The sequence below is a fragment of the Fibrobacter sp. UWCM genome (assembly GCF_900129735.1).
Taxonomy (GTDB): Bacteria; Fibrobacterota; Fibrobacteria; order Fibrobacterales; family Fibrobacteraceae; genus Fibrobacter.
Map to the genome: position 1 here is coordinate 57672 of NZ_FQWR01000008.1, position 57671 is coordinate 115342.

A 57671-nucleotide genomic window follows, 5' to 3' on the forward strand; every position below is an offset into this window, starting at 1 on the left:
GGTCTGACGGTTCTACCGACAACCCGCACCTCGTGAACATCACGGAAGGTTCGACGATTACGGCGAACTTCAAGTAAGTTTCACTTGACGGTGGATTTGCGCGGGCTTTTAAGTCCGCGTTTTTGTTTATCGTGCGAATGTTTGTCACGGGTACGTGAATGCCCGCGGGATATTTCTAGATTTGTGCGCATGAATAGCCCCGTGCGAAAGATGTTCGACGGTATCGCGAACCGCTACGACTTTTTGAACCACTTCTTGAGTTGTGGCCAGGATATCCTGTGGCGTCGCGCATGTTGCCGCGAGATTCGGCGGATGCACCCCGGAAAGCGCCTGCTTGACTTGTGTGGCGGCACGGGCGATTTTGCGGTTACGTACGAGAAGTTTAACGGCGTGCAGGACGTCGCTATTCTGGGCGACTTTTCTTATGGCATGCTGAAGGGCGCCGCGGGCAAGAAGACAGCGGCTGTTCCCGTGCAGCTCGATGCGATGAAGATGCCGTTTGCGGATGGTGCGTTCGACGTGATTCTGAACGGGTTCGGGATGCGCAACCTGCCCGATGCGGAGGGCGGCTTGAAGGAATCCGCGCGCGTGCTCACGGATGGCGGCTACCTGCAGGTGCTTGAATTTTTCTCCCCGCGGAACGTGTTCAACAAGTTCTTCTACAAGGTGCTCGCCCCGCTGTTTATCCCGGTGCTGGGAGCTTTTTTCAGCAAGCGCGATGCGTATGAATATCTGGTGAATTCCATATTGCGTTTTTTGCCGGTGGCGGACTTTGTGGCGCTCGCCGAAAGGAACGGGTTCGAGCTTGTGCACGTGAAGCCCTGCTTTTTCGGGGTGGCGTACCGTGTGCTTCTGCGCCGGAAGTCTATGCCGGCGGGAGGTGATGCGTGAGCCGCTATATCCTCGGAGTGACGGGGGCCAGCGGGGCGATATATGCTATCCGCACGGCGATGCACCTGAAGCGCCTCGGGCATGAGGTTTCGCTTGTGGTGACGGCGCCTGGCCGCGATGTTGTAAAGTTCGAAGGTCAGCAGGCGCTTTTCGACTATGCGGACCGCACTTTCGATGTCGATGATTTTTTTGCGGAATGCGCGAGCGGGTCTGCCGACTATGCGGGCATGGCTGTGGTGCCCTGCTCCATGGGCACGCTCGGACGCATCGCTGCAGGGACCTCGGACAACCTGCTGGTACGCAGTGCGGACGTATGCCTCAAGGAGCGTCGCCCGCTGGTGATTGTCCCGCGCGAGATGCCCTACAACCTCATCCACATCGAGAACATGGAACGCGTGACCCGCGCGGGTGCGATTGTTGTGCCCGCCTCGCCGCAGTTCTACAGCAGGCCCGCAAGTATCGAGGAACTCGTAGATACCGTTGTCGCGAAAATCCTGAAACATCTGGGTGCGGCGTTGGCGGAAGACTGCGCCGAGATTGTGAAACCATGGAATAGTTCCGCCAGTCAGAAATTGCCCGCGGATGGCGGGTCGCAAAATGCGCTCGGGGGCCCTATATGCTGAAGAAGATATTAGAATTCGGGCACATGGTGCGCTTTAGCCACTCGCTTTTTGCGATGCCCTTCGCGCTCGGCTCCATGTGGGTGGCGGCGAACGGGTTCCGCGACATGACCGCTGCCGAGACTGCACGCATCGTGCTCCTGATTGTCGGTTGCATGGTGACCGCCCGCAACAGCGCGATGAGCTTCAACCGCATTGCCGACGCCGATATCGATGCGAAGAATCCGCGCACGGCGAAGCGCCACCTGCCTGCGGGCCGCCTTTCGAAAAAATCGGTAATTGCGTTCCTTGCCATAAACGGCGTGCTGTTCGTGACGTTCGCGTTCCTGCTGCAGCCCCTCGCGGGAATGCTTGCGCTCCCTGTATGGTTGCTCCTGCTTTCTTATTCCTACTGGAAGCGTTTCAGCTGGCTATGCCACTGGTTCTTGGGGTTTGCGATAGGGATGAGCCCGCTCGGCGCCTGGATTGCCATTCGGGGCGAGTTTGCGGTGTTCCCGATATTCTTGCTCGTGATTCTCATGCTCTGGATGGGCGGTTTCGACATCATCTATGCCACGCAGGACGAAGAGATTGACCGCGCGATGGGACTGCATTCCGTGCCCGCGCGTTTTGGCCGCAAGCGCGCCCTGCAAATTGCCTTCTGGAGCCACATTGCGATGCTCGCACTCTGCGTAGCCTTCGGGTTCGTGTGGAACATGGGAATTCCTTGGTGGGTGGTGACGGGGCTTATGGCTGCCGCCGTCCTGTATATTCATTTGTTCAGAAAATCCGATGACCTCGATGCCATGAACCGCGACTTCTTTTTGGCGAATGTCGCGATAAGCGTGCTCGTGATGGCGGGGCTCATCGTGTGGATTTGCATGGGAGGGGACGTCAATGCCCTTTATTAAGAAGACGGACGGAAAGTTCACGACCGAAGACAAGATCAAGATGTTCCAGCAGATGGGTACCGTGGGCGCAGTGATTGCCGTCGTGTTCGTGATTCTTATAGAGTCGGGCGTTGCGGGCGACAAGACTCCGCTTGCCGAGATGGGGCTCACTGCGATGATCGTGGTGCTTGCCGTTTCGCTCATCGGGAGTATGTACTTTAAGCGGAAACTGTAGGCTAGATTTCCAGGTCTGCGGAATAAACGGTTTCCATAGTCCCGTCGTCGCATTCGAATAGCAGGCTGCCATCGGCGTTCATGTCGATGATGCGGCCTGTTTTCTTTATGGCGCCTGTGCCGCTGTCGCGGTTTTCATCGGTGCAACGGTTGTTCACGACGACGGTCCCGCGGGCGCCTATAAACTGGTCCATCTTGCGCCAGGCGGCGACCCACGGCGATATCCCGAAGGCGCGGAACTGCCCGATGGCGCGTTCCAGGCTTGCGATAAGCGACTGCAGCAGTTTTTCACGGTTGACGCTTTGCCCGCAGATATCCCTGAGGGTGGTGACGGCCCTGCCCAGGTGCGCGTAGTCCGCGGGGTCGCTGTTCACGTTGATGCCTACCCCCATGCTGATGGCGGGAGCAGGCGGAATGTTAGTGGAGATCCCCGCCTTCGCGGGGATGACAGTTCTTTTTATATAAACTAATTCAGCAAGTATCCCGCAGAACTTGTGCTTGCCGCACAGGATGTCGTTCGGCCACTTGACCGAAACTTTCCCGATGGACGCGTTGCCAAGCCCCTGCGCGTTGGAACTTTCTTGCAGGTCGCGGAATACTTCGGCGAATGTGAGCGATGCAACCTGCGTGATTTGCGGGGCCGAAGCAAGCGGAATACCTTCCAGCGGGATGAGGATATTGAAGTAAAGGTTCTTGCCGGCGGGGGAGGCCCATGTGCGTTCGTGACGCCCGCGGCCGGCTGTCTGCGTGTCGGCGACAATGAGCGTGCCGGGAACGATTTCACCCGCGGAGGCGCGTGCCTTCATCAGGCTATGCGTGCTTTCCAGGGTATCGAAGAGGAATGCGGGTGCGTCGCCAAATCCGCACAGGTGCCACTCATTAAAATTACGTTCGCGAGAAAACATATTCAAGTGAAGATCCCCGGATAAGCCGGGAATGACGAATCGGGCCTATTCTTCGTCTTCCTTCTGCTCCTGCAGTTCCTTGAGGGCTTCTTCGGGGAAGATTGTGAAGAATTCACGTTTGCGGTCTTCGAAGAGCTGCAGCATGCGTTCCTGTTCGAACTGCTCGCGGTCGATGTTCTGCATAAAGAACTCGTCGCGTGCAAAATCGCGGGTCGTCATCATCTTCTTCAGGTCATCGGAGATTTCCATGCGGTCCCACAGGATGTAGTAGGATTGCACGTCCAGGCTACCGAAGATGTCGACGTTCAGGTGTATGGAATTTGCCTTACTGGAATCGACGAGTTCGACCTTTGTTTCGCGCTTTTCGGGACGGAAAATCTGTGCGTCGCTCACGCCTTTCGAGAGATCCTGGGGAGGCTCTTCGGCAAATGCGCCAAGTGCGAGTGCACACAGGGTGGCACCGGCAAATGCGAACGTCTTATGTAGTTTCCCGAAAATCATATCCACAATATAACATCATTTAGGATAAAAGAAAAGTTATTTCTGCGCGCCTGTGATAAAAATCGCATTTTCCGCCGGCACTAGGGGGCTAGAGTGCGAGCGGCATCCAGGGCTTTACCACGTCGATGGACTTGAGGAGCCCTTGCTTGTTGCGCCTGATGGCTGCTGCGGCAATCATCGCCCCGTTGTCGGTGCTGAGGCTCCTGTCCGGGATGCAGAACCGGATTCCGTGTCTGCCGCAGTAGTCCTGCAGGCGGTTGCGCAGCCATGCGTTCGCGCTTACCCCGCCACCGACGACGAGCGTCTTCATGCGGGTCTTCTTGAGCGCGTTGATTGTTTTTTCCACAAGGCTCCCGACGATTGCATCTTCCAGCGAGGCACAGATGTCGCCCAGGTTTTTCTGGATATATTCCGTGTCGTGCGTCTCGGTGTAGCGCAGCACTGCGGTCTTGAGCCCGCTGAACGAAAATTCGCAGTTGTCGTGCGAGTGGAGCGCCCTCGGGAATTCGACGAACTTGCGGTTGCCGTTTTGGCCGAGCCTGCTGATGGTTGCCCCTGCGGGGTACTTGAGGCCGAGCAGTTTGCCGCACTTGTCGAACGCTTCGCCTGCGGCGTCGTCGCGGGTGCGTCCGATGCTCGTGTACTTGAATCCGGGTTCTTCCATCACGAGTTCCGTGTGCCCGCCCGATACGGTGAGCGTGAGGAACGGCGGCTCGATATCCGGGTTGCTGAGCCATGCGGCTGCGAGATGGCCCTCGAGGTGGTTGATGCCGTATGCCGGGATGTTTAGGTCGCGGGCGAGGCCCCTTGCGAAACTCGCCCCTACAAGTAGCGGGCCCATGAGCCCGGGGCCTGTGGTGTAGGCAATCGCGTCGATATCCTTGAGAGCGATGCCAGCTTCCTTGACGGCGGCCTCCGCGATGGGGGCGATCTTCTGCAGGTGGGCGCGTGCTGCGATTTCGGGAACGACACCGCCGTACAGGGCGTGCTCGTCTATCTGGCTGTAGAGCGGGTTGGAAATTACCTTGAGGGGGTCGTCCTGCAGTACTGCGCAGGCGGTCTCGTCACAACTGGATTCAATTCCGAGCCAAATCATTCAAGTTTCTCCTCGGCATCCTCGTCCAGCGAATCGGCGGGTGCGGCGAGTTTCTTGATATCTTGCAGCGACACCTTGTCGGGCGAGAGCTGTATGGCCTTGATGGACATCTCGCGGTTCACGCCCGAGGGGAGCGTGAGCTTTACGGTGGGCGTGAGGCTGTCGACATCTTCGATCTGGAAGCGGTTGAATTCCACGAACAGTTCGATGCTCGTGTTGCTGATGGAATCGAGCGTGCCTTCGCCGCCGGTTATTTCGACGGATACGTTGGGCGGGTTAAGCCTGTACGTTTCACGGTCGAACATGCCGATAAGCTGCACCGGGATATCGCGATAGAACTTCTTGCCGATTTTCTGGATGTTGACCGAAATGCTCGTGAGCGAGTCGCCCGGAGATACGTGTGCGGGGAACTGCTTGAAATCGAGCGGGATAGAGTACGTCGTGTCATGAACGAGCCCGCTGAACGATACGGAGTCTGTCGGGATTTCGATGATGCGCGTGATGACGTTCCTTGCGCCGGAAACCGTGATGAAGTCCGGTTCCAGCTTGGGCTCGTCGGTAAGCAGGTAGCCCGTTGCCGCATCGAAGGTGACCATGGAGCGCACGGGCACGTTGCGTTCGATTCGCGTGTCGAGGTCTAGGTCTATGAACAGGAGCTGGTTGTCGGGTTCAATGAACTTGATGTTTGAAAAGTTTGGTGCCGAGAAGTTCTTTTCGCCGATAGGCTTGCGGGTGGCGCCGAGTTCAGCATCCTGGAGGTCCACGATGATGGCCGCTGCGGTCGTATCGCCCTGCATGACCTTGGAACGCAGGCGCATGAGGTCGAACGGAGCGCCTTCCAGGGTGATGCGCATGGTGTGCGGCGGTTTCGAGGCGATGGCGAGCATTTCCGGGAGTTTCACGAGGCGCACGGGGATATCCAGCTCAACCTTGAACGTGTTGAGCGACACGACGTAAAGCCATAGTGCAATCCCGAAGATGAACGCTGTAATCTTTAATGCGATATGTTTCATAGATGCCCCGTGAAGCATTGAAAATTTAGTTATATTCAACGCGTGTTCGGACAACTCGGGTACCTAATATCGGAATCTTTTCGTGGATGGAAGCAGCATCGCACGGTCATATTGCCGTCGCTTCTCACGATTTTCCTGTGCTCGCTCCTTCTCGCGGCATCGCTCACGGTGCTTGGGGGCGTTTTTCGCGTGCTTTCTGCCGAAAGTTCTCTCTATACGGTCGAGGCTTTCCTGCCCGAGACGGTGAGCGAGGATTCCGTACAGGCGGTAAGGCAGAGACTTGAACATTTCAGGGGCGTGGAACGCGTCGAGTACGTGAGCGCTGATTCCGCGCTGGCCGATTTCCGCAGGCATTTTTCGGGCGAGATGCTCGACCTTGTGGACGAGAACCCCATACCGCCGTTTTTCCGCGTGTCTCTTGTGCCGGGAAACCAGAATCCGGCAGACCTTACGGAATTCATTGCAGCCCTCTCGCGCCTGGAATACTTCGAGGAGGTGCAGGCCCCGGTGGACTGGGCGACCCGCGTTTCGGAATGGAAGTTCCGTATGGTGTTCTGGCCTGTTTGTCTGAGCCTCCTTTTGCTGGTGACGCTCTCGCTTATTATCTGCAACTCGGTGCGGCTCTCGCTCCTGTCGCGCAAGCTCCTGGTCGAGAACATGAAGTACGCCGGCGGAAGCCCGTTCTTTATCGAGTTCCCGTTCGTGCTCGAGGGCATGATGCAGGGGCTTGTCGGTAGCGGCTTTGCCGTATCGATCCTTCTTGTGATTGTTGAATCTATCGGCAGGGCGATTCCCCTTGTTGGCGAAAACATTGGCGGGCTCTGGGCGCTCCTTGGACTTGTGGTTTGCCTGGTCACGCTCGTTTCCGCATACTTCAGTTACCGCACCGTCCAGGAATTCCTGCTTGCGAAACGGAGCGAACGGGAATAAGCCATGCGTCTGCTGGTCGTTTTTCTCTGCTTGCTTGTAGGCCTTGCGGGTGCTGCCCCGAAAAAGACGGACGCCCAGATCAAGGAGCAGCGCAACGCCCTCAAAAAGCTTGAGTCCGACCTTGCGAAAAAGCGCGAGGAACTCGTGCTCCTGGAAACAGAAGAGAAGGGCGTGCTGAATACGATTTCGCTTTTGGACCAGAACCTGAACCAGACGCGCGTCTACATCACCGAACTTTCGAAAAACGAGAAACTCGTGCAGCAGGCGGTGGAACAGCTCAAGCGGGATATAGATTCCCTTGACCAGAAAATCCACGTGCGTAAGGAAGCTATGAAGGTGCGCGTGCGCAAGTTGTATGTAAACGGCCGCTACAGCGAGGCGGAAGTCCTGTACCGGCTGCTTTCCCGCGAAGGTGACCCGAGGCGGCAGGCGTACTGGGTGCACCACGTGCTGAACGAGGACCGAATGCAGGTGGAAATCCTGACGGCGATGGTTACGGAACGCGACGAGAAAAAGCGAGAGTCGGAAGAGCACCTGGTGGAACTGAACGGCCTGCGCGAAAAGAAGGCGCGGGAAGAGAAGGGGCTTGTAAGCCAGATGGGCAACCAGGAGCGCATGCTCCTGAACCTCAAGCACGACAAGGCGATGCAACAGCGCGCGCTGCAGGAATTCGAACGCAACCAGAAGGTGATGCAGGCCCTTATCGCGAAGTTGGAAGCGAAGCGCAAGAAGGAAATCGAGGAAGCGAAGAAGGCCGAGGCCGCCCGGAAGGCGAAGCAGAAAAAGCAGAAAGAAAAGAAGGTCGTGGAAAAGCCCAAGAAGACTATCGCGGGTTCGGTCAAGGGGCCGAAGTGCATGCCTCTGGAAGGCGAAATCATAAGCAACTATGGCCTGCAGGAACATCCGGTATTGCATATCGCCACGCGCAACCTGGGCGTAGAGATTCGCGGCAAGCGCGGGGCCGCCATACGTGCCGCTGCGGCAGGGACTGTCGTGATGGTCGCAGAAATTGACGGGCGAGGCCCTTCCGTGATTATCGAGCACGAGGGGGGTACGTATTCCGTGTACGGCCACCTGCGCTCCATTCGCGTGCAGGAGGGAAAAGAGGTGCGTAATTGCGAAGAAATTGGCGAGGCGGGCGATATCGCGAGTCTAAATGGAATTAAATTGTACTTTCAAGTTAGCGAAGGCACCCAGACGGTGGATCCGCTACAGTGGTTGAAGACGAAATGATAAAGTATCGCTTAAATGGTCCCGCGTCGCAGGAACGCCAGCGCATCCGCCTGATGGCGGCGCTGTGCGAGAACCGCTTCCCTCAGGCGGTCGTCATTGACGGTACTCCGGGAATTGGCAAGAAGGCGCTTGCCATGGAACTCTCGAAGGCGCTCCAGTGCACCGACATGTTCGAGCGCCCGTGCGGGCAGTGCTTCGGCTGCAAGATGGCCGCCGACCCGGGAGCCGCCGACAACTGGGTGTTCCCGCTTACGGCCGCCGAGGCGCAGGCCAAGTCCGCCGAAGACGTGAAGGCGGGGAGCCGCGCGAAGACGCTCCAGGATATCAAGCAGGGCTATATCGAGCAGATTGTTGCTAACCCGTACCGCACCGACATCTTCGATGCGGGTGCCGAGATTTCGGTGAATCTCATCCGCGCCATGAAGTCGACGTTCGTGATGAAGGGCGACCGTACCCGCGTGGTGATTGTCGCTGAGGCGGACCGCATGAACGATGCCGCCTCGAATGCCTTCCTCAAGACGCTCGAGGAGGTCCCGCCCGATACGTACTTCGTGTTGACCGTGGCCTCGCGCGAAAGGCTGCTCCCGACGATACGTTCCCGTTGCCTTGCGATTCACCTGTCGTCGCTTACCGACGCCGAGGTGAAGGAGGAAACCCTCCGCATGCTGGGCGACGATGCCGACGAGGATCAGGTGTCCCGTGATGTGATAGGGCTTTCGCTCGGGTCTCCCGGCAAGGCGTTCTTCTATCTGGAAAATGCGAAAGCGCTTTGCGGCCTGGCGTCGGACTTTATCGTGAAGAGCCTCAAGAACGACTATAGCGCGCTTTTCGAGGAGCTTGCGGAAAACGACCTGACCGAAGTCTCTGAGGCGAACGGCTTTTTGGAAGTGCTCTCGTTCCTTATCGCCGACATCCTGCGCAAGCAGTCCGGTGCGGCGGTGCGCCTGCCCGATACCATGGCGGGTATGGACATGGATGCGTTCCCGCGGGTAGATGCGGATGCACTCGAGATGGCGCTTGCCACTGTGCAAGAAACTATGGAAAGGATAGCGAGCCGCCGCAGTACTGCGATGATGTGCCTGCAGTCGCTCGCCATAAAGCTTTTCGAGGGTTACAAGTAATGAACGACACCGTAGCTTCGACGCTTGCGCGGGAACTGGAAATCCCGCATCTGGTAGCGAGGCTTCTCGTATCCAGAGGGATCCGTACCGCATCTGCGGCAAACCGGATTCTGGACGACGGCTGCGGTGCAGAACTTTCCCCCTGGCTCATGAAGGGCATGGAAGATGCAGTGAGCTGGATTCTTGCGGTGCGCGAGAAGAAAGGGAAGGTGTTTATTTTCGGGGACTACGACCTGGACGGCATGACCTCGGTGACGCTCCTTTCGAGGTGCTTCGCGCAGATAGGGATTGAGTCGGAGTGGAGGCTCCCGAACAGGTTCGGCGACGGCTACGGGCTTTCCATTGCCGCCGTGGAAGAAATGTACAATGCGGGTGCACGCAACCTGGTGACCGTGGATACGGGCATTACAGCGAATGTGGAAATCGCCCGCGCGAAGGAACTCGGGATGTCGGTGATGGTTATTGACCACCATCAGCCCTCGGGGGACGCGCTCCCTCCGTGCGACGTGCTGCTCGACCCGCACCAGCAGGGGGACATGTACCCGAATCCCGAACTCTGCGGGGTGGGGGTTTCGTACAAGTTTATATGCGCGCTGTTCGAACGGCTCGGGATGGAATCTCCCAGGAACTTGCTCGAACTTGTTGCCCTCGGGACGCTTGCCGACCTCGTGCAGATGACTCCCGAAAATCGCTTCTTTACCAAGACCGGACTTGCAAGACTCCAGAACAGCCAGTTGCCCGGAGTGCAGGCTCTGTATTCCTCGCTCATGAAACCGGGGAGCGCGGTCGGCGGCATCGACGTGATGTACAAGATTGCGCCGCTCCTGAACGCACCCGGCCGCATGGAAAAGCCGGACCCCGCGCTCAAGTTGCTCATGTGTACCGACGTGGCGAACGCTCCGGACCTGATGGCGGAACTGAAGGAATGGAACGCGCAGCGTAAGGCGAAGGAAGCGGAAATTACCGACATGGCGCTTACCCGCGTGAAGGAAATCTACGGCGACAAGATTCCAAAGGTGCTTGTGGTGGATGGCGCCGGCTGGCACGTGGGCGTTATCGGGATTGTATCTGCAAAGCTGGCGCAGGAATTTTGCCGCCCGACCGCGGTGCTCTCGATTGACGAGGGCATGGCGCACGCGAGTGCGCGCGCGGTCCCCGGTTTCAACTGGCACAAGGCGCTCTTTGAATGCCGCGACCTGTTTGAGCGCTGGGGCGGGCACGCGAACGCCGCGGGCTTCTCGCTCCCTGCCGGCAAGATTCCCGAACTGCGCGAACGCCTGGCCGCTTCTGCCGAAGAGCAGGGCTATACCGGCGAGGCGTTCGATACCAACGAGCCGCATGCCTACGATATCGACGTGGCGCTCGGCGAACTGATTGTGGAAGGCTCGCGCCACCGCATCGAGAAGACGGTGCTTGACTATTTTGACAAGATGGAACCGTTCGGGGGAAACTTCCCGTATCCCGTGTTCCGTGCCGAGGGCGTGACCGTCCATCGGGTGAAGGAACTCCGCGGCGGACACCTCCAAATGGAAATCTCGCAGGCGGGTAGCCCCTCGTTCTCGGCTATCGCGTTTGGGCTTCGCAAGTGCAAGCCTCTCCTGGGCGGTTCGCGCAAGGTCTCCATCGTGTTTGAACCCACGTGGAACTATTTCAATAACAAGAAAACTATCCAGCTTTGCGTAAAGGCCATCGAGTAGGCCGTATGCAGAAGTTGCTCCCTTACTTTTTTTCGTTTGTCGTAGTCGCTGCCTTGGCGATATTCCTCTTCTATTCCGGTTTCAGGGAGTTGTTCACGGTAGCCGTTCCGGAACCGCCTGTCGAAGAACAGCCTGCACCCGAGGAACCGAAGGCGTTTACCGGGCGCGTCGTGATGCCCGACAGCGAAAGCATTCTCGTGCTCGAGAACAGCGCGGATCGCGACATCAAAAAAGTGGCTACGTATTTTTCGGGCCGTGCGGCGGGACTCCACTGGCTTGCGCGCCCGTACTTCAAGAAGCACCGCGATGCGGAAGATGTCATCGTGGGCATCCGCATGACCATCGATTCGCTCGGGCGCATCACGTGCAACGAGATTGAGTACACGAACGCCGAAGACGAGAGCCTCAAGGACACCCTGCAGAGGCATATCGAGTATTACTGGCGGTATAGGAAAAGCGAGTACGGCACGACCGAAATCTGGCTCCCCATCCGTTTCCGCGCCGTTTATTAATTAAGAACTACCCCTTGAGAATCTTCAGCAGTTGTTCGGTGCGCTTCTCGATGAGGATGAACGCCTCGAACATGCGGGCCTCGCGCCACTTGGTCAGGTACTTCGCGCGCCATTCCGCGGCAACCTGGTCGGGAGCCTCGGGAGCGTCTTCGTTACGGTACCAAACTTCCTTCGTGATTTCGCGGATCATGTCGCCCATCTCGGCGGCAGGCTGCAGGCTTCCCTTGCACAGCAGCAGGGCGCGGAGGTTGTCGAGCAGCACTTCGTCGCTCGGGTTTTCCGAGTCGTCGCGGGCGCAGTCCCAGATTTCGCCGCGGTGGCGTTCCGTCCAGCCCATGAGGTGCTTCTCGGTGCGTTCGAGTTCACCCTTCGCGAGCTTTTCTTCCACGGCTTCGCGGGGGTAGTAGATGCTGTTCGGGTAAAATTCGATCATGGTCATTCCCAAGGTTAATGCCCGGGGCGGGACTTGAACCCGCACGAGGTTGCCCCCAAGGGATTTTAAGTCCCCAGTGTCTACCATTCCACCACCCGGGCAGGTGTGCCTGCCAAATATAGGAAATTTCGCCATTTTTCCGTTTGTTGTCCTTTTGTCAAGGCATTTTTCGGCAGAATCTTACAAAAAAGAACCATTCCGGGAAAAATTTGCTAGATTAAGGAACATGAAACACTTAGTGCTTATTTCCGCTGTCATGGCTCTTGCCATAAACGCCTTCTCTGCAGACGACAACGAGAAGGAATTCAAGGAACAGCTTGCCTCGCTCCGCGATAGCTACGCTTCCTCCATCAATATGGCTATGGAAGATGCCATGGAGGGCGACCCTGCCGGCTGGTTCAAGGCCCGCAACGAAGGTCTCGATGCCGACTGGGACGACCTGGAATTCGAACCGCCCACCCTTTCCCTGTTCTCTATCGAGGAAATTCCCTACGGTTTCAAGATTTCGGGCAGCAACCACGATTTCCAGCTCAATGCCGAGGTTTTCGTCTGGACCCGCAATACCGACATCCAGTACACGATTACCTACCTTGATGGCACGAACGAGGCCGCCAAGGCGATTGCGAAGGAAGTGTTCCAGAACGAGCGGTCCGACTACCCGTCCAAGTGCGCGAAGGGCGCCGTGACCTGCTACAACGGCAAGTCCACCTTCGGCGAACTGAAGAAAAAGGGCAAGAAAAAGAAGAAATAATCACTTTTTTCTTACGGGTAAATAAATTTTTACCCTTTTGCCGAAATTTTATATATATTAGAAAGAGCCCGGTCCCGTTTTGGCGCCGGGCTCCGGATTTTTGTACCCTGAAAATTCGTGAAATTGCTAACTTGTTGAGTGTCAATGGATTGTTGTTTTGTCGGAGTCTAGGAAATATGGTCAACTGTTCTAGAAAGCTCGGTTTTACCCTGGTTGAGGTCCTCGTGGTGGTCGCCATCATGGGCATTCTTTCCGGTATCGGGGTGGCTAGCCTGCGCAGTGCGGTTGCGAACAGCCGAATCAAGGACGCCGGTATCAACGTGACCGCCTTCATGCAGCGGGCGGCGAACGAGGCTACGCGGTTGAACGAGAAACTGGCAGTCAATGTTGAAAGCGGCAATAAGACGTTGAGGCTCTACAAGTGCAATGCTGTTGATGGTAACGGAATTTGTACCAATTTTGGTGATACGGTTGACGAGATGACTCTTGAATCGTCGAACGCTTTTGTTACGGATAAAAATTGTCCGGACTTGACTGGTGCCAAGACGACACCGGCGACCGTCGTGACTCTCGTTCCGAAAATAGGGGTATCCCCGATTCCAACGTCGTGTCTCATGGTGCGTTATGGTGGTACCGACCGTTATGCGGTTTCAATCAAGTCCCCGACAAAGTTCTCTATGTATTACGAGTTGAGTTATAATAGCGGCGCGGTCGGATCCTGGTTTGAACCGTAGGTGTGTTATGGATAAGTTAATAAAGAGCAAGAAAGGTTTCGGTATCACGGAGGTGCTTATCTCCGCGGTAGTTCTCGGTCTTTTGTACATGGCGATTCTCCACATGCAGACGGGCAACCGCGAGGCTTTGCTCCGTATCCGTGGGCGTGACGGCGCCATCGAGGTCGCACAGCAGGTCATCGATTCCCTGAACCGTATCGGCATCGCGTCCATTCCCGACCCGACGAGTCATGCGGAAGGGGACGAAGGTACGATTGACGAGGCCAATAATCTTGTCTTGGAGTTGCCTGCGATTTCTCGCACCTGGGATCGTGGAGAAAAGGTCGGTGGTGGATTCTCCACTATTGCTTATACTCCGACCTTGACGGTTTCTCCTACGACAGACTACACGGCGACAAACGAATCGAACCTAGAGACTGTTAGCCACGTCTATGCCAAGCAGGTGAACGTGCAGGTCTCCTGGCAGTTCAAGGGCTCCACGCAGTCCATAAACATGTCCACCGTGATACGCTAGGCCGTCTTGCCTGTAATCTGTGCCGGGATTTGCTCCCGGCCTTTCTTTTTTGTTTGCGAGCCCGTTCCATTTATTATACATTTACTTGCATACAGTAAAACAGGAGTTTCCAGATGGCCGGGAAATCTACCCTCTTTAGGACAGCTGTTGCGTTGGCGTTTTCTATTCTCGTAGCGACCCCCTGGGCTGCGGGCCTTTCGGACGAGCAGGAAGGTGCGTCCAGGGTCTATTGCGTCAAGAAGGTCCCTGTCGCCGAAGACGAGTACCTGGTCCAGCTTTCGCAACAGGGTGCCGGTTACGCTCCTGATAGCGATGAACAGTGCTTTGAATGGTGGTATTCCGCTGCTACAGTTTCTGCCTATTCCGCATTGCAGGAACTGTTCTCCGTAGATTTTCCTCCTGGCGAGATTATCCTCACGTCGGATCTGGAGTTTGGCGGCTACGACGACAACGGTGAAGTGTGCGTGTCCGGTGCCACCGCGTTCTATCCGTTCCTATTCGGCAGCAGTGGCAAGGTTTCTCTGACGAGTGCTGGCGATTCCGCATTTACGGTACGCGGGGTGTGTTACATTGGCGGAGCCTCCGAAGCAACCTTTGGCGGGAATCTTCTTACATCTATAAAGAACGTTAATTTTGAAAATCTTCGCCTGGAATCCCTAATCAGTGCGGGCCTATTAGGGTGGACCCAGAACGACGCTTCTGTCGACAGGGTCCGTATAGGTAATGCGGTCGTGAACGCTCCGATGGCCGGGGTCCTTGCCGCATCTATTAGGGACCTGTCGGTAAACGAATTTTACGGATATTCCATTGTGCTCAACGCGATACCCAAGTTGAACGATAACGAATCCTTTAGTACCCCAAACGCGAGCATCGGCAGTCTGGTGGGTTATGTCGAAAAGTTGGAAGTCGTATCGGCAAAGCTCCAGGATGTCTATATTACGTATAGTCCCTCGGTGGGAACCTCTTATCTCGACAGTTCGCTCCCTGATAGGGATGCTTACGTGGGTGGAATCGTCGGGCATGTCACTACCCAGGTCAAGTTGCATCAGGTCGGCCTCGAAAATATGGTGCTTACGGACTATGCGGATGGTGACGGTATAAACTACGTGGGCGGTCTCATCGGCAAGGTGGATGAGTGCGATTGGTTCTATGTGGAAAGGACGTACACCGCCTTGGCCGATATCATCTGCAACTCTGGCAATTGCGTACAGGGCTTTGGTGCTGGGTACATCAGGTTTGTCGAAGATCCTGGTGTAGTGTCCGCTAGGGCCAACTTCCATTATTCTGCGAACGAGCAGGACGTGACCCGCTATTTTGCCGGCATGGTCGTGGGGGACTATTTGAACAGTTACGGGATAGAGAACACTACCATTACGGATGAGTTCAACAAGGCCGGCACCATGCCTTTCTATTCCGAGGAACTCGTGGGCGACGAATATGAAAATGTGAGGCGCGATGACCCTGTTGCTCTGGGCAATTACCGCAATGCGATGGGGCGTATTAGCGCGACGGAAAATTTTGTCGAGGAATCCTATACGTTTGATGACCCGGAACTGGGAAACTTGCCGAATGGTGTGCTGGATACTACATACATGAAGTCGGCGAAGTTCATCGATATCCTGGACAATATCGGTGGAGTCCTGACGAGCGGGGACGTCCCGTGGAAATATGACGACACGCACCAGACTCTCTATTTCGATGTTGACTGGAACCGCTCCGACGAGGTGGTTGATTTGAACGTACACAGGATTGTGTTCATGCTTGACTGCATCGAGTCGGGATGCCTTACCGAAAGCGAGGAGCGCATGCTTGGACAGTTTAATAATTACCGGATGGGTACTAACGAGTTCGAGTTCGTGACGGATGAATCTGGAGCAATCACGAATACGGCGTGGCTCGAATTTGCGGCTAGTCTAGAACAGCCGAATGCTGACCGCGACCCTGTTCATTGGGAAAGTTCGAACGACAACGGTCCGTACAAGAGGTTCTCTGCGGACGAGGCGTACGACGACGATTACACCTTTAAGCTTATGCCGGGCGAGGCGCAGGAGGAAACGACCGAAGAGATTGCCTATGCGTTCTTCGGGAAGGGAATCGATTACGACCAGACCATCGTAGAACTCATCAGTTACGATGGCGAAACAGTCAAGAATAAGGGCTCGCAAATCGACATGATGAGCTACTCCGGCGGAAGCCAGCCCATTTCGCTCCGGGCGGGCAAGGTGATGCAGATTTTCTCGCGCAACCCCGTGACAACGGACGGCAGCGATTTCAAGGGCTGGAAGGTCCGCGCCGAGATGACGTTTACAACCAACGAAACTGAACTGAAGAAGATTGCTTTTGCGGGTATGGACATTCCCGTGGATGGCGATGGATACTTTAGCTTGGGCGAGAACTGGGAATCGCTTAATGCCCGGTTTGAAAAGGCTTTGGGTGAGAATGCCAATGCCCTTACAGAAAGTCGTTCGATTGCGCTTGCCATATTCCCCGCGGGCTTCGAGGATATAAACGGCGTGGAAGACGATGGCGAGAAACAGGAAGAAGTCGAGGTTGTCTACCCGGCGCTGTTCTGGTCGGGAAATGCCATACAGCTAGCCGTAAAGACGGATGATTTCGTGAACGAGGAGGGAGCGCCCTTCGTGAGCGTGATGCTTGAGAACTTGAACGACGAACCGCTGCTGGATACCCTGATGGAATTCCCGAATGGCGGATGGCCCGAGGTGTTCACGTGGGAAAAGTACCCGCTTGCCGCGGGCATGTACCATGTAGTCGCAAAGATATACAACGGGGAAGGCGATAATCCGGACGTGCGCGAATGGACTTTCGAGGTGAAAGACGTAATCGAGAACGATTGTGGCGACTGCTGGCAGATGGTTGCGCTTTCGAATGTCGATTTCGAGAAATACGAGTGGAATGACAATGAGGTGTTCTACTGGTGGGACGAATTCGCTATTTATGGCAAGTACTGGCAGTACAAGGAGTTTACGAAGAAGGACTCCCCGGAACACGTGAGGGGGTATTGGTATCACTCGCTTGAAGGCCGTCCGCTTGTTCTTAAGGACGAAATGTTTACCGGCCAGGCCGTGTGGCATCTTGATAGCGTGAACAGCGGCTGGAACATGGTGGCCAACCCCTATGGCTGGAAGATGAAGATTGGCGTTGCTGGCCAGGAAAATCGGGATGAAAAGCCTGAGTTGGAATTCTGGCGCTGGAACAAGCAAACCGGTCAGTACGACCCGCCTGAAGCTGTGGAGGAACTTGAGCCTTACGAGGCTGTGTGGGTAAAACTCAATCGCGGTCCGGAGATGGATTGGAGTCTTCCGGCAACGCCGGCCTTTGTTGATTTCGTGAACGAGGATGGCGAAATAGTTCATGTGAAGTCGCTCAACAAGAAGGGCGTGCTTGCGAAGGCGGCCGGCGCCGACGGCTGGGCGTTGCAGGTGGAACTCTCCGACGCAAGCGGCAAGATGGACAGCTGGAACATGCTCGGCGCGGGCAAGGCTGCGTGGGATTCCGAAGAACCGCCTGCCGGCATGGGCAACCGCGTGAACCTCAGCATCGTGGATGCGGGCAGGCGCCTGGCAAAGAGCGTGAAGGCTTTGGGCGAAGACGCATACGAATGGAACGTGGAACTTTCGGCGACAAGCGCGCGTGTGGGTTACCTGAAGTTTGCGGGTATCGACGGAATTCTCGCGAGCGGGCTTCGCGTGTTCGTGACGGTCGATGGCGTGACTACCGAAATGCACGATGGTGAAAAATTGCAGGTGATGCTTTCCACGACGGCGAAGTCCGCGAACATCCGTGTGGCGAAGTCTGCAAGGAAGGTTGTCGCGAGCACGTTGCAGGGCTTGCGCATCTCGCAGAATGCCGGAATCTTGCAGGTTCTCTTTGACGCATCTGCAGGCCTGAACGGAGCCAGGTCGCGGGTCGATGTTGTCGATACGAAAGGATCCGTTGTCGCTACTGTGGATTTCAAGGCGGTCGAAGGTTCGAACAGGCTTTCGCTGGAAATCCCGTGCGGCGGTCTCCACGTTGTCCGCGTTGTCTCCGGTAGCCAAGTCGCCTTGCAGAAAGTCTTGCTCAAGTAGCGGTTTTTCTACATTTGGGCCACGATGGCAGAGAATTCCCCGAACACAGGTGCGAAAAAGCCGGATTACTTTCCGGCGATTGATGGCCTGCGCCTTCTCGCGAGCATAAACATTGTGATGCTCCATCTGGGGAGCTCGAACGCGCTCGCCTACATGGCGAACAACACCTGGCTCATGCCCGTCTTTACCGCCCCGGCATTTGCGGCAGGCATATTCTACGTGTTCGCGGGGTTCCTCTTTGCAAGCAAGTTCAGCGACCCGGAACGCCGCATACCGGTAATCCCGTTCATGTTCGCCCGCATAGCGAAGCTATACCGGCTCCACTTCTTCATGACCCTCCTCATGTTCGTGGTGCTCGTGTTCAAGTTCAGCGGCTACACGCACTTGCCCGGCCCAGGCGAAATCGTCGATTGCGCCTCGGCGGGGCTCGCGAAGATGTTCCACCCCTGGCGCAGCCTGCTCCTGCATCTTTCGCTTACGTGGTCCATCGTTCCCGACCTGGGCATGAAACTCAATGAACCCAGCTGGTCGCTCACGAGTTTCTTCATGTGCTATGCCATCACGCCGTGGTTCAGCCGCTGGCTCTTTAGGCAGAATCGCCGCACCCTCTGGATCCTCTTCTTTGCGGTGTTCGTCCCGGGTATCGCGTGGGCAGTGTTCTTCGGGCTTTCGGGCAACCTCTGGTTCGACAGTTACGATGAAAAGTACAGGTTCTTCCACATGTTCGCCCCCGTGCGCGTGTTCGAGTACATCTTCGGCATGGTCATCTTCCGCCTGTACAAGGAAGGCTTCTTCGAGTTCCTCAAGAAGGACTACGTGAGCGGAATCGTTCAGGCATTGCTCCTTGCCGCCCTTTACGGGAGCCTGTTCCTCATGTCGCCCTCGTTCAATCCCGGCGTAAACTACTTTATCCACCATAGCGTCGCCGTGTTCATCTACGGGCTGTTCGTGCTCTCGCTCCTTTCGGGCAAGGGATTCATGGCGTGGTTCTTCTGCATCGGCATTGTGCGCAAGGTGGGCCGCGCGAGTTTCTACCCTTACCTAATCCACCTGCCGCTCATCACGATTGCTTGGGGTATATGCAACCTGAACACTCCCAAGAACACGCTCCTCTTTATGCTGTTCGTCTACACGGTGAGCACGCTCTACATGGAGTTCAAGGTCTGGAACAAGAAGCGCAAGAAGCGCCTTGAGCAGGCAAGATAGTTCTGCTCCGGTGTGCTCCCGCTCACACCTCTCTGCAAAGGTTTAAAAATCTTTACTGTGTTTGCCGATTTTTGCGAAAAATCGGAACTTTTTGTCGCCCAGTGCAAGTTATTTATTACATGATTGGGGTGGCGGTTTTTGTTCAATCAAATTATATTTTAGATGGGTGGGAATAACAACAAAAAAAGAGGATGTTGATGAAAAACTTCTTTAAAGCAACAGTGTGCGTGGCCGCCCTGGCCGCAACTTCTGCCATGGCGGGCTCGTTCCCGTTCCCGCAGAACATGAAGAGCCCTCACGGCTACACGATCCCGTTCGCGGATACCCAGGTCATCAAGGACCACTTCAATCTGTGGAAGCAGGCCTGGTACCAGGATAAGGGCGATGGAAGTGCCTGGGTGCTTGCTCCCGAAGGTACCTGCTCTACGGTTTCTGAAGCTATTGCCTACGGTATGTTGATTACCGTGTACATGGACGAACAGAGCATGTTCGACAAGCTTTTCAAAACCTGGAAAAATAATGCCGTGAATGGAAATGGCGGTATGAACTGGCGTATCGGTTGTAGTGGCGGGACTGGTTCTGCATCTGACGCGGACTTCGACGCTGCTCTCGCTCTTGTCATGGCGTCCAAGCAGTGGGGCGGGAGTTACCTCAGCGAAGCCAATTCGCTCATTACCTGGATTGCTTCGAACGATATCAACAACAATCAGATTAAGCCGGGTAACGCCTGGAACGACGCTTTCAACCCGAGCTATGCGACTACTGCGAACTTCGCCCTGTTCCAGAAGGTTGCTGGCGGTTCCTGGAATAACGTGATTTCTCAAGCCTATACCGACCTGAACGCTTGCCAGAACAGTAAGTCCGGCCTCGTGCCTGACTGGTGCTCTTGGGGAGACCATAAGCCGACCAAAACAAGTGCATCTGTTGCGCAGGACGAAGATCCGGGCTTCTTCGACGATGCTGCCCGTACTCCGTGGCGCATGGCTTGGGCTTACTACTGGTACGGTGATACCAAGGCACAGGCCTTCAACAAGAAGATTAACGACTGGATGATTCCGACTGCCCGTACGGCTAGCGGCATCAACTCCGGCTATTTTGTAAGCGGTCAGGCAGTGACCTCCGAAAAGCGCAACTTCGTCTCTTCTACCTTCTCGGGTGGTATGGGCATGGCTGCGTCTTCCTTTGACGACGCTGCTTCCAAGGACTTCATGGAATCGGTGTACAAGACACTTTCCAACCTGAAGAGCTGCAAAACTGCTAGCGGCTGTGGAGAAGGCAGCAATTCCGGTGAAAAGTACTACCCCTCCACTCTCAACATCCTCTACCTCCTCCTCATCACGGGTAACATGCCCAACTTCTACGACATGACGGGCTTTACCCAGTTCACTCCGGACCCGAGCCTCGCCAGCGGTGTTTCTACTGCCGAAGGCGTGCAGCAGGCTTCCAGGGATTCTACGGTCGGTGTTTCCGGATTCTGGAACTGGGGTGCATACCACGACAAGCTCGGTATCGGTACCGTGATGTCTCCGGATTCGGGTACGTCTCCGCTCTACAAGACCGGCTGCGAAATTACTGCAGAGGCCACCATGGAAATCGGTCCGGAACCGGAATGGACGCAGGCCAAGGCTGATGTGTGCAAGAATACTCCGGCTCAGTGCGAACTCAAGTACCCGAGCGCCGGTATCGCCATGTCGTTCCTCTCCAACGACAAGAAGGGCGTTAACCTCGATGCTTTGAAAGTCAAGTATGTCCGTGTGACCGCCAAGACCAAGGGCCCCATCCGTATGGCAATCCTCAACGAGGCAACTGCCGAAGCGGGGGCTGAACCTGGCATTTATGTGGATCCTACGGACGATTACACGGCCGTGACTTACGACCTTACTCCGGACCAGTTCGGTTTCAAGGGTACCAACAGCCAGTCTATCGATATTCTTGACTGGGTCAATGTTTCCACCGCTCCCTCGGGTGAAGATATCATCAAGGTGGTCAAGGGCCTCAAGTGGGAAGTCAAGGACGCCAAGGGCGGTTTCGGCTCTGTCTCCATCAAGGCGATTGAATTCCTCGATGCCAATAAGCAGGTGATTGACCCGGTGAAGATTACCGGTATTACGGTTCCTGCCACCCAATGCGGCTCGGGTACGGATGCATTCGTGTTCCGTTCTCTCGCCCCGAGCGCGAAGGTCATCGCTTCTGGTTCCCAGATCCAGGTGCTTGGCGCCAAGGTCGGTTCCGACTACGCCGTGTTCAACATGCAGGGCAAGGTCGTGAAGGCCGGCAAGATTTCCGGTGCAACGCAGGGCATCTCTGTCGCCAACAGGGGCACGTTCCTCGTGCGCGTCGACGGCAAGATCCACTCCGTGACCGTGAAGTAATTCACTAGCAGACTCTTTTAAGAGAACCGTGGCCCGCAAGGCTGCGGTTTTTTTTTGTGGTGTGAGTGCGCTGTTTTTTGTATATTCTTCGTGCGGGGTTGCTGCCCCAGGTATTTTTAGGAGTTTAGAATGGATATTGGTGCACTTCATTTTCAGAATCCCGAAGCCTTCTGGCTGCTCGTTTTTGTTCCTGTACTTATAGCCCTGTACGTATATCGCCAGCGCAAACGCAAGAGTACCATCAAGTTTCCTGCCCTTTCCATAGCGAAGCGGGCTGTTCCGAGCCGTCGTGTGCGTCTGCGCCACATTGTGCCCGTGTTGCGCCTTGCGGCCCTCTGCTGCTTCGTGGTGGCGCTTGCCCGCCCGCAGAATGCGATGGAGGTGGAATACACGAATACAGATGGTGTGGATATCATGCTCGCGCTCGACGTTTCGGGTTCCATGGGCACGCTCGACATGCTGACCCGCGCGGAGCAGGCGAAACTCGGGGTGATGAACGCCGAACGCATCCTCAATTCCGGTGAATACTGGAAGTATAGCCGTATGGGTTACGCGCAGGGGGTGATTGCGGACTTTATCCAGAAGCGCCACAGCGACCGTATTGGGCTTTCTGCCTTCGGTAGCCGTGCCGTGACGCAGTGCCCGCTCACGCTTGATTACGGGAGCCTGCTCGAGATATTGAAGGCAACGGACGAGCTTGCGAAGGATTCCATCATCGCGGGTCGCACGGCGATTGGCGATGGCCTGATGAACGCGCTTGCACGCCTGCAGAAGTCCGAGGCAAAATCGAAGGTGGTGGTGCTCCTGACTGACGGGCGCGACAATGCGAGCGTGATTTCGCCGGTCCGTGCCGCAGATGTGGCGCAGTCGCTGGGTGTGAAGGTCTATACCGTGGGCGTAGGCAAGAGGAGGGGCAAGATTCTCGCCTTCCAGCAGAACCCTTGGACGGGCGAAATCTCGTGGGGCGAACGCGACATCACTCCCGAAGAGGAGGTAGACGAATCAACCCTCAAGGAAGTCGCCGCAAAGACGGGTGGCAAGTTCTACCGCGCCGAGAACAAGGAACAGCTCGAGGAAATCTACTCGGAAATTGACCAGCTCGAGAAGACCGAAATCGAGACGGTCGCCTACGCACGGTATGCCGAGAAGTTCTACCCGTGGCTCCTGGCGGGCGCCTTCCTGATTCTGCTGGAGTTGCTGCTCGCGAATACGCGCTTCGTGCGCATCCCGTAGTTACAGCGGTGTGGCGGGCTTGATGCAGTTGCTTTCGGCCTTGTCCAGGAACGTGTCTATTGTGCGAGTCTCGGATGTGCCGTATTCTGACCAGTGTATGCTGAACGTGATGGGCCACGGACCCTGCAGGAGTTCCGTACTCGATGCGCTTGCTGCAATCAGCTTGTTTGCAAATGCCTCGATTTCTGCGAATTCGCTGCATTCGGTAACAATCGCGAAGGTCGCCTTGCCGTAGCGGGCGATAAACGTGCCGCGCTGGACGCTCTGCTCGCGCAGGAATGTCGCAAGTTTCTGGAGGGCGACCACGCAGGCCTTCTTGCCGTGCTTCTTTTTCCTTGCCTTGAAATTGTCTATCTCTATCTTGAGAAGGAATAGCCTCTTGGCCGGGTCCTGGCTCTGCGTGATGGATTCCAGGTACGACGACAGCTTGTTTGTGTTGTTGAGCCTTGTTGTTAGGTCTACGGTAATATGCTGTCGGGTGCGGTACATGTGGATAAACAGGGTAACGAGGACGAATACCGTTGAGGTTATGGGGAGCTCGTAGAATTTCGCCTGCAGGATCAGGGTGAGTAGCGGGATGAGCATGACGATAGCGATTATGTAGAAACACCGCCTATGGAGCTTGTTGGTGCATTTGCTTGCCTTTTTTAGGCAGAGTCCGGATGCCGCTGCAATGTAGAGGATGGAAAGCATGTTCAGCAAGGCCCATAGGTAGGGATTCATGTCGGTTGGTCCATCCGTCAGGTGCATCAGCGCGTCGACGAGGGCGATTGCGCTGACGATGACGCTCGGGCCTATGATGGGGATGAGCCACTTGCGCAACGTGTAGGTATTTGCCGATGTCGAGTAGAAAACGGAAAGGAACCAGCAGCAGCCCATGCAGATACAGGCGATGATCTTGAAACTATTGATAAGCCTGATAATGGGAATGTTTGATTCGGGAACGAGTAGCCCGAGCGAGTTCATCACGCTGAATAGGATGGATGTTTCTACAAGGCACTGGAATGCGCGTGCCGATTTCTCCAGGACAGCACGTTCCCTGTTGCCGTACCATATCATCAGGTACACGATAACGCTGATAACGTCGATTTCGATTCTAAAAGCGTCTATTCCCATAATCACTACCCGATAAGTAAAATATATCTTTTGCTTAACAATAATAACAATTTATTCGAAAAAAGCATTTTTTTGTGATTATTGGGCAAAATAATGCAAAAAACGGGGCAAAAAAGGCTGTTTTTTGTATATTCAGGGTGTCGCGGGACGCGTGCCCGCAGTTTTCCGATTCCGGAGGATTTGATGCGTTTTGCTGAACCGAACTTCTTGTGGTGCCTGTTTACGCTCCCGCTATTTGCGCTGCTGTTCTACTATGCCTACCGCCGTCGCAAGAAACTTGCCGCAAGGTTTGTCTCGCTTTCGATGCTCCCGAAACTCTCGACGAGCGTATCGCCGTGGCGCAGGCTCGTGAAGGTTTTCTTGCTCCTGCTGGCGCTTGCCTTCCTGTTTGTCGCGCTTGCCCGCCCGCAGTGGGGCCGCAAGATGGAGCATATAGAGCGCAGGGGCCTGGACCTTGTGCTGTTGCAGGATATATCCCTCTCGATGCTGGCCGAGGACGTGAAGCCGAACCGCCTGGTGCGCAGTCGCCACGAGATTTCGTCGTTCCTGGAAAGTCTCTCGGGTGACCGCGTGGGTCTGGTCGCGTTCAGCGGCGAGGCGCAGGTGATGGTGCCGCTCACGCTTGACTATGGAACTGTGCAGATGATGCTCCGGGAGCTGAATCCGGGCTGGCTCATGCCGGGCACGAACCTGGAAAACGCCATCCGCAAGGGGATGAGCCTGTTCAGGAATTCCGGTGGCGCGGGCAAGTATTCCGTGATGATATTGATGAGCGATGGCGAGGAACTCGAGGATGCCGCCGTGAATGCCGCGAAGGAAGCGGCAGAGATGGGTATCAAGATTTATACCATCGGTATCGGCAGTCGCGAGGGCGTGCCCATACCGGTGAAGTCGCGTAACGGCGATGTCGCCTACAAGAAGGATGTGCAGGGGAATATCGTGACGACGCGCCTTGAGGAAGGAACGCTACAGGAAATCGCGAGCGTGACCGGGGCATTGTACTTCTATGCGAGCCCGGGCGAGTTTCAGCTGCAGAAGGTGTTGACCGAGATTGCGGGCATGGAGAAGAAGGAACAGGCATCCGACCGCATGGAAAACTATCAGGACCGCTACCAGATTTTCCTCGGGCTTGCCGCCCTCCTGTTCCTGATAGAGGCTGTCGTGTCGGAGCGCGGCCGCCACCGCAAGCAACTCGCCGGCCGTTTCAGCTAAGGGCCTGTGGCGACGCTCTCTCTTATTTATGTTGGCTTCGGACGTGACTCGCGCGGTCTTTTGTAAAACTTAAAACCAAAGGGGCGGCACACCACGAGCCGTTCCTTGGTTCGTGAGCCGTAGGCGACTCGTATTAACGAGTCGTCGCAGGCGAAAGTGAGTGAGGAACCGTAGGTTTCAAAACCTGAAACGACGAACGAACGGTCTCGTAAAACTTAAAACCAAAGGGGTGGCACACCACGAGCCGTTCCTTGGTTCGTGAGCCGTAGGCGACTCGTATTAACGAGTCGTCGCAGGCGAAAGTGAGTGAGGAACCGTAGGTTTCAAAACCTGAAACGACGAACGAACGGTCTTGTAAAACTTAAAACCAAAGGGGCGGCACACCACGTGCCGTCCCTTGGTTTTAAGGAGAATAGAGAAAAGCCCTTCGGGTGGATTTGTCTCTCTTGGAGACGGGCGGCTCGCGTTTGCGACACCGAGTTGATATCCACCGGAGGGGCTCAATAAGTAATATAACGCCTTTTTTCAAAAAAGGGCGGGTCGGCGCGAAAATCAATACTCCAACTTGGAAGATGCCGGCTTTTTGTAATTCGCCGTGGGAAAAAGGTTTTGGGGTATAAAAAACATGCGGGAGGGGCCCCAGCTCAGAGTTGCGAAGGCCGCACGGGCCCCTCCCTGCACCCTCCCCATCCTTGGCCGACGCTGCTACGGGTATTAGATGTTTATTGCTGATATGAAAATTCTTTTGACTTTGGGAAAAACTATATTATAAGCAATGCGAAAAGTTTATAGTTCATTGTTTGGCCTGGTGAGTGGGGTCGCCTGCATTGTGGCGTGCTCCTCGGCACCGGAACCGTCCGCCGAACCCGTGGCGCAGCCCGCGCCCGCCCCGGCCGTGGAATCAGCACCCGTGCAAGCGGCCGCCGCACCTGCGGATACTGCGAAGGGTCCTGCGTTGCCGGCATCCTACAAGGATATTGTCTACCCGGAATACAAGTACGTGGCGCCCTACCCGAAGGACTACCGCGTAGAAATTGCCGAAGGCATTTCCGGTTACATCGTTGCCGATTCTAGCCTCCCGCTGGTGAACCTCTCCGTGTATTTCGATAATCCGGAAGTCGCTTCGACCATCAAGGATGCTGCCGCCTCCGGGATGGTAGGCGCCATGTTCCGCCGTGGTGGCAGTACGCACATATCGGCGCACGCCCTTGACGATACGCTCGAGTTTATCAGTGCGGGCCTTTCTACAAGCTCCGGTACCTGGATTTCCAGTTTCTCGATAGATTGCCTTTCGAAGGACTTCGCTTCCATGCTGGATATGGCGGGGAAGGTGATTTCTTCTCCCGCATTCGACGCGAAGCAGCTTGAAATCGTGAAGACGAACTACGTGACCTCCCACGAACAGCGTTACGACACTCCTGCGAAGGTGCTTTCGGCCTTGAGGACCAAGGTCAACTATGCCCCGAACCCGAGGCTGTGGGACCCCACTCTCGAAGAATACAAGAAGGTTTCCGTCAATGACATGAAGCGCCTTTCGGTATCTACCTTCGCGTCCAAGCACATCGTGTTCGCGCTGTCGGGTGACGTGAAACGCGACTCCGCGGTTGCCATGCTCAAGGAATTCTTCGCGACGCTTCGCAAGTCGGCCGATGCGAAGGCGAAGCCTTCTCCCTATAGCGCCCCGCAGCCGCTCGTGTTCCTGAACAAGCCGGGCACCTACGTGGTGGACAAGGATATCACGCAGGCGAATATCTCGATGAACCAGCCCTTCGTGAAGCGCCCGCATGCAGATTACTACCCGACGGCTGTCGCGAACTTCATTCTCGGTGGCGGCAGTTTTGCCTCGCGCCTCATGACGCGCGTGCGTAGCGACGAGGGCCTTGCCTACCACATCAGCAGCCGTGCGGGCAACGACTACCGCGATACGGCGATGATTTCGATCAGCCTGCAGACGAAGGTGGAATCCGCCGCGTTCGCGCTGAAGCTCGTGTTCGAGGAAATCGAGAAACTTGCGAAGGATGGCCCCACGGAAGAGGAACTCGCGATGGCGAAGAAGACTCTCGTGGAAAGCCTTCCCGGCCTGTTCGATTCCCCGTCATCGACGGCGGCAATTTTTGCGGGCGATGAACTGCTGGGCAAGAGTCCGGACCATTACCTCGACTACGTGAAGGAAATCAATGCCGTGACTGCCGAGCAGGTGAAGGCGATGATTGCGAAGTACTACGCCAAGGACAAGATGACGATATCCGTAGTGGGCCCGGTCGCAAAGCTCGAGGCCCTGAAGCCCTTTACGGTTGTCCCGCTAGACAGTCTCGATATCAGGTAGTCTATGTTCAGGGTCGTTTCGGAATATCTTTCCCGTTTGACTGTCGCGACACTGCTCGTGATGCTTGCAGGCGTATGCTCCCATGCTGCGGGTTCCGACAACATGCTCGGGGCGGATTCGGTTGTCCGCAACAGACTCCTGAAACAGCTCGGTAACGAGGACGACTTGCGCTCGCTCTGCTCCGGTCTCAAGACTTGCCTCAACATCGACTATCCCGGTTGTTCCGCCGGCGATAAGCACCCCTGGCCGCATCTCAAGTACAACGAAGAATTCTGCGCGCCGTACCACGAGGTAACGAAGCGAGGGTTTGCCCCCACTCCGGGTGCACCGATGGTCCCCGAAGTCTATGCGAGGCTTGGCCGCAGGTACCGCGCCATCTACGAGAACAAGGGCACGCTCCCGCTGGGCCAGAACGTCATCAGCTATCTGTTCGACAACATGCCCTTTACGGCAGATCTCATCAATGCATACCTGAACACGAACTACACTCTCGAATATACGAGCAAGAACCGCAGGTATTTTAACGGCAGTAACGGCCGCAGCCTTTCGGGCGAGTTCTACTGGGCCCTGCAAGATAGCGCGGGGCAGAAGCTCGGCATGCGCAACCTCTTTTTCGGGTACGGGCACGCGAAGGTGCTTCGGTGGTCGCTGCACGGAACCGCAATTGCGTATCTCGACATGGACGAGATTTCGAAAAACGAAATCAGGTACAAGTTGACGGCCATCGTTTTCCCGGGCAATTCCGTGCTGAATTCCATCATGCAGATGCAGGTGTTCAAGAGCGTTGTGAACGACAAGATAGACCACATCGTGAAGGATATCAAGAAGGCTTCGGGCCGCTACTTCGGGGGTGACAAGGAACCCATGCTGAACAGTGCGAAACTCAAGTCGTTCGATAACGTGCAGTACGTGATAGATTTCGAGAACGTGGTGAACGGAGCCCCATGGAAACTGGGCGACTTCGAGAGGCTGAAGCGTGAACGCGAGAAGCAGAAACGCGAGAGCGTTCCCATAATATTTGAAGATACAAGGACTCAGGCAAAATGAGCGAAAAAGAGAAAGAAAGTCTGGAATCCCTCCTGGCGCGCGTGACTGACCGCCGCAAGGAACTGCTGACCTCCGTGGTGGACCGCCGCACGAGGCATTTTTGCATGGTGCTGGAAGACCTGTTCGACCCGCACAACATTTCTGCCGTTATCCGTACCGCGGAAGTGTTCGGCCTGCAGGACGTGCACATTATCGAGGAGGACAACGCCTACAGCGTGAACAAGTCTATCCTCAAGGGCAGCTACAAGTGGATGAGCCTGTACCTGTACAAGAAGCGCATGCTCTGCATGGAGAAGCTGCGCGCGAAGGGCTACAAGATTGCGGTCGCGAGCACCAACACCACGAATTCCGTGCTTGACCTGGATTTGAGCCAGCCTACGGCATTCTACCTCGGGAGCGAGTTCCACGGGAACCACCCCGATACGCTCGCGCATGCCGACTACGAGTTCAAGCTGCCGCAGTACGGCATTACCGAATCGATGAACGTCTCGGTCGCGGGTGGCGTGCTCATGACCTACCTCGACGTGTACATGCAGAAGGAAGGCCGCGAGAAGTTCCTGCTCCCGAAGGAGGAACGTGACGCGCTCCTTTACGACTGGCTCGACCGTCATGTGAACGGTATCGAGAACAATAGCCCGATTACGCACGTGGACGGGTAGTTTTTGCCCTGTTTGTGGCGATTCCGGCACATGTGCGTACAAAAATATGCTAGATTGAAAGATAAATGAAAAAGAATTCCGCTCTATACTTCTCCGTTGGCCTCGTTGTCCTCTTGGCTATCGTGATTCTTGTGTTCGGAATGTTCTTCTTGAACGAAAAGGATCCTCGCGAAACTTTCAATACATTCTATCTCCGCTTTACGCAGGTGAGTACGCTTGTGCTCGATGACCCCGTGAAGGTGAATGGCGTCAAGATGGGCAAGGTAGAGGACATTAGCCTTGCCGGCCACCGCGTGGTGGTGCGTATACGCCTCCGTACCGACGTGAAGATTCCGAAGGATTCCGAAATCCGCGTGCAGAACATCGGTATCATGGGTGAACGCCAGATTGGCATGATTCTCGGCGACGAGGAAGCCTATTTTGCCCCGGGCGATACCATCAACGGCCAGTTCGACGCCGGTATTGCCGAAGCGCTCGGCCTTGCGGGCGAGGTCTGCGACAGCACGAAGGTGCTTCTTGAATCCGTGAAGTCGGCCCTCAACGGCACGATTGCGAATCCCGATTTCCAGGAACGTTTCAGGACGCTTCTCACGAAGGCCGAAAACCTGGAAGACCGCCTGATGACCATGGTCAACACGACCGACCCGCAGTTGAAGAAGAGTCTCGCCAGCCTGAACGAGGTCATGGGCAAGGTAGACGCGCTTGTTGACGGCGTGAAGCCGCCTATTGACAATCTCTTTGCCAACGCCGATAAGACTATAGGCCATGCCGATGCGCTGGTTGGCCAGCTGGAAGGCGTAACCAAGCATCTCGACGACCTGATCGCGAAGGTGCAGTCCAAGGACAATACTGTGGGCATACTCCTTTCTGACAGGAAACTGCACGACGACCTGGTCAAGACGGTCCATTCGGCAGACAGCCTGTTCCGCGTGATTCTGCATGACGGTCTGGACGTGAACGTGGATATTTTCTGAGGAAACGATGATAGAGAAGGTTCTTACAGTCACGAATAAGCTCGGGATACACGCGAGGCCCGCCGGCATGATTGTCGACATTACCGGCCCCGCGAAGAGCGACGTGTTCATTATGTTCGAGGGCTCTAGGGCGAACGCCAAGAGCATCTTGAATGTGATGATGCTCGCTATCCCGATGGGTTCCGAAGTCCGCTTCGAGGTGGACGGCGAGGACGAGCAGGAAGTCGTGCAAAGGTTGGAAACGCTTTTCCATGACAATTTCAACGAAGAACCCGGCTGATACCGGCACGGAGAAGTCTTTCGGGACAAGGCCTGCACGTCAGGTCCTTGTGGGTATTCCCGCATCTCCCGGCCTCGTCATGGGCCGTGCGTTCCAGGTGGCGAGCCGCGAGATTACCGTCGTCGAGGAGGACATTCCCGAGTCGCGCGTGCAGGCGGAAGAACAGTTGTTCCGCAGGGCGGTGACCCGCACCTCCAAGGAAATTTCGCAGATCAAGGAAATTTCGGAGACGCGCACGGGCGTGCACGATAGCCTCATATTCTCGACGCACCTGATGATATTGCAGGACCCGGGCCTCATGAACGGTGTCCTGAAGATGATTCGCGAAGGCCACAAAAATGCCCGCTGGGCGGTGCACGTGGTGCTCGGGGACTACATCGACAAGTTCGAGAAAATCGATTCGCCCGCGATGCGCGACAAGGCGGCCGACCTGCGCGACCTGTACAACAGGCTCATGTCGACGATGGACGAGGCCGAACCGGCCTTGGAGGAAGTGTCTGGCGAGGACGGCGCGGTGATTGTCGCGCACGAGATTCTTCCGAGCTTCCTGATGGCGCTCAAGCCGGGCCAGGCCCGCGCGCTTTTGATGGATACCGGTGGCCGTACGAGCCACGTAGCGATTCTTGCGCGCTCCCTGCAGATACCGGCTGTGTCGGGCCTGCGCAACGTTGTCACGGCGGTAAAGCCCGACGACACGATTATCGTGGACGGCTCGGGCGGCCTTGTTATCGTAAACCCGAACGAGGACGACATCCGCAGGTTCCGTGAACGTGTGGAGGTGTTCGAACGCCAGCGCAGGGAACTGTTTACCATGCGCAGGCTTGAGCCGATGACCCGCGACGGCAAGTACATTACTTTACATGCAAACATAGAACTGCCTACCGAGGCGGAGAAGGTGATGGATTACGGCGCGACTGGCGTCGGGCTATACCGTTCCGAGTTCTTGTTCTTGCAGTACAGCGCCCCGACCGAGGAAGAACAGACTGAAGCCTACCGGCAGATACTCGAAACGATGGCACCTTGCCCGGTGACCATCCGTACGCTTGATGCGGGTGGCGATAAACTAGTTTCGGGCATTACCGCGACCAACGAGGCGAACCCCTTCATGGGCTGGCGCTCCATCCGCGTGTGCCTCGACCGCGAGGATATTTTCTGCACGCAGCTGAAGGCGCTCCTCAAGGCGAATACCAAGGGCAACTTGCGCATATTGCTCCCGATGATTTCGGGGCTCGAGGAACTGCGCCGTGCGAAGGCGTGCATTCGTCGCTGTTCCGAGGAACTGGAGGCAGAAGGAATCAAGAGCGCTACGGTGAAGGTGGGCATCATGATTGAAGTGCCTGCCGCGGTGGTACTTGTAGACCTGCTGGCGAAGGAGGCCGACTTCTTCAGCATCGGTACAAACGACCTTATCCAGTTTACGCTCGCCGTGGACCGCACGAACGAACTCATTACCGACATGTTCCAGCCGCACCACCCCGCGGTGCTGAACATGATTTACCATACGGTGAATGCTGCCCACAGGGAAGGCATCCCGGTTGCGGTCTGCGGAGAAATGGGTTCCGACCCGATGAGCGTCCTGTTGCTCGTGGGGCTTGGAGTCGATGAACTTTCCATGACGCCCTGGAGCGTGATGGCGACAAAGAAGATTATACGCTCGATAAACTTCGAGGACGTTCGCGAGAGTGCGCTTGCCGTGCTGCAGATGGACGACACGAACAGCGTGAACGGCTACATGTACAGGAAGTACGCGCAGACCATTACTGACCTCGGGATATCGAGCTTTATTGGCCAAGTTGGAAACGAGGTGCATGGTGATACTTAGTGGTTCGGTGTTCTTTCGCTGGTTCTTTCCTGTTCTATTGCTGATTGTCGCGTGCGAAGCTTCGGGTGAAAAAGGCGACGGCAAGGCGGACAGCGCGAATGTGGGCGAAGCCGCCGTAGCCGAGAACGATATCCCGCTGGACCCGTATGCCGCACTCGAGCAGATTCCTTCGGACGATTTCCATAACCGCGTAATCCGTGCCGACCGCGCGAAGCGTAGCATGGAAGATACTTCGCTTGCCCGCAATGTGCGCGACTATGCCCGCGCCGCGTATTATTACTACACCGAAAAGTGGGATAGCGCGTACACGACCTACGATTCCCTGAGGGGGCGCGACCCGAAACTGGAAGCGGAAGTAGTCTTGCGCATGGCGAAGGCGAAATCCCGGCAGGGCGATTTTGCTGGGATGCGTGCCGCCCTGAACCTGGGGGCAAAACTCTCGAAGAACGAGTCTTTCGCGCGCACGGCGGCAAGGCTCCGCGTGGAGGCGGCGCTTGCCGACTCGACGCTTTCGGAAAAAATGCAGGCGGATTCCCTGAAGGCTTTCCTCGAGAAGTTCCCGAAGGGCGACGATGCCGCCGCCCTCAAGTACCGCTACGCGTCTTACCTGGAACAGGACAAGCAGGAGAAGCAGGCGAAGCGCTACTACATGCAACTGCTTGCCACGTCGACCCCGTACAGGGATTCCGCATTTGCGGCAATCAGGCGGCTCCGCAAGGTTCAGGCCTTCCCGGAATCGCTCGCGGAGAAGGTCGCGTACGCGAAGATGGCCTGCGCGAAGGAAGAAGCGGGGGCATGCCTCGGGCTTCTCGATTCCATACGGATTCTTGATGAGGGCTTGGTGGCGGAACACCCGGAATCGGCGGTGGCGCCGTCCGGAGATTCGCTGCAGCAGAAGCTTTCCAGGAGCACGCTCGACCTGAGTACGCGCATTGTGCTGTGGAGCAAGCGTGGCGAGGCGCTCAAGGCGGTGGGCCGCAGTGACGAGGCGATTGCGCAGTACAAGTTCCTGGTGGATTCCGTGGAGGCTCGCCCCGTGTGGATACAGGCGGCGCTCCGCCTTCTCAGGAGTTTTGCCCCGAAGAACACGAAGGAAATCCGCAGGCTCGATTCCATGCTGCAGAGCGCTAACAAGTACAGCAAGGAAAATGCGAACAGCCTGTGGGTGAAGGGATTCGAGTACGAGCAGAAAGAAAATTACGACAGCGCTGTGGTGACCTTCGAGAAACTTGCCGACAGGCGGTTCGGAAACAACCAGAAACGCCAGTGGGCGAAGTTCCGCATCGGGTTCATCTACTTCAAGCAGGAACGTTTTGCCGATGCCGAGAAGGCGTTTATCGATGCCGCGAAGGAACCATTCCTGTGGAGCGGTAGCGGGGCGAGGTACTTCCTTGCCGAATCGTACATGAAGCAGAACAAGGATTCCCTTGCGCGCGAGGCGTTCCTCGACTGCATCCGCGATTTCCCGCTGGGCTACTACGCGCACCGTAGCCGCATGAAACTTGTGGAATACGAACTGCTCGAAAAGTTCGAGGTGCCGTACGCACGCGGCGTGCCCATGACTCCCGAGGCGACGCTTGCCTGGGTAAAGAACCTGCAGAAGGGAGCGAAGGACCCGACCTACACACCGGAACGCTACAACCGCATCAAGACGCTGTTCCAGTACGGGTTTAGCGACGAGGCCTTTGCCCTGTATGACGAGGCCCGCAAGAAGAACGCGAAGAGGCTTGACTTCCTTTACGAATACGGCAAGCTGTTCTATGACATGGGTGAGGTTGCCGCGGGCTACCGGCTCGCGCGCCAGTTCCAGGCGAATATCGACCGTCGCGTGCTTGCCGACGCCCCGATAGAAGTACTGCATTATCTGTTCCCGCTGCCCTACAAGGACCAGGTGAAGTTCCATTCCGGAACGCGCATCGACCCGTTTTTCGTTTATAGCGTGATGCGCCAGGAATCCATATTCGACTACCAGATTACCTCGCCTGCGGGCGCGTGCGGGCTGTTGCAGATTATGCCCGCGACGGGCAAGATGCTCGCGAAGCAGGAGTACATGGATTCCTTCGACCCGTCGCAGTTGTATAACCCGTATATGAATATCCGCCTCGGGATCCGTTACCTCGTGGATTTGAAGGCGCAGTACAAGGATGACTACATGTACGTGCTCGGAAACTACAATGCGGGCCCGAAACCCACGAAACGCTGGCAGGCTGCCGGGGAAGGCAAGAACTGGGACATCCGCGCCGAGGAAATCAGCTATTGGGAAACCCGCGACTACGTGAAACGCGTGATGGGCAATTACTGGATTTACCAGGAAATCTATGATAGTTCAGATTTTTGAATTATGAATTAGGAATTGGATAATGGGGCTTGAAACGGCTTTAAAGAACACGGAAAAGAACATTTTGCAAGAAAAATGTATGGATTTTTCTGTGAAAATAGTGAATTTGTATCAATCGCTTTGCAGCGATAGACATGAGTTTGTTATGTCAAAACAAATGCTTAAATGTGGCACTAGTATAGGTGCAAATGTACGAGAAGCGAAAAGAGCTCAGTCAAAACCTGATTTTTTATCAAAACTATCAATAGCATTAAAAGAAGCTGATGAAACACAGTATTGGCTTGAATTGATGAGTAAAACAGGATATATAAACGAAAATGATTTTAAGGGTTTGTTTTCAGATAGTGAGGAACTTGTAAAAATTTTAGTTTCTATTACAAAAACTATAAAATCACAGATTAAAACATCTAGAAATTCAAACTCCTAATTCCTAATTCCTAATTCCTAATTCCTAATTAACTATGCTCTTCCTGTTGCTCACAATTACTCCGGCATTCCTGTTCGCCTGCGGAAACATCCTCGAGAAGTCGGGTGTGTCTACGGTCGGCAAGCGCACCGGCGGAACGTCGCGCCCCTGGGAGTTTTTCAAGGGAGTCGTTACGAACAAGTTCTGGTGGCTGGGCATCTGCTGTTCGGGCCTTGCGACTCTCGGGTACTACATCGCGATGGCCCGCTACGACCTCTCGCAGGTGCAGCCGATGATGGTGCTGAATCCGGTCCTTACGGCACTCATGGGCTTTTGCATATTGAAGGAAGCGCTCACGAAGCGCATAGTGGTCGCCATCTGCTTTGTGGTGGCGGGACTCCTTTACTCGGTCGAAAGTCTGGGAGAATCGACCGCCGTGCAGAATATCGGGATGCTCTGGGCCTATGCGGGCGGCCTGTGCGCGGTGACACTCTTTGCTCACTTGTTTGTAAAAGACCGCGAGATGGTGGATTCGTTCATCATGGGTGTCGGCTTCGGCCTTTCTGCGGCATTCTACAAGAGCCTCGCGATGGACTTCGACCTTGACCATATCGAGATTTCCTCGGTAGCGAGCCTGTTGCTCGATTTCCGCACGCTGGGTTACATCGCGACATACGGCATAGCGTTCCTCTATTCGCAGATTTCCTTTTCGCGCGGTCGTGCGCTGTTCATTGTCCCGTTCAGTGCTGCCGTGGGGGCTGCTGTCCCTACGCTTGCGGGTGCCCTGGTGTTTTCCGAGGCCTTCCCCGTCGGGAAGATTGTCTCGGTGTCGCTCGTGCTTACCGGTGCCGCCCTTTTTGTGGTCCGTAGGCCCCGTCGCAAGTCCGGTCAATCTTCTGCCAATCCGTAATGCAAATCACACTTTCCGGTGTGAAGATGGTTTCCGGTAACTATTGGCTGGGTAATCCGCATCTTTATATTTTCGTTTTATATATATTCGGGATATGGTGTGTAGGCGTAAATCCCTTTTCCCCCTGGCTGTCGTTTCCGCGCTGGTGCTGTCGTGTTCCGATGATAGCGGTTCGGGTGCGTCGGTTGAAGTGCCCGCCAGTTCCGCGTCGGGCGAAGTTACAGTTCCGTATGTAGGCGGTTCCCCGGTGGTCGTGACGGAAATCGACCCGGTGAACATATCGTTCAAGGATCACGAGGGTGGCGATGCGGGATGGGTCGAGTTTTTTAACCCGGCGGAAACACCTGTGAACTTGTCTGGACTCTACTTGACCGATGACCTCTCGCAACCCAGGAAGTGGGCGTTCGGGAATGTGCCCGTGCCGGCGCAGGAATTCATGGTGTTGTACCTTTCGGGCAAGGACCTTCCCGACTACGAGGCCCCTCACGACTCGACGGACCTGATTGGGCCCGGCTGCTGGAAATGGACCGACGCGCAGAGCGAACCCGTGGCGGGCGAGAGCCGTGCGGACAATCTTCCGGGAAAATCGAAGGTGTGCTTTACCGAGAACGGCAGTCGTGCTTTCGGTAGCCGTATGCAGTTTGGCGAGAACGAGGAACTTGGCTGGACATCGATTGCCGTGTTCGTGGGGACGGGTTCCTCTTCGAAGGACGACGTGGTCGATATTTCCGCGGCGAACGAGATTCTCCTGACAGGGTACGTGACTGCGGGCCGTAAGCTTGCTTTCCGCCTGGCGCAACCCGATGTGGACGACTGGCTCGGGTGGGAAGCCGTTATCGAGGGTACGGGCGATTCAAATACCACGTATGCCATCGGGCTTCCGCAGGGAATGAAACTTCCGGATTTGCAGAATATATACGGTACGAGGTTCAGCCCCGAGTCGAACGAGATGAAGGAGGTGGATATGAAGGTGACCTCGTTTATCGCGCGCAACCGCGGGCACGAACCTCACGCGAATTTCAAGCTGCACCACAAGGGGGGGAGCCTCTACCTGATGAATGAGGATGGCGCGATTGTGGATTCCATCGCGTACCCCGCAATGCCTGTGGGCAAGACGTGGTCCTTCGGCGTATCGCCCGAGGGTGCGGCGACATACGGGTTTGCGGACCCGAGCCCTTACGGCGGCGCCTTCATGTCGGTCGTATATTCCGAACGCTCACCCGCAATTACGAACAAACTGCCTCCCTCGGGATTCTACAAGGAACCCTTCACCGTCGCTTTTGATGCGGACGCGCATGTGCGTTGCGTGCAGGGCGGTGCGCTGCCCGACGGGAATGCGCCCGAGGCTCAGTCACTGACGGTTTCTTCGACTACGGTCTTGCGCTGCGCCTCCTTCGTGCCGGGAATGTACCCGGGCGACGTGGAAACTCGCACCTACGTGTTCGAGGAACAGCCGACTATTGCCAGCGTGTTCATTACCGCAAACCCGCTCTCGCTCTTTGACCCGGATACGGGCCTCTACATGGACGGCCCCGATGCCCAGGAAAAGATTCCGCATTACGGTGCGAACTACTGGTCCGACCGCGAACTCCCCGTGACTGTCGAGCTGTTTGAGCCGGGAGTAAACTCGCCCGCATTCGCGAAGGACGCAGGCTTCCAGATTTTCGGGAACTACAGCAGGGCGAACGACAAGAAGTCTGTCGCCATCGTGTTCCGCGAAAAGTACGGAGACAAGCGCCTGGAATACCCGCTGTTCCCCGCGTTCCCGCAGCTGACGACGTTCAAGGGATTTATCCTTCGCGTAGGGAATTTCGGGCAGGACTACATTCACGACGACCTCGCGAGCTCGCTCTCCGAAGGCCTCGGCGTGGATTACCAGCGCAGCAGGCCCGCAATCGTCTTTTATAACGGCGAGTACTATGGAATCCAGAACATCCGCGAGCGTTCGAACCGCTACTACTTCGAGACGCACTACGGCTATGACCCGGACGAAATTGACTTGCTGAAGGCGGACAATTCGGTGAGCAGCGGGGAATCTTCGGATTACGTGGAACTTCTGGACTGGCTGGAATCGCACCCGCTCGATAGCGATGAAAACTACCGGTACGTGGCGACGAAAATCGACGTGGACAACTTCATAAACTACCAGCAGACGGAAATTTACGCGAACAACCGCGACTGGCCCTCGAACAACCTGAAAAAGTGGCGAGTGCGCAACCCGGCGACGCCCTGGAGATGGTTCCTGTACGACATGGATTTCGGCTTCGGTAACGACATGAGCGAATATACGAACAACATATTCGAGTTTGCCGCTGCCGAGGATGGCCCGGACTGGCCGAACGGACCGAAATCCACGTTTCTGTTCCGCAAGTTGCTGGAAAACAAGTCGTTCACGAACAAGTTTGTGAACCGCATGTCGACGCTCCTGGCCACGAACTTCGAAAAGACGCGTGTGCTTGCTCGCATCGATGCCATGATGGGCGAGATTTCTGCCGAAGTGGCGCGTGACCAGAAACGCTGGGGGCATAGCGCGAAATGGATGGATCAGGTTCTTGACGATATGAAGTATTTCGCGGAGAACCGCGAGTCCGAAATCCTTTTTGACATGCAGGAATTTTTTGCCTTGGGTGAGTTCGTTCCCGTGACGTTTGCGGCAAGCGGGAGCGGTCGCGTGCTTGTCGAGGGGCTCCCGCTCGACAGGCCCGCGGTAAAGGCGACATTCTTCAAGGGAACCCCAGTGATTGTTTCTGCGGAAGGGGTGAACGGCGGTGTATTTACCGGCTGGAGCGACGGCGTGACGGATGTGACGCGCACGATTATGCCTGGTGAAATCGACGCCCTGACGGCGAATTTCAAGTAGGCAGATTGGGCCTGAAAACACCTTGTTCAAAATGGTGTGATTTGGATAACATTTACTGCACTTAAGTGCAGTATTTTCCTTTGCTATTTCGGGCCTTTGTGTACATGTTTTGAAATGGTGCGTTCCTCGCAGTTCGTGAATTGCTAAATTTGTAAAATCATGAACTACAATACCAAGATTCTTTGCATTGGCGCGGGCTATGTTGGCGGCCCCACTATGACTGTTATTGCCGACAAGTGCCCCGACGTGAAGGTTACCGTAGTCGATATCAACCAGGCCCGAATCGATGCCTGGAACAGCGACAATCTCCCGATTTTTGAACCCGGCCTCGACGACGTGGTAAAGCGCGCCCGTGGCCGTAACCTCTTCTTCAGCACGGATATCCCGGCTGCGATTAAGGAAGCGGACATCATCTTCGTTTCCGTGAACACCCCGACCAAGACCTTCGGTCACGGTGCCGGTAAGGCATCCGACCTGCAGTACTGGGAAAAGACTGCGCGTAACATTCTGGAAATTGCCGACGAAGGCAAGATTATCGTCGAGAAGTCGACTCTCCCGGTGCGTACCGCCGCCGCGATGGAGCGCATCCTGAATTCTAACGACAAGGGCCTGCACTTCGAGGTGCTCAGCAACCCCGAATTCCTCGCCGAAGGTACCGCCATCAACGACCTGTTCGAACCGGACCGCGTGCTCATCGGTAGTCACCAGACGGAATCGGGTCTCGCCGCCTGCCAGAAGCTCGTGGACGTGTATGCCCACTGGGTGCCGCGTGACCGTATCCTCACGACGAACCTCTGGAGTTCCGAACTCACGAAGCTTACCGCGAACGCGTTCCTCGCGCAGCGCATCAGCTCCATCAACTCCATCAGCGCCCTCTGCGAAAAGACCGGCGCCGACGTGGACGAGGTCGCCTACGTGATGGGCAAGGACCGCCGCATCGGGCCCAAGTTCCTGAAGGCCTCCATCGGTTTCGGTGGCTCCTGCTTCAAGAAGGACATTTTGAACCTCGTGTACCTGTGTGGCTACTATGGACTGCCCGAAGTCGCCGCCTACTGGGAAAGCGTCGTGAAAATCAACGAGTGGCAGACCCACCGCGTGGTGGACCGCATGCTCGAGACCATGTTCAACACGATAGCAGGGAAGAAGATTGCCGTGTTCGGGTTTGCCTTCAAGGCGAACACCGGCGATACCCGCGAAAGCCCCGCGAACCTCGTGGTGCGCGATTTGCTCGCCGAACATGCACAGCCGGTCGTGACCGACCCGAAGGCAATCCCTGATGCGAAGCGCGACCTGAAGGACGTACTCGATCAGGTGCAGTTCGAGGAAGACCCGTACAAGGCTGCCGAGGGCGCACACGCCGTGGTGGTCTGCACCGAATGGAAGTGCTTTGCCGAACTTGACTGGAACCGCATCTACAAGGGCATGGCTAAGCCCGCATTTGTCTTTGATGGACGAAACATCCTGGATGCCGACGCCCTGAGGAAGATCGGCTTCGAGGTTTCGAGCATCGGTAAGGGCAAGGCGGAGTAAGGGTTTTGAAAATAGCAGTAGTTGGTACACGCGGTATTCCTGATATCATGGGTGGAATTGAAACCCATTGTCAGCAGTTGTATCCGCGGATTGTGGAACGAGGGGCGAGGGTTGTCGTTTTTGCGAGAAAGGCCTATACGCCTCAGAAGGACCCTTACGAATATAAGGGTGTGCAAGTGGTCCCGGTCTATGCTCCCAAGATTTCGGGTATTGAGACCATTGTCCATACGTTCCGGTGCTTCCTCAAGGTGGTCGCCTGGAAGCCGGACATTGTACATTTGCATGCCATTGGCCCTTCGTTTGTTGCACCCCTGTTCAGACTTTTCGGCTTGAAGGTGGTCTATACCCACCATGGTCAGGATTACAACCGGGCCAAGTGGGGCTTGCTAGCCAAGTCTATTCTTCGCTTGAGCGAATACGTAGGGACAAAGTTTTCTAATCGCGTTATTGTGATTTCGGACCTCCTGGAACGTTGGCTCCAGAAGAAATACCATTGCAACAAGACAGCCAGGATTAACAATGGTGTGACCTTGTTGCCGACGCTCTCCGAAGACAAGCGACAGCAGTGGCTCGGCAAGTACGGCCTTGTGGGCAAGCGTTATATCTTTGCGCTCGGGCGCTTTGTCAAGGAGAAGGGTTTTCACGACCTGATTGCCGCGTACAAGAAGATGGATCTTTCCGATGTGTCGCTTGTCATTGCTGGCGCCGAGGATTTTGAATCCGAGTACGTGAACAAGATGAAGGCCGATGCCATTGAGGTTGGGGCTATACTCCCCGGCTTTATTCATGGTGAAGAACTGCAGGTGCTTTTTGAAAACGCTTCTCTGTTCGTGATTCCGAGTTACCATGAAGGCCTGCCGATAGTGTTGCTTGAGGCTCTCGGCTACAACAGGAATGTGGTGGCGAGCGATATTCCCGCTAATATGGAAGTTCCCTTGCCCGAGGAATGCTTTTATGAACTGGGTGATGTCGATGAACTGGCGAAGAAAATGCGCCACTTCATGGAAAACCCGGTGAAGTGTGATTTCAGGCAGATTGTCAAGGAACATTATGACTGGGATAAAATTGCTGACCAGACAATGGACTTGTACAAGAGTCTGCTGAAATAGGATATAGAGGAAGTTGTTATGGGTTGCGCGAATTGTAATTGCGGCTCTAGTAAAATTCAGATGCCTACCGACGTGTCGGTGATTACGACGTATCGTTGCCAGATGCGCTGCAAGATGTGCAACATCTGGAAGAACCCGACCAAGAAGAGCGAAGAAATCCAGGCGAAGGACTTGGAAATTCTTCCGCAGCTCAAGTTTGCGAACGTAACCGGCGGCGAACCGTTTATCCGCCAGGATTTGGAAGACATTGTCGAAGTCCTTTTCACTAAGGCCCCGCGCATTGTGATTAGCACGAGCGGCTGGTGGGTGGACCGCGTGATCAAACTTGCCGAGCGCTTCCCGAATATCGGCATCCGCGTGAGTATCGAAGGCCTTGAAGGCACGAACAACTTCTTGCGTGGGCGCGACGATGGTTTTGAACGCGGCATGAAGACGCTCAAGACGCTCCATGAAATGGGCGTGAAGGATATCGGCTTTGGTCAGACGCTCAGCAACTGGAATAGTAACGACTTGATTCCGCTTTACGAACTTGCGCTCTCGATGAACTTTGAGTTTGCGACGGCGGCCTTCCACAACAGCTACTACTTCCACAAGGAAGACAACCAGATTAGCAACAAGGAAGAACTCTGCGAAAATATTGGCAAGTTGGTGAACCGTCTGCTTAAGGAGAACCACCCGAAGTCGTGGTTCCGTGCTTTCTTCAACCTGGGACTCATCAAGTATATTCAGGGCGGCAAGCGCATGCTCCCGTGCGAAGCGGGCTCCGTGAACTTCTTTACGGATCCGTGGGGCGAAGTTTACCCTTGCAACGGCCTGGAGCCGCGTTACTGGCAGGAGAGTATGGGCAACATCCACAATGCAAAGAACTTCGAGGAGATCTGGTTCAGCGAACAGGCGCAGAAGGTCCGCGAAAAGGTGCGCACCTGCCCCAAGAACTGCTGGATGGTGGGAACCGCCGCTCCGGTGATGAAAAAGTACATTGCGCACGTGGCCCCGTGGGTACTTACGGCGAAACTTAAGAGCCTGTTCGGCAAGGAAATCGACTGTTCCAAGTTCCCGACGTTCGATGTTGGCCAGGATCCGCGTCAGGGCGACCTGAGAATTGAAGGGTAACAGGTGCGCAATGCGTGTTGCCCTTGTTAATTATCGCTACTTCGTTTCGGGAGGGCCCGAACGGTACATGTTCAACATCAAGGAGGTGTTGGAACAACATGGGCACGAGGTCGTCCCTTTTAGCATAAAGAGTTCTAAGAACGAGCCGAGCCCACTTGAGGCCGAGTTCTTGGATACTGTTGACGACCAGACATATTTTGCACAGAGCAAAAAGACCTTGCGGGTTGTCTTGAAATCCTTCACGAGGATGTTTTATTCCTTCGAGGCGAAAAAGGTATTTGCTGCATTTTTAGACAAGCATAAGCCGGATTTGGTTTACATCATCCATTTCCATAATAAGATTTCGCCCAGCATTATTGATGCTGCTAAGTCTAGGAAGATTCCGGTAATCCATAGAATATCGGACTTCCAGTATATGTGCCCCAACGCCTTGTTCTATAACGAAAAGAAAGGTATATGCGAAGATTGTCTGAATGGACATTCGTTGACTTGCATAAAGAACAAGTGTGTTATGAATTCGCGTGTTTATTCGGCCATAAAGCTTGCGGCTAAAAAGTTGCACGATTTTTTGCATGTGACGAAAAAGGTGGACGCCTTTGTGGTGCCGTCTCTGTTTACTTTGCAGAAATTGAACCGGTATGGAATCCCGATGGAAAAACTCCACCATATTCCGACTTTCTTTAATTTAAAGCAAGATAATCCCGAAGTTACTTACGAACCGTATTTTCTGTTTGTGGGTCGCCTTGAAAAGCAGAAAGGGTTGATGACGCTCTTGAAGGCATTTGTTAAGACGCAGATTTCCCTAAAGATTATTGGATTCAGCAATGACGGGTATGAATATGAGTTAAAGGCTTTTCTTGCTGGGAAAGATCATCGAATTGAATTTTTGGGCCGTAAATCTTTTGAAGAAATCGAGCCCTACCTGAAATCTTGCCTATGTACGCTTGTACCCTCGGAATGGTATGACAATTTTCCAAATGTGATACTGGAAAGTTTCGCGTATAAAAAGGCTGTAGTTGCGACGGATATAGGCTCGTTGCCGGAATTGGTTGTCAATGGAGAAACGGGATGCCTGTTCAAGTATGGCGATGCCGATGACTTGGCGGACAAGACGGAGAAGATTCTAAAGGGTGAGATGAGCGCGGAGGAAATGGGTGCGAAGGCGTTTGCCGTATTGAAGGACAAGTATGTCCCCGATGCCCATTATGCTCAATTGATAGCCTTGTTCGAAGGGATGAAAAACTAATAGATTGGGGCAATTTGAGGCGAAACCATGGATGACTTGAAAGTTTCGGTAATTGTTCCTGTCTATAATGTTGAACGGTACCTAGACCGTTGTGTTGGGAGCATTGTTGGCCAAACATACAAGAACTTGGAAATCATTCTGGTCGATGACGGTTCTCCGGATAAAAGCCCCGAGATGTGCGATGTATGGGCGAAAAAGGATTCCCGCATAAAGGTAATCCACAAGAAGAATGGTGGCTTGGGCGATGCGCGTAACGCTGGCCTGGATGTAGCCTCGGGCGACTTGATTGGCTTTGTGGATAGTGACGACTGGTGTGAACCGACGATGTACGAAAAAATGATCGCCTCGTACAAAGAACACCGCATGCCCGTTGTGGTGTGCGATGTATGGGTTGATTGGGAAAACGGCTGGCCGTCGGAGAAGAAATGTTTCGGCGAAGGTTCTGTTTCTTGGAACCGGATAGAGGCTGCCGAAGCTTTTTGTGGTGAAGGCTTGCCCGCTTGGATGTGCAACAAGTTGTTTGAACGGCAGTTATGGAATGGTGTGAGGTTTACGTCCCAGCTATACGAAGACATCCCGGTAATGCGACGTTTTTTAACGAGTGTAAACGGAATATCTTTTACACGGACCTTGGAGTATCATTATATCCAACACCAGAACAGCATTGTGAATAGTTCCATGCAAGAAAAGCATCTGACGCTCCTTTCCGAAATGCTGAAGAACTTTGAATTTTCAAAAAAGATTTCAGAAAAGGGTGTAGTAGAGGCTCGGAAGGCGGTTGTATGGGAGGCGTACTACCTGCTGTATAAGATGATTGTACAGGGGGTCCTTGTAGAAAAACAGGGTGAAATGATAGGTATTATTAAGGAATATTGGGATGCGAAAAATAAGCCGAAATTTTCCAATGCCTTAGATTTGCTTATTGCCGAAAGAATTGCTTCTGGCAGGCGTTTTAGATATTTGATTGGAATGCATAATTTTTTGCAAAAATTATATTTTAGGTTGAAAAAGAAAAAATCTTGATGCGCTAGAACTATGTCTATTGCCTATGTAATCATTGCGGTGTTTTTTATCGGAATGCTTGTTGATTTCCGAAAAACGATTGCGATTCTAGCACCTCTACATCTTTTGCTTGCTCTAGTACCGTTTCAAAAAATGCCGGTGAGCACTTTTGAAATTGTGTCATTCATGGCACTAGGCTTTTATTTGGTGAGGAACCCGTTTTCGCAGTGGCCGAACTTGATAAAGAATCCGTTTTATATCGGTATTGTTTTGACTCTAATTTCCATTGTTGGAACGAATTATTTTATTGCTCCCCATTGGCCTACGTCTATACTTCGCTTTATCTCGGCTTTTATATATCCGATGATTCTCTGGAATTGCATCGATGAAAAACCAATTCTACAATTGGTGGTAAAGTCGATGACGGTTTTTGCCCTGACGATGGCTCTCTATATATTGATAGAAGTGACCATTGGCTCAAATCCGCTTATCCAGACGTTGCTTGCGAACAAGTGGGTGAACGAAGATCTTGTGATCGATTACCAGGAGATTCGCTTTGGGTTTAAACGGTGCCAGGGATTTTTGGCAACGCCTGCCGGTTCCGGACTGTTTTTAGGATTATTCGGTGTAACTCTTTACTGCGTTTCTGCTTGCTTGGAAGAAAAGCGAAAATATACAGCATTTCTTGTGGGTCTTTTCCTTTTTTGTACGGTGTTATCGGGGACGCGGTCTGTTATTGCGGCATCGTCTGTCGCTGTGTTGATTATTGTGAGAAAGGAATTTTTCTCCACCAAGTTTTTTGTATTGAAAATGGTTATCATAATGGTCGTGCTTGCTGTTGCGGGCTCGTTCATGCTGGAAATTATTGATTCGTTCATCAATTCCGACAAGGTGCATGGTAGTAATGCTGACATGCGAATGGAACAGCTTTTCGTTACTCTGCTTTATTGGGCTCGATCCCCCATTTGGGGAAATGGGAACGGCTTTGTATGGACGTTCGTGAAGGAAGTCGATGCCGATATTGCCGGAGCGGAGAGCGTTTGGTTCCAGGTGTTGCTTGACCAGGGCTTGGTTGGCGCCGTGGCATATTTGGGTGTGTGCATCAATGCGATGGTTGCTGTCTTTAGGAAGGTCAAAATATGGATGCTTGTTCCGCTCGGCTTCTTGGTGGGTAAAACATTATCCTCCGTCTTGGGGATAGAACTTTCTCTTATGTTCGTATTTACCATCATCTTGTTAAAATACCATGAATTTTATGGCTCTGCAGAAGAAGATGATGACCCCGATGAAAAAGACGAAGAAGTCTTGGCGAATGAGGCTGCGGTTGAGGATGTATCACGATGAACAATGTCTCGCTTGTTTCGCATGATATTTGCTCCGGTTGCGGCGCTTGTGCCAGTATATGCCCTAAGGCTTGCGTATCGATGGTTGCTGATGGGGAGGGGTTCGCCTTTCCTTTGGTTGATTCCCAAAAGTGTATTGAATGTGGTGCGTGCCTAAAAAGGTGCCCTGTAGCGAATAAGGAAACGTCGGGGAACAATCCTCTTGAATCGATGATTCTGCAGGACAAAGATGAAAAAAGCTTAATGGAAAGCACTTCAGGCGGTGCTTTTGCTTGTATTGCCCGTCATATCTTGAAGCGGGGGGGGGCTGTTTTTGGCGCCGCGTATGATGATTCGTTGAATGTGTCGCATATTGCTGTTACGGATATTGCGGACTTGCCAAAACTGCAAGGCTCCAAGTATGTGTCGAGTGATTTGAAAGACTCTTACAAGAGGGTTAAGGCGTATTTGAAAGACGGTCGTCGAGTGCTGTTCTCTGGAACGCCTTGCCAAATTGCGGGATTGAAATCTTTCTTGGGCGAAGATTCTGATATGCTCCTGACTGTAGACCTCGTGTGTCATGGAGTCCCCAGCCAAAAACTTTTTCAAAAGTATATACGGTGGCTTGGCGAAAAGAAAGGTTTCCCGATAAAGTCGTTCTGCTTCAGGTCAAAGAAATTCTATGGCTGGTCTCTTGGCGGCGAATATTTCGATGGAAAAAAATCCTATGCGATAAATCCTGATTGCGATCCCTATTACGCCGCATTCCTGCGCGGAGAAACTTTTCGAAAATCCTGCTATTCGTGTAAGTTCGCCAATATGAATCGCGAGGGCGATTTTACGGTGGGGGATTTCTGGGGCTTTTATAATGCGAAGGGAACTGTTTCATTCGCTTCGCAAAAAGGAATGTCCTTGTTACTGGTGAATTCATCGAAGGGTTTGGAAACTCTTAAACAGCTTGAAAACGAAGCAAATGCCGTGCCGATGGATCTTGATGTGACTTGTTCTGGAAACTGGAACTTGTATCATCCGTCTGTCTTCAAGCCTATCCGCGATGAAATCTATGCGAATATAGACCAGCCTTTTGACGAGTTGCAAAAGAAATATCTGCATCATGAAGAAAAGTTTATGTATTACGTCCGGCGCCTGCGCCGAAAGTTGTTGCCGCAAAAAATAAGGAATGCCTTGAACAGGTTAAGACATTGACAGATTATGAAAAAGAAAGTCGGCATAATCACGATGCATAAAGTCCCGAATTTCGGGTCAGCCCTTCAGGCGTATGCCCTGCAGCATAAGGTTGATGAACTCGGTTATGATGCCGAACTTATAGACTATCACTATCCGAATAAGTATCACTGTGCTAAGCAAGGGCTTGCGTATTTCCCGCAGCGCTCGACGTTTCGGCTGTTTATATTAAACGTAATAGCTCGGCTGATGCTAATTGCGCACGTGAACAAAAATAGGGCAAAATGCGAAGAGCGCATAGAACGATATGAACTGCAAAAAAATTATAGACGCTTTTACAGGCGGTACTTTAAGCTTTCTCGTTTTTACGACTCGATAGAATCCATTTGTAATAATCCTCCGGACTACAGCATCTACATGACCGGCAGTGACCAGGTCTGGAACCCCCGTTTTGTTGCGAACGATCCGGTGTTCTTTCTGGATTTTGCAGGGGTAGACAAGCCTCGCCTTAGTTATGCAGCGAGTATGTCAAACCGTAAGATTGATAAAGAATTTGAGGATCTGTATAAAGCGTATTTGCAAAAATATGCCGCGATTTCCGTTCGTGAAAAATCAACTGCAGAGATAGTCTCTAGAATGACTGACAGAGGCGTCAATGTCGTGTGCGACCCGAGCCTGTTGCTGAACAAGGGTGAATGGTTGAGAATTTGCCCGAAGAAGCCGCTTGTGAAAGAAAGCTATCTCTTGCTTTATATTCAGTCTTACTCATACGATCCGTATCCGCACATTGTTTCGTTCACAAAGGAACTGGCAGAAAAACTAGGCTTGAAGGTGGTTGTCTTGATGGGGCTGAGGGATGGTTATTCCATTGACGGCGCGATTACTTTTGAAACGGCTGGCCCCTTTGAATTCTTGCAGTTATTCCGGGATGCACGTTTTGTTGTGACGACATCTTTCCATGGTACGGCTTTTGCGCTGAATTTCGGGAAGGATTTTTATTCGGTCGTAAAAGAAATCAATGGAGATGATTGCAGAATTGCCGATTTCCTTCGCCAGTGTTCTGCTGAACATCATTTGCTTGAAATAGATTCCTTGGACCATATAGATAATCTGCCGCAGGCTAATACGGCAGAATCAGAAGTGCAGAAACTTCAGGAATTTCGCGGTCAGTCCTTGGATTTCTTGAGAGAAGCCTTGCGCCAGTAAGACCGAATGTCTTTTACAATCATAAAAGCTACAAGGATGAAACCGAGGTAGCCGTTCAATCCGTAGATGATGTTGAGAACGCCCTTGTAAGGCACAAGGCAGGATACGGTAAGGCCGAGAAGGCCTCCAATAATAGTAATGGCCTTGTATTGCGTAGTCCCGTCGACAGAAACCTTGCGTATGCCGGTCCAAAGGAGCGGACAAGCAGAACTGAATATGCCGAGGTAAATGATTATAGCGAAGATGCCTGCGAAGAGGGGGTGAATCTGGTTGGCAAGCACTAAAGCGGGAATGCCCACATTCCAGGTTGTATGGATGTTTGCAATAAGAGATACGCAGCAAATTGCTGCTGCACCGAAAATCGCGACCGTTGAAAGGAGCATTCCGAGATATACTTCCTTGACCTTGTTCTTGCCCCCGATTTCAGCGAGAAAAGCTGCAAACCAAAGAATCACAAAGCCGCCATAGGATGCTCCGGATGCAAAGGGGTTGCCTTCGCCGACTTGGACAATCTTGTATTGGTGAGAATCGACAACCTTCAGACCTTCGGAGAAATTTTCCCATCCAATTACGGCCGTTACTCCGGCGATGAACAGGATGAGGATTATTATTGCAGGCCCGACCCATTTCAGGACGCGTAACATGCTGTTCAATCCAAAAAACACAGTGACGATGGCTGCTACGGCAAGGATGATTGCGCCTACGCCATTGGGAAGATGCCATTGTTCCATGGCGGTGGAGTTTGCTCCGCCACACATTACGATAAAGCACATGTAGCAGAAAAATGCGGAGAAATAGTCAAAAAAACGGCCAATCCATTTTCCGCAATAGACCGTGTAGATATCTCCGCCCCTGGAAAGCTTTTCCCGGTTGCCATTGGCGGTGAAGGACCAGTTGGTATATACATATATGGCTGCGGCCACAAGGATGACAACCCAGAATTGGGAGCCATAGGAGGCTTCATATTGCATCACCTCCTGCATAGTGGCGAAGCCTGCGCCGATATAGAAGGCTATGCATGCGGCGCAAAAGCCGAGGATTTTGCGAATGCTTATTGATCCGTTGCCCATGGTCTTTTCCTCCATTGTTGAATCAGTTTTCGGGATTCTAAAAATGCGCTTTGATGCAGTGGTAGGCTGCCTTTAGTTTACCGATAAACGAACGCTGCTTGTAGTGGCTTGTGGTCTTGAGCAGAGTCCATTTGCCAAAATCCCAGTATAGGTTGAAGTCGTTCAAGTCAATCTTCTCTTGGATTACATCGGTGTACTTTTTATCGGTGTATTCGTCATAGGCTTTAAGGCTTTCGCGCATTTTGCTGATGTGCGTGATTCGCTTTTTATAGGCTTCGGGGCCAACCATGGTCCTACTTGACCAGGAACCTTTGACGAAAATTCTATAGACAGACATTTCCTCTGGGAAATAATGGATTTTGCCACGCTTGGCAATGCTTAATGCTAAGGGAAAATCACCCACGGGAGAAAGTTGCCAGTAGCGCTCCTGTGCGCCTTGTAGAGCGTCCTGCCGGTATACGATGGTGTTCGTGCCAAAAAAGCCGCCGCCGCCAAGAATCACGTCTTCCGTTGAAAAATCTTGCTCGGCGTTAATATGCGGGAAAGATTCTGCGAATTGGTCCGTTTGACAGTTAAATTTCCGGCATTTGTGAACGCATGCGCTATATTCAGGATGCTGCTCTAGAAAGTCTACTTGCTTTTGTAGCTTGTTCGGGTCGCACCAGTAATCGTCACCTTCGCATTCGGCGATGTATTTGCCTTTGGCAATGGGATAAATGAATCTAGCTCCGATTTTGCCGCCCTTACTATATTGGTTCTCTTCCTGAAGGATTGCTTTTACAATAGAAGGGTATTTTTGCTGGTATTCACGGATGATGTTAGCAGTATTGTCCGAAGAAGCGTCATCGTGAACGATTAACTCGAAACGGAAGGTTGTTTTCTGTGAAACAATGCTTTCTAGACACTGGCGGATATATTTTTCTTGGTTGAAGGCTAAGGTGACAACCGTGACTAAAACATCATTTTCGCTCATTGATATTCCTTAAAGATAGTCCTGCCAGTTTATTTTTTGGGGGGCGCAGTAAATGAGGGAGCCGTTCCTGTCGCTGTTGCCAGTAGCGGTACTTAATGATTTGATATCGAAGTTGCTTCTTACTAGCCAGTCCTTTTCTGCGCTATTGACAAAAAACGGAATTCTGGATTTTGTCTGTTCGCATAAAAAATAGATGCCGGCGCATTGACTCTTGCTTATTGTTGGCTGCGTGAATGTACCTAAGGCAACTTCTATCATGCCCTTGATATAGTCGTAGCCAGTGCTTAGTTCTACAAGAGTATTTGAAATTTCATCTCCGCCGCCACGAGGGTTTATTTCAATCAGGTAGACATTCCCGCTGTCATCAATTTTCATCTCTGTATGGGATGCCCCGTTTGTAAAGCCTACTGCAGTTAAGAGGTTCGGGATGATTCTCTTGATTTTTTCGATAACTTCCGGGTTTAAGGATGATGGCTGGTGATGAGAAAGTTCTACAAAGTGTGGAGGGCCACTGTTTTCCTTGTCTGTAACCTGTATAACGTAGTGCTTGCCTTCAAAAGAAATTGATTCGACAGATACTTCTGCCCCTTCAATGTATTCCTCGACAATTATTTCTGAATCTGTGGCTCCGTTGATGTAGTTAATGGCAGCCTTAAATTCGTCTTCGCTGTGGACAAATGAAACGCCCTGTTTTCCGGCGCCAGAAATGGGTTTGACGACGCAGGGAATGAAGGGGGCTTGCTGTCCGTCGGTGTATTTTACGCATTGAATGGTGCGGAGTTCTGAAATGTTTCTGGTTTTTTGGCGAGTGCTAAACTTATTCTTTATGGAAAGAATGGCGTCATAGGGCGTGGCGTGTAAGGCCAGTCTCCCTGCGACATAAGACACAACGCTGGCAATTTTTTCAGATGCGTTAGAAACAACTCCGTCGACATGCTCTTCTTTGCAGATATCGGCAATTTTGTCCATCTCGAAGATTGAGATGGGGTAAAACTTATTTACGAAGTCCTTGCAGACGGCGCCTTCGCTCCATGCAAAGCAAATTGTTTCAATACCCATTTCCTTAGCTTTGAGACAAATGGGCAATTGTCCGCGAGAAGCTCCGATAATGGCTAATTTCATTAATTGGTCTCTGTGTAGTAATCGCTTTCCTTACCCCATAAAAGTGCAAATGGCTGCTGTTCCATTTCTTTCTTGAAGTCTAGCAGATAGTCCTTCCAAGAACATTGGGGCTGGTATCCGAGTTCGTCGACCGTTTTTCGAATGTCCAGGACAAATTGTCGTGCGCTAGGTTTTTCAGGGCAGTAAATGATTTTGGATTTCTTGTTGGGCGGGTTAAATACGTCGGCAATTGCTTGGACTCGCTCTTGCAGCGTGCTGCCGCCGCTTCCGATGTTGTAAAGGCCGCCATCGTGGTTTGCTTCAAGGGACTTTTCTACGATTTGCAGGAAATCCCTCATGGCGCAGGTTTCAAGAAGCTTATGCGGGTCACCCCAGATTTCCAAATCCTTTCCTTGCATGGCCTGGTAGATAAAGAATCTGTCGGAAACAAGAATCTTTTTACCATCGCGATAGGTGTATGGATTGGGATGGTAGGTATAAACGCGAGAAAGTCTCAGAATGAATCTTTTCAGGCCATAAACTTCGTAGTAATGCTGAATCAGGTCGACAGCCGCATTCTTGGCAATGACATAGACTGCGTGGTCGCCTTTCAGGGGGGCTTTGCGGATAGAATCTGCCGGGATAGGAACCTTCGACCCAAAAAGGTAGCTTACATCAAAAAGTGATTGAGGGAAGACGATCCTGTCCGCCTTAATCTGTCTTGCGTATTCAAGAACGTTCATGGTTCCTTGAATGATTGAGGAAATATACAGATTTGCGTTATATCCCTTCATGACAGCGGGCAGCATCCCCGCAAAATGGAGTACCGCATATACGCCGGATTGTGGAAGTTTTGCGAAATCATCCGGGTTGGTTACATCAATTGCAAGATAAGGAACGCCCTGAAGGGCGTAAAAACCATTGTCGTTGGGACGATGTCCTACGGCAACAACGTCATAACCTTGTTTTTTTAGATAAACGGCGATATTTGTACCAAGGGTGCCAGTTGCACCGAGAACAACAACTTTCTTATTGTTTCCCATAATGTCTCTCTAGATTGATGTTTACCTTCTTAATATACCTTTTTTTTCTCTATGTATAATAGAGAAATTGCGATAATACTCAATTATTACGCAAGTTGAATAGATATATATCGGTCTATTTGTGAAAGTATGTTTTCTACGTCTTCTCTGTTCTTGAATTGTAAGAACAGCGTTCCTAGCGAGTTGTTTGCGCCTGTGAAGGGGACGATTTTGTCACCCGGCTTTACAATTAAGCCGATGTCACGAACATACTTTTTTTCAAAATCCGGATTGATGTCTACTGAGACGAATGTGCCGGGCTTGTTGGAGTGCAAAATGTAGTTGCACCAGACACCGTCATATTTTGGAGCGGTGATGTCGTCGAGCGGCATGCCGAGAGCCTTCCTGATTTCATTTCGGATAAGGCTTTGCCCTGTAGCCATGTCCTGGAGTTCCGCAATGCGGTTGCCTCCGCCACGGGGAGACACTTCCATGATGTAAGCCTTCCCGTCGGAACACACTCGGCTTTCTACGTTGTAGATGCCAGATTTGACATTCAGGAGCGTAAAGAGTTTCTGAAGTTGTTCTGTGAGGTCGTCCTGGAATTTCTGCTCCATTGATGCCGGCCAAATTTCGATGGCTGGCGTGTAGGGGTTTGCCGCATCCGGGTCGAACAGTTGGTCGGAGTAGGTCGGGTAGACGAGCTTGCCGTCTACGGTGAAGATGTCTGCACTGGACTGCGCTCCGACCTTGTCTAGGAAGTCCTCAATGACGAAATGCTTAGAAAGGGATGACTGCAGTGCGGTTTCGATGGCGTCTCGCAAATCGGCCTTGTTTTCAACTTTGGTAACGCCCTTGCTGCCTGCCGAATCCACCGGTTTCACAATGACAGGCCATTTGAAGTAGTCGACATCTTTCAAGGCTTCTTCTGAGTTGTCGTAGCCTCTTGCCTTGGGACAATTGAACCCGTGTTCTGCAAGAAAGGCTCGGAACTTAGATTTGTCTTGCAATATGCATGCCGCCTCGTAACTGCATTGAAATGGAAGTTCCATTTGTTCTGCAACGTAGGCTGCAGAAACGACGCCAGGATCGACGGCGTGTGAAAGGATTCCGTCAATTTTGAGTTCTTGAGCGGCCTTGAGGACTGCGTCCTTGTCAATGATGCTTACATTACAGTATTCGTCGGAATACTTGTGTGCGATATTTCCTGGCAGGTAGTCTGCTGTAATGACATAGATGCCCATCTTGTGGGCTTCTTCAATTACGGGGAGCAGGTACCGGAGCCCGCCTAGAAGCATCAACTTTTTTGGGGGCATCCAAGGCTACCTTTTGTTTTTGACGACGTCAATAACACGATTTGTACTTTCTTCGTCAAGGCCGGCGAACATCGGCAGGCACAATACTTGATCGGCGAGTTTGTGCGCGATGGGGAGGTTCTTGGGATTTGCCGATTCGAGCCCCTTGTAGGCGCTGAACGTGCTTATGAGGGGGTAGAAATAGCGGCGTCCGAAAATGTCGTGTTCCCGTAGTTTCGTATAAAGGTCGTCGCGGCTCATGCCGTAAGCTTTCTCGTCGATGAATATCGGGAAATAGGCGTAGTTGTGGTGTACACCTTCGATGTCGTTTAACATGCGAAGGCCAGGAACGCCTTGCAATGCAGCGCGATACTTTTCGGCGGTTGCTTTGCGCTTTGCTATGGCATCATCGACCTGTTTCAGGTTTAGTAGGCCGTAGGCGGCTCGGATTTCGTCCATCTTGCTGTTGATGCCGGGGGCGACAACGGTGGTTTCGCCTGCGAAGCCGAAATTCTTGAGATAGTCAATGCGTTTCTTGGTTGCCTCGTCATGGCAAATGAGCGCGCCGCCTTCTACGGTGTTATATACTTTGGTCGCGTGGAAACTGAGTGTGCTCATGTCTCCTGCGTTGAGTACGGATTCACCGTTCACTTTCACGCCGAACGCATGGGCTGCGTCGTAAATGACCTTGAGACCGTACACATCCGCTATTTCTTGGATCCGTTTCATGTTGCAGGGCGTACCATAGACGTGTACGGGCATAATCGCGGTTGTGTGCGGGGTGATTGCCGCTTCGATTTTTTCGGGATCAATGTTGCCGGTCTCTTCTTCGATATCTACAAATACGGGCTTGAGGCCGTTCCACCAAATGGAATGTGTTGTCGCAACAAAACTGTAGGGCGTGGTGATTACCTCTCCAGAGATTCGCATTGCCTGGAGCGCGGTGATGAGGGGGAGGGTCCCGTTTGTGAATAGGCTGATGTAGTTGACACCAAGATACTCGGCAAGGGCCTTTTCAAGTTCCTTGTGATAGTGTCCGTTATTTGTAAGCCACTTACGATCCCAGATGTCCCTGAGCATCGGGATGAAATCATCTAACGATGGTAAGAGAGGGGATGTTACAGTAATCGGGGTGTTAGTCATGACAATTCTTCCTTTGATGGGAAAAATAGTTATTTCTTTCGGTATTCCTTGACTGTCTTGACCAAATAGTCAAAACGTTCCATCCTAAATAGTTTAGCAATGCTAAAATAGACGAGAATTCCTGTTATAACCTGTAAAATTGATTGTGGTAAAAGCGGAATATCCGATGTTCCTATAGCGTAGACTGCGATTCCCATGGGAACCGTCAATATGAAGGTTGGGAAAATGTCCTTGATTTGCTCTAAATATCCATAACCTAATAGCTTTCTGTTAGGATTCGCGTTGATAAAGGAACAGAGAATTGTGGAAACTAGAGCGCCGTAGGCGATGCCTATGGGGCTCTTGAAATAGAAGTAACTGCCAATCAGGAGAGAAAGTCCGCAAATCTTCTTGATGATTTCCAACTTTAGGAATACGTCGCTTCGTCCGACAGCCTTGATGGCTGAAAGGTTTGTCGTATGTATCGGATAGAATAGGTACATGAAGCAGTAGATTTGGACGAAGGGGACGCAGGGGAGCCACTTTTCGCCGAGAATCAGTAAAACGACCTGGTGGGCCATGGCGGCAAGTCCGGCCATCATGGGGGTGATGATGAACGTGCTCGTGATAATGGACCTGCGCATCATTTTCTTGAGCTGGACGATGTCGTTCTGGGCTGCGGCGAAGGAGGGGAGGAGCACAGAGCCAATGGACGTGTTGATGTTGTTTACGATAAGGAAGGGGAACGTGTCGCCCCTGTTGTAGTATGCCAGATCGGCAGGCGAAAAGAACTTGCCGATGATTAGGCCACGAAGGTTCGTGTAAACGACGTCGATTAGGGAGGATACGAGAAGTTTCCACCCGTAGGTGAATAGCGACTTGAACCGGGTGAAGGAAAATTTGAAGGAAGGACGCCAAGGAATGGTAAACCACATGATGGCGACCGCAAGGAATGCGTTGCAGAACTGGTGGGCGACTAGTGCCCAGATACCGAACCCGCAGAAAGCGAGTGTAAGCCCGATTGCTCCCGATGGAATGATTGCGCCGACGCTGCGGAAGAATAACTTCTTGAACAGCATGTTGCGGGCGACATAGGCGTTCTGGATAGAACTGAATACATCGATAAAGAGTGTTATTGCAAGCACTCTTATGACAACGGTGAGCGATGGATGCTCGTAGAAATCTGCAATGAAGGGTGCGCCGAAAAATAGGATGGTGTAAGTGGCTACGGCGATGCCGAGGCTTGCCCAGAATACCGATGAAAAATCGAGGTCATCTGCATCTTTTTTCTGGATGAGTGCCGTGTTGAGGCCACTCTGGACGAAGACGGAAGCAATGTTGATGAAGATGGCAATGAGCGCTACTAGGCCGAAGTCGTTGGGGGCAAGTATCCTTGCGAGGGCAATGGTGACGCCGAACTGGATTAGCTGTGTTCCGGCTCGCTCAAAAAATTTCCAAAAAAGGGAAGATATGATTACCCGTTTGTCTGCCATTATCTACCGGTGGGCGAGAGATTCGTATGCATCCAGGTATTTCTGGGTTGCTGAATTGATGTCGAAGTTTTCGTGTGCAAAGTTCCAGGCCGCTTCTGTATCTATGGTAATTTCCTTGTTGTAAAATAGCATAATTTTTTCAGCCAAATCACTTGCATTGCCGCATTGGAATGGAATCCCGTAGTGCCCGCCGTCAATGACCTCGATTGGGCCTTCCAGGTCGCTTGTTATCACGGGCACCTTTGCCGCGATGGCTTCTGCGATTGTGAGCCCGAATCCTTCAAAAATGGAAGGCTGTACGTACAGGTCATAATGGCAGAGGTTCTCGTAAACATAGGTCCTGGATTGAAACCCAAGAAAATTGATTTTGCCTTCGAGACGGTATTCTTTTGTGAGTTCCTTGAGTTCGGCTTCGTTTTTACCGCTACCGATGAAGTCGACGGAAAAATCTACACCATGTTCCTTTAGAACCTTTGCTGCTTCAATAAGAACTTTCTGCCCCTTGTCATTTTCCAGACGGCCGACATTTACAATGCGTAAAGGGGTGCCGCGTGTATGTGCGTCGCATTTGATCTGGTCGAAGTGGATGCCGTTATAAATGATTTCCGATTCGAATCCCTGGTTCTGGGTTCTCTTTTGTACTGCCTTGCTGATGGCGAAAAGCTTGTCGAATTTTGGATATTCGTTCGGTATGCTGGTGATGTTGTGTATGGTACGAACGACTGTTGCCTTTCGCTTGATTCGGACGAGCCTGACAATTCCCTCCATATGAATATGAATCACGTCGGGATTGATGCGGAGCAGGTCTAGGTTAAGACGAATGATTGGCAGCGGGTTCTTGGTACCGACCTTGCGCTTGCACGGATAAAGCTTAATTCTTGAATCTAGCTTGTCTGCAAGCGATGAACTGATGTTGTCATTGATGACAATGATGCTTACTGTGTGTGATTGTGCCTGATAGTTGGCTATATCGACCAAC

The 57671-nt window shown here is 53.2% G+C and carries 50 protein-coding genes, 1 tRNA gene and 1 pseudogene (2 of these 52 cut by a window edge); 37 read left to right on the top strand and 15 right to left on the bottom strand.

The genetic code is table 11. The annotated features are described in order from the left end of the window. The 5 genes from BUB22_RS07160 to BUB22_RS07180 form a co-directional block, all read left to right on the top strand. Window positions 1-77, top strand: the 3' end of a protein-coding gene (locus tag BUB22_RS07160) for a CotH kinase family protein (protein ID WP_073114532.1). It extends 2425 nt beyond the left edge of the window; the window shows 77 of its 2502 coding nt (coding positions 2426-2502); the start codon falls outside the window, past its left edge; its stop codon occupies window positions 75-77. Between the two features lie 112 nt (window positions 78-189). Beyond that, complete coding sequence (locus BUB22_RS07165; RefSeq protein WP_073114533.1) at window positions 190-891, top strand: ubiquinone/menaquinone biosynthesis methyltransferase; 702 nt, start codon at window positions 190-192, stop codon at window positions 889-891. Then, window positions 888-1514, top strand: coding sequence for a UbiX family flavin prenyltransferase (locus BUB22_RS07170; protein WP_083535441.1), 627 nt, complete (start codon window positions 888-890; stop codon window positions 1512-1514). Before BUB22_RS07165 ends, BUB22_RS07170 begins: the two co-directional genes overlap by 4 nt. Beyond that, window positions 1508-2401 (top strand): UbiA-like polyprenyltransferase, encoded by an 894-nt coding sequence (locus BUB22_RS07175; protein ID WP_073114534.1) that lies wholly within the window; start codon window positions 1508-1510, stop codon window positions 2399-2401. The genes BUB22_RS07170 and BUB22_RS07175 overlap by 7 nt, the downstream gene beginning before the upstream one ends. Then, complete coding sequence (locus tag BUB22_RS07180; protein WP_073114535.1) at window positions 2388-2615, top strand: hypothetical protein; 228 nt, start codon at window positions 2388-2390, stop codon at window positions 2613-2615. Before BUB22_RS07175 ends, BUB22_RS07180 begins: the two co-directional genes overlap by 14 nt. A gap of 1 nt (window position 2616) precedes the next feature. On the opposite strand, the gene BUB22_RS07185 is transcribed toward BUB22_RS07180, so the two are convergent. The 4 genes from BUB22_RS07185 to BUB22_RS07200 all read right to left on the bottom strand — a co-directional run bounded on the left by BUB22_RS07185 (window position 2617) and on the right by BUB22_RS07200 (window position 6129). After that, window positions 2617-3519, bottom strand: a complete 903-nt coding sequence (locus BUB22_RS07185; protein WP_073114536.1) for a biotin--[acetyl-CoA-carboxylase] ligase — start codon at window positions 3517-3519, stop codon at window positions 2617-2619. A gap of 45 nt (window positions 3520-3564) precedes the next feature. Beyond that, window positions 3565-4020, bottom strand: a complete 456-nt coding sequence (locus BUB22_RS07190) for a hypothetical protein (RefSeq protein WP_072808005.1) — start codon at window positions 4018-4020, stop codon at window positions 3565-3567. An 88-nt stretch (window positions 4021-4108) separates the two neighbouring features. Then, entirely contained in the window at window positions 4109-5116 is a 1008-nt protein-coding gene (gene tsaD / locus BUB22_RS07195) for a tRNA (adenosine(37)-N6)-threonylcarbamoyltransferase complex transferase subunit TsaD (RefSeq protein WP_073114537.1), read from the bottom strand. Then, on the bottom strand, window positions 5113-6129 hold the full coding sequence (locus tag BUB22_RS07200) for a CdaR family protein (protein ID WP_073114538.1): 1017 nt from the start codon (window positions 6127-6129) through the stop codon (window positions 5113-5115). Before BUB22_RS07200 ends, tsaD begins: the two co-directional genes overlap by 4 nt. Before the next feature lie 42 nt (window positions 6130-6171). On the opposite strand from BUB22_RS07200, the gene BUB22_RS07205 reads away from it, so the two are divergent. From BUB22_RS07205 to BUB22_RS07225, 5 genes are read left to right on the top strand one after another with little or no spacing between them, the layout of a single operon-like run. Further along, window positions 6172-7059, top strand: coding sequence for a cell division protein FtsX (locus BUB22_RS07205; RefSeq protein ID WP_072807821.1), 888 nt, complete (start codon window positions 6172-6174; stop codon window positions 7057-7059). Between the two features lie 3 nt (window positions 7060-7062). After that, window positions 7063-8292 (top strand): murein hydrolase activator EnvC family protein, encoded by a 1230-nt coding sequence (locus BUB22_RS07210; RefSeq protein ID WP_072807822.1) that lies wholly within the window; start codon window positions 7063-7065, stop codon window positions 8290-8292. Beyond that, window positions 8289-9413, top strand: coding sequence for a DNA polymerase III subunit delta' (locus tag BUB22_RS07215; RefSeq protein ID WP_072808008.1), 1125 nt, complete (start codon window positions 8289-8291; stop codon window positions 9411-9413). Before BUB22_RS07210 ends, BUB22_RS07215 begins: the two co-directional genes overlap by 4 nt. Continuing rightward, a complete protein-coding gene (gene recJ, locus BUB22_RS07220) occupies window positions 9413-11110 on the top strand; it encodes a single-stranded-DNA-specific exonuclease RecJ (RefSeq protein WP_073114539.1) in 1698 nt (565 codons plus the stop codon). Before BUB22_RS07215 ends, recJ begins: the two co-directional genes overlap by 1 nt. 5 nt (window positions 11111-11115) lie before the next feature. After that, on the top strand, window positions 11116-11622 hold the full coding sequence (locus BUB22_RS07225) for a hypothetical protein (protein WP_073114540.1): 507 nt from the start codon (window positions 11116-11118) through the stop codon (window positions 11620-11622). Between the two features lie 7 nt (window positions 11623-11629). On the opposite strand, the gene BUB22_RS07230 is transcribed toward BUB22_RS07225, so the two are convergent. Further along, window positions 11630-12055, bottom strand: a complete 426-nt coding sequence (locus BUB22_RS07230; RefSeq protein ID WP_139258829.1) for a hypothetical protein — start codon at window positions 12053-12055, stop codon at window positions 11630-11632. 18 nt (window positions 12056-12073) lie between these two features. Next, a tRNA-Leu gene (locus BUB22_RS07235) sits at window positions 12074-12156 on the bottom strand. Between the two features lie 125 nt (window positions 12157-12281). On the opposite strand from BUB22_RS07235, the gene BUB22_RS07240 reads away from it, so the two are divergent. The 7 genes from BUB22_RS07240 to BUB22_RS07270 all read left to right on the top strand — a co-directional run bounded on the left by BUB22_RS07240 (window position 12282) and on the right by BUB22_RS07270 (window position 22953). After that, window positions 12282-12806 carry a hypothetical protein gene (locus BUB22_RS07240; RefSeq protein WP_073114541.1) on the top strand — a complete coding sequence of 175 codons (525 nt, stop codon included), beginning with the start codon at window positions 12282-12284 and terminating at the stop codon, window positions 12804-12806. Window positions 12807-12982: 176 nt separating this feature from the next. Then, window positions 12983-13540, top strand: a complete 558-nt coding sequence (locus BUB22_RS07245) for a prepilin-type N-terminal cleavage/methylation domain-containing protein (RefSeq protein ID WP_073114542.1) — start codon at window positions 12983-12985, stop codon at window positions 13538-13540. Window positions 13541-13547: 7 nt separating this feature from the next. Further along, window positions 13548-14054, top strand: a complete 507-nt coding sequence (locus tag BUB22_RS07250; RefSeq protein ID WP_073114543.1) for a type IV pilus modification PilV family protein — start codon at window positions 13548-13550, stop codon at window positions 14052-14054. 113 nt (window positions 14055-14167) lie between these two features. Then, on the top strand, window positions 14168-18142 hold the full coding sequence (locus BUB22_RS16100) for a hypothetical protein (protein WP_083535442.1): 3975 nt from the start codon (window positions 14168-14170) through the stop codon (window positions 18140-18142). A gap of 24 nt (window positions 18143-18166) precedes the next feature. Continuing rightward, complete coding sequence (locus BUB22_RS07260) at window positions 18167-19348, top strand: acyltransferase family protein (protein ID WP_073114544.1); 1182 nt, start codon at window positions 18167-18169, stop codon at window positions 19346-19348. 197 nt (window positions 19349-19545) lie between these two features. After that, window positions 19546-21720 carry a glycosyl hydrolase family 8 gene (locus BUB22_RS07265; protein ID WP_254794672.1) on the top strand — a complete coding sequence of 725 codons (2175 nt, stop codon included), beginning with the start codon at window positions 19546-19548 and terminating at the stop codon, window positions 21718-21720. Between the two features lie 129 nt (window positions 21721-21849). Then, window positions 21850-22953, top strand: coding sequence for a vWA domain-containing protein (locus tag BUB22_RS07270; RefSeq protein ID WP_073114546.1), 1104 nt, complete (start codon window positions 21850-21852; stop codon window positions 22951-22953). On the opposite strand, the gene BUB22_RS07275 is transcribed toward BUB22_RS07270, so the two are convergent. Continuing rightward, window positions 22954-24069 carry a GGDEF domain-containing protein gene (locus BUB22_RS07275; protein WP_073114547.1) on the bottom strand — a complete coding sequence of 372 codons (1116 nt, stop codon included), beginning with the start codon at window positions 24067-24069 and terminating at the stop codon, window positions 22954-22956. It lies immediately after the preceding gene. A 183-nt stretch (window positions 24070-24252) separates the two neighbouring features. Here BUB22_RS07275 and BUB22_RS07280 point away from each other — a divergent pair, with 183 nt between their 5' ends. The 20 genes and pseudogenes from BUB22_RS07280 (at window position 24253) to BUB22_RS07370 (ending at window position 48616) form a co-directional block, all read left to right on the top strand. Beyond that, on the top strand, window positions 24253-25281 hold the full coding sequence (locus tag BUB22_RS07280; RefSeq protein ID WP_073114586.1) for a vWA domain-containing protein: 1029 nt from the start codon (window positions 24253-24255) through the stop codon (window positions 25279-25281). A gap of 775 nt (window positions 25282-26056) precedes the next feature. Continuing rightward, window positions 26057-27607: a M16 family metallopeptidase gene (locus tag BUB22_RS07285; protein WP_083535443.1), complete on the top strand. Its 1551-nt coding sequence runs from the start codon at window positions 26057-26059 to the stop codon at window positions 27605-27607. Window positions 27608-27610: 3 nt separating this feature from the next. Further along, window positions 27611-28654 (top strand): hypothetical protein, encoded by a 1044-nt coding sequence (locus BUB22_RS07290; RefSeq protein ID WP_073114548.1) that lies wholly within the window; start codon window positions 27611-27613, stop codon window positions 28652-28654. After that, window positions 28651-29313, top strand: coding sequence for a TrmH family RNA methyltransferase (locus BUB22_RS07295; protein WP_254794673.1), 663 nt, complete (start codon window positions 28651-28653; stop codon window positions 29311-29313). The genes BUB22_RS07290 and BUB22_RS07295 overlap by 4 nt, the downstream gene beginning before the upstream one ends. A 65-nt stretch (window positions 29314-29378) precedes the next feature. Then, window positions 29379-30287, top strand: coding sequence for an MlaD family protein (locus tag BUB22_RS07300; protein WP_072807836.1), 909 nt, complete (start codon window positions 29379-29381; stop codon window positions 30285-30287). A gap of 7 nt (window positions 30288-30294) precedes the next feature. Beyond that, window positions 30295-30567 carry an HPr family phosphocarrier protein gene (locus BUB22_RS07305; protein ID WP_072807837.1) on the top strand — a complete coding sequence of 91 codons (273 nt, stop codon included), beginning with the start codon at window positions 30295-30297 and terminating at the stop codon, window positions 30565-30567. Then, complete coding sequence (gene ptsP / locus BUB22_RS07310; RefSeq protein WP_073114549.1) at window positions 30539-32389, top strand: phosphoenolpyruvate--protein phosphotransferase; 1851 nt, start codon at window positions 30539-30541, stop codon at window positions 32387-32389. The genes BUB22_RS07305 and ptsP overlap by 29 nt, the downstream gene beginning before the upstream one ends. Beyond that, entirely contained in the window at window positions 32376-34727 is a 2352-nt protein-coding gene (locus BUB22_RS07315) for a lytic transglycosylase domain-containing protein (protein ID WP_073114550.1), read from the top strand. Before ptsP ends, BUB22_RS07315 begins: the two co-directional genes overlap by 14 nt. A 22-nt stretch (window positions 34728-34749) precedes the next feature. Then, window positions 34750-35154 (top strand): four helix bundle protein, encoded by a 405-nt coding sequence (locus tag BUB22_RS07320; RefSeq protein ID WP_072807840.1) that lies wholly within the window; start codon window positions 34750-34752, stop codon window positions 35152-35154. 34 nt (window positions 35155-35188) lie between these two features. Further along, window positions 35189-36043: an EamA family transporter gene (locus tag BUB22_RS07325; RefSeq protein ID WP_072807841.1), complete on the top strand. Its 855-nt coding sequence runs from the start codon at window positions 35189-35191 to the stop codon at window positions 36041-36043. Window positions 36044-36137: 94 nt separating this feature from the next. Further along, window positions 36138-38903, top strand: coding sequence for a CotH kinase family protein (locus BUB22_RS07330; protein WP_073114551.1), 2766 nt, complete (start codon window positions 36138-36140; stop codon window positions 38901-38903). 159 nt (window positions 38904-39062) lie between these two features. Next, window positions 39063-40433, top strand: a complete 1371-nt coding sequence (locus BUB22_RS07335; protein WP_072807843.1) for a UDP-glucose 6-dehydrogenase — start codon at window positions 39063-39065, stop codon at window positions 40431-40433. Between the two features lie 5 nt (window positions 40434-40438). Further along, the gene (locus BUB22_RS07340) at window positions 40439-41542 is read left to right on the top strand and encodes a glycosyltransferase family 4 protein (protein ID WP_073114552.1); all 1104 of its coding nucleotides are present in this window, start codon (window positions 40439-40441) and stop codon (window positions 41540-41542) included. An 18-nt stretch (window positions 41543-41560) separates the two neighbouring features. Continuing rightward, window positions 41561-42655 carry a radical SAM protein gene (locus BUB22_RS07345; protein ID WP_217650360.1) on the top strand — a complete coding sequence of 365 codons (1095 nt, stop codon included), beginning with the start codon at window positions 41561-41563 and terminating at the stop codon, window positions 42653-42655. Window positions 42656-42665: 10 nt separating this feature from the next. Continuing rightward, on the top strand, window positions 42666-43901 hold the full coding sequence (locus tag BUB22_RS07350) for a glycosyltransferase family 4 protein (RefSeq protein WP_073114553.1): 1236 nt from the start codon (window positions 42666-42668) through the stop codon (window positions 43899-43901). 27 nt (window positions 43902-43928) lie between these two features. Next, window positions 43929-44924 (top strand): glycosyltransferase family 2 protein, encoded by a 996-nt coding sequence (locus BUB22_RS07355; protein ID WP_073114554.1) that lies wholly within the window; start codon window positions 43929-43931, stop codon window positions 44922-44924. A gap of 12 nt (window positions 44925-44936) precedes the next feature. Further along, window positions 44937-46247: an O-antigen ligase family protein gene (locus BUB22_RS07360; RefSeq protein ID WP_073114555.1), complete on the top strand. Its 1311-nt coding sequence runs from the start codon at window positions 44937-44939 to the stop codon at window positions 46245-46247. Next, window positions 46244-46417: pseudogene (locus tag BUB22_RS17330) on the top strand (4Fe-4S binding protein); the annotation flags it as partial. The gene BUB22_RS07360 and the pseudogene BUB22_RS17330, both read left to right, overlap by 4 nt. A 39-nt stretch (window positions 46418-46456) precedes the next feature. After that, window positions 46457-47431 (top strand): Coenzyme F420 hydrogenase/dehydrogenase, beta subunit C-terminal domain, encoded by a 975-nt coding sequence (locus tag BUB22_RS07365; protein ID WP_254794674.1) that lies wholly within the window; start codon window positions 46457-46459, stop codon window positions 47429-47431. Window positions 47432-47437: 6 nt separating this feature from the next. Next, on the top strand, window positions 47438-48616 hold the full coding sequence (locus tag BUB22_RS07370) for a polysaccharide pyruvyl transferase family protein (protein WP_073114557.1): 1179 nt from the start codon (window positions 47438-47440) through the stop codon (window positions 48614-48616). Here the strand turns inward: BUB22_RS07370 and BUB22_RS07375 are convergent. From BUB22_RS07375 to BUB22_RS07410, 8 genes are all read right to left on the bottom strand, one after another. Continuing rightward, window positions 48577-49686 (bottom strand): YkvI family membrane protein, encoded by a 1110-nt coding sequence (locus BUB22_RS07375; RefSeq protein WP_073114588.1) that lies wholly within the window; start codon window positions 49684-49686, stop codon window positions 48577-48579. The genes BUB22_RS07370 and BUB22_RS07375 overlap by 40 nt on opposite strands. A gap of 37 nt (window positions 49687-49723) precedes the next feature. Beyond that, window positions 49724-50659, bottom strand: a complete 936-nt coding sequence (locus BUB22_RS07380; RefSeq protein ID WP_073114558.1) for a glycosyltransferase family 2 protein — start codon at window positions 50657-50659, stop codon at window positions 49724-49726. A 9-nt stretch (window positions 50660-50668) separates the two neighbouring features. Further along, the gene (locus BUB22_RS07385) at window positions 50669-51781 is read right to left on the bottom strand and encodes an ATP-grasp domain-containing protein (RefSeq protein WP_073114559.1); all 1113 of its coding nucleotides are present in this window, start codon (window positions 51779-51781) and stop codon (window positions 50669-50671) included. Then, the gene (locus BUB22_RS07390; RefSeq protein WP_073114560.1) at window positions 51781-52803 is read right to left on the bottom strand and encodes an NAD-dependent epimerase/dehydratase family protein; all 1023 of its coding nucleotides are present in this window, start codon (window positions 52801-52803) and stop codon (window positions 51781-51783) included. Before BUB22_RS07390 ends, BUB22_RS07385 begins: the two co-directional genes overlap by 1 nt. Before the next feature lie 86 nt (window positions 52804-52889). After that, a complete protein-coding gene (locus tag BUB22_RS07395) occupies window positions 52890-54098 on the bottom strand; it encodes an ATP-binding protein (protein WP_073114561.1) in 1209 nt (402 codons plus the stop codon). Window positions 54099-54104: 6 nt separating this feature from the next. Then, window positions 54105-55220 carry a DegT/DnrJ/EryC1/StrS family aminotransferase gene (locus BUB22_RS07400; protein WP_073114562.1) on the bottom strand — a complete coding sequence of 372 codons (1116 nt, stop codon included), beginning with the start codon at window positions 55218-55220 and terminating at the stop codon, window positions 54105-54107. 29 nt (window positions 55221-55249) lie between these two features. Continuing rightward, window positions 55250-56692 (bottom strand): lipopolysaccharide biosynthesis protein, encoded by a 1443-nt coding sequence (locus BUB22_RS07405; RefSeq protein ID WP_073114563.1) that lies wholly within the window; start codon window positions 56690-56692, stop codon window positions 55250-55252. A 3-nt stretch (window positions 56693-56695) separates the two neighbouring features. Then, window positions 56696-57671, bottom strand: partial view of a glycosyltransferase gene (locus tag BUB22_RS07410; RefSeq protein ID WP_073114564.1) — the 3' portion only. The gene runs 53 nt beyond the window's last position; only the last 976 of its 1029 coding nucleotides appear in the window; its start codon lies off the right edge, out of view; the stop codon is at window positions 56696-56698.

Excerpts from the sequence above, each read along its gene's own strand:
- BUB22_RS07280 (WP_073114586.1), top strand. The coding sequence starts at position 24,253 with ATGCGTTTTGCTGAACCGAACTTCTTGTGGTGCCTGTTTACGCTCCCG.
- BUB22_RS07240 (WP_073114541.1), top strand. The coding sequence starts at position 12,282 with ATGAAACACTTAGTGCTTATTTCCGCTGTCATGGCTCTTGCCATAAAC.
- BUB22_RS07315 (WP_073114550.1), top strand. The coding sequence starts at position 32,376 with ATGGTGATACTTAGTGGTTCGGTGTTCTTTCGCTGGTTCTTTCCTGTT.
- BUB22_RS07300 (WP_072807836.1), top strand. The coding sequence starts at position 29,379 with ATGAAAAAGAATTCCGCTCTATACTTCTCCGTTGGCCTCGTTGTCCTC.
- BUB22_RS07365 (WP_254794674.1), top strand. The coding sequence starts at position 46,457 with ATGATTCTGCAGGACAAAGATGAAAAAAGCTTAATGGAAAGCACTTCA.
- BUB22_RS07295 (WP_254794673.1), top strand. The coding sequence starts at position 28,651 with ATGAGCGAAAAAGAGAAAGAAAGTCTGGAATCCCTCCTGGCGCGCGTG.
- BUB22_RS16100 (WP_083535442.1), top strand. The coding sequence starts at position 14,168 with ATGGCCGGGAAATCTACCCTCTTTAGGACAGCTGTTGCGTTGGCGTTT.
- BUB22_RS07305 (WP_072807837.1), top strand. The coding sequence starts at position 30,295 with ATGATAGAGAAGGTTCTTACAGTCACGAATAAGCTCGGGATACACGCG.
- BUB22_RS07290 (WP_073114548.1), top strand. The coding sequence starts at position 27,611 with ATGTTCAGGGTCGTTTCGGAATATCTTTCCCGTTTGACTGTCGCGACA.
- BUB22_RS07225 (WP_073114540.1), top strand. The coding sequence starts at position 11,116 with ATGCAGAAGTTGCTCCCTTACTTTTTTTCGTTTGTCGTAGTCGCTGCC.
- BUB22_RS07200 (WP_073114538.1), bottom strand. The coding sequence starts at position 6,129 with ATGAAACATATCGCATTAAAGATTACAGCGTTCATCTTCGGGATTGCA.
- BUB22_RS07260 (WP_073114544.1), top strand. The coding sequence starts at position 18,167 with ATGGCAGAGAATTCCCCGAACACAGGTGCGAAAAAGCCGGATTACTTT.
- BUB22_RS07265 (WP_254794672.1), top strand. The coding sequence starts at position 19,546 with ATGAAAAACTTCTTTAAAGCAACAGTGTGCGTGGCCGCCCTGGCCGCA.
- BUB22_RS07370 (WP_073114557.1), top strand. The coding sequence starts at position 47,438 with ATGAAAAAGAAAGTCGGCATAATCACGATGCATAAAGTCCCGAATTTC.
- BUB22_RS07360 (WP_073114555.1), top strand. The coding sequence starts at position 44,937 with ATGTCTATTGCCTATGTAATCATTGCGGTGTTTTTTATCGGAATGCTT.
- BUB22_RS07230 (WP_139258829.1), bottom strand. The coding sequence starts at position 12,055 with ATGATCGAATTTTACCCGAACAGCATCTACTACCCCCGCGAAGCCGTG.
- BUB22_RS07405 (WP_073114563.1), bottom strand. The coding sequence starts at position 56,692 with ATGGCAGACAAACGGGTAATCATATCTTCCCTTTTTTGGAAATTTTTT.
- BUB22_RS07380 (WP_073114558.1), bottom strand. The coding sequence starts at position 50,659 with ATGAGCGAAAATGATGTTTTAGTCACGGTTGTCACCTTAGCCTTCAAC.
- BUB22_RS07395 (WP_073114561.1), bottom strand. The coding sequence starts at position 54,098 with ATGCCCCCAAAAAAGTTGATGCTTCTAGGCGGGCTCCGGTACCTGCTC.
- BUB22_RS07285 (WP_083535443.1), top strand. The coding sequence starts at position 26,057 with ATGCGAAAAGTTTATAGTTCATTGTTTGGCCTGGTGAGTGGGGTCGCC.
- BUB22_RS07375 (WP_073114588.1), bottom strand. The coding sequence starts at position 49,686 with ATGGGCAACGGATCAATAAGCATTCGCAAAATCCTCGGCTTTTGCGCC.
- BUB22_RS07180 (WP_073114535.1), top strand. The coding sequence starts at position 2,388 with ATGCCCTTTATTAAGAAGACGGACGGAAAGTTCACGACCGAAGACAAG.
- BUB22_RS07390 (WP_073114560.1), bottom strand. The coding sequence starts at position 52,803 with ATGGGAAACAATAAGAAAGTTGTTGTTCTCGGTGCAACTGGCACCCTT.
- BUB22_RS07190 (WP_072808005.1), bottom strand. The coding sequence starts at position 4,020 with ATGATTTTCGGGAAACTACATAAGACGTTCGCATTTGCCGGTGCCACC.
- BUB22_RS07275 (WP_073114547.1), bottom strand. The coding sequence starts at position 24,069 with ATGGGAATAGACGCTTTTAGAATCGAAATCGACGTTATCAGCGTTATC.
- BUB22_RS07270 (WP_073114546.1), top strand. The coding sequence starts at position 21,850 with ATGGATATTGGTGCACTTCATTTTCAGAATCCCGAAGCCTTCTGGCTG.
- BUB22_RS07335 (WP_072807843.1), top strand. The coding sequence starts at position 39,063 with ATGAACTACAATACCAAGATTCTTTGCATTGGCGCGGGCTATGTTGGC.
- BUB22_RS07330 (WP_073114551.1), top strand. The coding sequence starts at position 36,138 with ATGGTGTGTAGGCGTAAATCCCTTTTCCCCCTGGCTGTCGTTTCCGCG.
- BUB22_RS07185 (WP_073114536.1), bottom strand. The coding sequence starts at position 3,519 with ATGTTTTCTCGCGAACGTAATTTTAATGAGTGGCACCTGTGCGGATTT.
- ptsP (WP_073114549.1), top strand. The coding sequence starts at position 30,539 with ATGACAATTTCAACGAAGAACCCGGCTGATACCGGCACGGAGAAGTCT.
- tsaD (WP_073114537.1), bottom strand. The coding sequence starts at position 5,116 with ATGATTTGGCTCGGAATTGAATCCAGTTGTGACGAGACCGCCTGCGCA.
- BUB22_RS07250 (WP_073114543.1), top strand. The coding sequence starts at position 13,548 with ATGGATAAGTTAATAAAGAGCAAGAAAGGTTTCGGTATCACGGAGGTG.
- BUB22_RS07355 (WP_073114554.1), top strand. The coding sequence starts at position 43,929 with ATGGATGACTTGAAAGTTTCGGTAATTGTTCCTGTCTATAATGTTGAA.
- BUB22_RS07175 (WP_073114534.1), top strand. The coding sequence starts at position 1,508 with ATGCTGAAGAAGATATTAGAATTCGGGCACATGGTGCGCTTTAGCCAC.
- BUB22_RS07400 (WP_073114562.1), bottom strand. The coding sequence starts at position 55,220 with ATGACTAACACCCCGATTACTGTAACATCCCCTCTCTTACCATCGTTA.
- BUB22_RS07215 (WP_072808008.1), top strand. The coding sequence starts at position 8,289 with ATGATAAAGTATCGCTTAAATGGTCCCGCGTCGCAGGAACGCCAGCGC.
- BUB22_RS07210 (WP_072807822.1), top strand. The coding sequence starts at position 7,063 with ATGCGTCTGCTGGTCGTTTTTCTCTGCTTGCTTGTAGGCCTTGCGGGT.
- BUB22_RS07245 (WP_073114542.1), top strand. The coding sequence starts at position 12,983 with ATGGTCAACTGTTCTAGAAAGCTCGGTTTTACCCTGGTTGAGGTCCTC.
- recJ (WP_073114539.1), top strand. The coding sequence starts at position 9,413 with ATGAACGACACCGTAGCTTCGACGCTTGCGCGGGAACTGGAAATCCCG.
- BUB22_RS07325 (WP_072807841.1), top strand. The coding sequence starts at position 35,189 with ATGCTCTTCCTGTTGCTCACAATTACTCCGGCATTCCTGTTCGCCTGC.
- BUB22_RS07385 (WP_073114559.1), bottom strand. The coding sequence starts at position 51,781 with ATGAAATTAGCCATTATCGGAGCTTCTCGCGGACAATTGCCCATTTGT.
- BUB22_RS07165 (WP_073114533.1), top strand. The coding sequence starts at position 190 with ATGAATAGCCCCGTGCGAAAGATGTTCGACGGTATCGCGAACCGCTAC.
- BUB22_RS07345 (WP_217650360.1), top strand. The coding sequence starts at position 41,561 with ATGGGTTGCGCGAATTGTAATTGCGGCTCTAGTAAAATTCAGATGCCT.
- BUB22_RS07320 (WP_072807840.1), top strand. The coding sequence starts at position 34,750 with ATGGGGCTTGAAACGGCTTTAAAGAACACGGAAAAGAACATTTTGCAA.
- BUB22_RS07350 (WP_073114553.1), top strand. The coding sequence starts at position 42,666 with ATGCGTGTTGCCCTTGTTAATTATCGCTACTTCGTTTCGGGAGGGCCC.